Source organism: Arthrobacter sp. B0316-1-20 (assembly GCF_059091865.1).
This window is the reverse complement of the sequence record NZ_JBNHHC010000004.1, coordinates 170,281-226,170: the sequence shown is the minus strand read 5'-3', so window position 1 is coordinate 226,170 and position 55,890 is coordinate 170,281. Positions and strand designations below refer to the sequence as shown.

Below are 55,890 nucleotides of genomic sequence, written 5' to 3'. Positions count from 1 at the left end.
CACCGCCGACGTTGAACAGGCGCTGGCGCCGGTTCCCGGAGTTTCCGCGGTGCAGGTGGAGCTGGACGTGATGACGCCGCAGCAGCGCAGCGAGCTGAAGGAACAGCTCCGCGGCTCGGAACGGGGCAACCCGTTCGCCGATCCCTCCTCGCTCACCCGCGTGTACGCCGTGGCCAGCGGCAAGGGCGGCGTGGGCAAGTCCAGCGTGACCGTCAATCTCGCTTGCGCCATGGCAGCCCAAGGACTGCGGGTGGGCATCATCGACGCCGACGTTTACGGGTTCTCCGTCCCCGGGCTGCTGCGCATTACGCAGGCCCCGACCCAGGTGGACGAGATGATCCTGCCGCCGGTCGCGTTCGGCGTGAAGGTCATCTCCATCGGCATGTTCGTCGCGGACAACAAGCCCGTGGCCTGGCGGGGGCCGATGCTGCACCGGGCGTTGGAGCAGTTCCTGACCGACGTCTACTTCGGCGACCTGGACGTGCTGTTCCTGGACCTGCCGCCGGGCACCGGGGATGTGGCCATCTCCGTGGCGCAGCTGCTGCCGTCGTCGCAAATCCTGGTGGTGACCACCCCGCAGACCGCCGCTGCCGAAGTGGCTGAACGCGCCGGCGCCATTGCCTCACAGACCGGGCAGCAGGTGGCGGGAGTTATCGAAAACATGTCCTGGCTTCGGCTGCCGGACGGATCGAAGATGGAGGTCTTCGGCTCCGGCGGCGGCAGGACGGTCGCCGAACGGCTCTCCGCGGTGCTGGAGACGCCGGTACCGCTGCTGGGAAGCATCCCGCTGGAACCGGCGCTGCGTGCCGGTGGCGACGCCGGCCGACCGATTGTCTTGGATGCGGACGACGAATCCGGAGAGGGAGTAGCCGCGGTGGAACTGCGGCGGATTGCTGCGGAATTGGCAGCGCGACCGCGTGGGCTGGCCGGCCGCCCGCTGGGCGTCACTCCCCGCTGAAGCCTTTCCGGTGGCCGCGCCGTGCCTTGTCATGCGTTGGCGAGCAGGTGGGCGGGTGCTGCGCTGCCTGGATCAGGTCGCCTCGGAATCAAACGGAGCCGGTTCGCCGGCTGCAAGTTGTACTGCCGGCTGGGACGCCGGACGTCCGGGCGCCCGTGAACCGGTGGAGACTGCGGTGCCGGCCGCCGAAGCTGCAGCCGCGGCCACTGCCGGTGCCGCTGGCGCCGGGCGCGGCGCTTCGTCGTCGTCATCCAATAAGGCTTCTTTAATGATGCGGCGGGGATCGTACTGCCGCGGATCCAGCTTCCGCCAATCCATGTCCACAATGTCGTCGCCGACTTCTTCACGCAGCTGTTCCTTGGCGCCGGCGGCCATGGTTTTCAACTGCTTGACGAACCGGGCCAATTGGGCGGCATACTCCGGCAACCGCTCAGGACCGAGGATCACCACGGCAAGTATTGCCAGGATGATCAGTTCTGAGCCGTTGATTCCAAACACGATTGAAGATTACCCGTTCGTCATGCCGGTCAGCCACTTGGCGCGGCATTCCGTCCTTGCGTGTGATCCTGTTGTCTCGTTCCGCCCGTCCCGGCCGCGCATCATCTGGACGACGAGGGGCTGACCATCATTCCCAGCCCGCGGATGATGCGGCTGAGCGGGTCGTCGGCTGGAGCCGGCTGGGGCAGCTCCAGCCGGGAGTTTTCCGTCAGGACCACTTGGTTAACCGCTTCCGGCATCTGCGCCAGCGGAAGGTCGGACCGCAACGTATAGGTCACGTCTTCGGAGTCGAGGACCACCGTCCACTCCTTGCCTCCGCGCATCCACACGGCGCGATCCAGTCCGGCGACCTCGTGGAAACCGTCCATCGTTACGGGATGCCCCGTGGTGGCGTTCAGCGGCGGAGCGGCTTTTTCCCTCCCCGATTCCTCCCCGTTGGTGGCCATACGACGCTGTTCGGTGACGACCACCCGGTGGCTACCATCGCTGAGGTCCAGCCTGACTGCTGGCTGGCCGCCCACGAGCAACTGTTCCGCGCTTTGCAATCGGTAGCCGAGCCCCAGCAGCAGCGGGCAGGTCCAGCCGCTTCGGCGCAATGCCTCCAGTCCGGAACTGTCCAGGGCGACCGGCCGAGCGACGGCGGCCTCCGCGGACACCGGTGCCCAGTCCGCCCCGGCGGCCGGCCCCGAGGACGCAGTCTGCGCCTCACCACCCAGGACGTAGGCTGCAGACAACGTCAGGACGGCGCAACCGGCCGTGACGCCGCCCACCAAGGCCACCACGCGCGCGGAGGGTTTGCCCGCGGAAACGGAATGTGAGGTCGGGGCGGCGGCAGGCAGGAAAGCGGCACCATGAACCATGGAGTTGGACCGGCCCGCCGCGCCGGACCGGTCGATCCGTGAGGCGGCCTCGGCTAGCGGGCGCCCTGTGGCCCGCGTTTCGGTGGGCTTGGCCTCAGCCGCTGGCCTTTCGGGCTGGCTACAGCGCAGGATGCGGGCGGTCAGGTCCTCGCCAGGGGGCGGCACGTCCATGGAGCGAAGACGCTCCTGGATCTGGCGGTACTCGTCTACGCTGCGGCGGCAGCGCTTGCAGCGTTTTAGATGGCGTTCGAGGGCAGGGCGGCGATCATCGGAAAGTTCGCCGTCCAGATACTCCGCCAGCTCTTTTTCCGGGTGGAGCATTGCAACGATCAGTGGGCTCCGACGATCCGGGGCAGTTTCAGGCGGGGGCGCTTGCCGCCCGGGTCCCGGTGCGCCAGCTTTTCACGGAGCATGGTCCTGCCGCGGTGGATGCGCGAGCGGACAGTTCCCAGCTTGACGTCAAGGGCTGCCGAGACCTCCTCGTAGGACAACCCCTCCAAATCGCAGAGCACGACGGCGGCGCGGAAGTCCGGGGGCAGCTCTTCCAGTGCGGCCTGGACATCGATGTCGAGGTTGTTGAATTCGAAGCTGCGCTCGGGGCCGGGGTCCTTGCCGGGCAGCCGGGCCTCGGCTTCGTCGCTGAGCCCGTCGAAGCGGATCCTGCTCTTGCGCCGTGCCTGGTCCAGGAAGAGGTTCGTGGTGATCCGGTGGAGCCAGCCGTCCAGCGTGCCGGGCTTGAAGTTATCCAGCGAGCGGAAGACCCGGACGAAGACTTCCTGGGTGAGGTCCTCGGCGTCGTACCGGTTGCCGGTGAGCCGGAACGCCAGCCGGTAGACTTTTGCGGAGTGGTTGCGGACCACTTCTTCCCAGGTCGGGGCAACCCATTGATCGGGGCCGGCTGCTGCGTCCGGCGCGGCGCCCTGAAGCTTCGTCATCGTAGTGCCCCTTTCACGGCTCGTCCCGCATGCCGCCCACGTTGAAAATGTCCGGGAATGCGGCGCGCTTGCTGCCGGTCTGGCTATCGGCGTCCCGGGTAACTATCTTTACCCAGAAAACTGGGAGAATTCTGTAAACGAGCTGCGCGAACCCCGCCAACCCGGCCGGGTTGCGCCGCTCTTGCCGACCACGGCCCTGGATCCTGCCGCATGCGCGGAAATCCGGCTATTTCTGGCAGTAGGCTTGGCACTGCGGCCCTTGGCCGTTCCCCTCAAGAACCTGAAGAGAAAGCGATGATCCATGAGCGCCGACAAGCAGACGAGTTGGTCCTACACGGAGGGGCTTCCCGCCGAGGATGACGTCCTGCTGCGGGCCCGGGAACGTTCCTACGAGCTGGGAGTGGCAGCCGTGGGACCCGGCGTCGGCGCGGCCTTGACTGTTCTGGCCGCCGGGACCAAAGCGCAGACCGTGGTGGAAATCGGTTCCGGCGCGGGCGTATCAGGAGTGTGCTTGCTGCGCGGACTGCCCCCGGCCGCGGTGCTGACCACGATCGACGCGGATGTGGACCATCTGCGGGCCGCACGCCAGGCTTTTGTTGATGCCGGGATCCCCGGCAACCGCACCCGCACCATCTCCGGCCGCGCGGCGGACGTGCTGCCGCGGCTGACGGACAATGCCTATGACCTGGTCTTTGTCGATGCCGACAAGCCCTCCTACCCGCTGTACGTGGAGCAAGCTGTCCGGCTGCTCAAGCGTGGCGGCATGCTGATTGTCAACGATGCGCTGGACCATGACCGGGTCTCGAACCCGGCCATCCGCGAAGAGTCCACCACCACGCTGCGCAAGGTCGGCAAGGCTATCCGCGAGAACGACCAGCTGGTGTCCACCATCCTGCCGACCGGCGACGGGCTGCTGCTGGCCGTCAAACGCTGACGGCCCTGCGGCGCCGACCCCCCGGCGGGCTCTGGTGTGGCGGCGCGTGCCCACCCGCGGGCCGCACCGGCCTAGCCCCGGTAGGAGCGCAAAAAGGACAACAGCAGCCGGGCACCGTAGCCAGTGGCGCCCTTGCTGACTTCGGCCCGGTCGGAGTCGGCACGGGCCGGACCGGCGATGTCCAGATGGATCCACGGGGTCCCGCCAACGAACTCGCGCAGGAACAGCGCCGCGGTGATCGATCCGCCGCCCACCTTCGACGTCTGCGAAGCAATGTGGGAAATGTCGGCAATGCTCGACTCCAGTGCGAAGCGGTACTCGGCCGCCACCTCGTCCAGCGGCATTTGCCAGACCCGTTCCCCGGTAGCCTCGCCAGCGGCTTCGAAGGCGCGCAGCAGGCCTGGCTGCGTGCCGTAGAGCGCTGCATGCCGCTTGCCCAGACCCATGGACGCGGCACCGGTGAGGGTCGCAATATCCACCAGGACGTCGGGCTGCAGCCGCGCCGTGGCGTAGGCGAGTGCGTCGGCCAGCACCATGCGGCCTTCGGCGTCGGTGTTGCCGATCTCCACCGTGGTGCCGTTGTAGACGGTGACCACGTCGCCCGGCCGGTAGGAACCGGCGCCGATCGAGTTCTCGGCCAAGGCGAGCAGTCCGGTGACACGGTGCTCCACTCCCAGCTCGGCAGCAGCAGCCAGTACCGCCATGACGACGCCGGCGCCCGCCATATCGGTCTTCATCGGAACCATGGGTTCGCGCGGCTTGAGCGACAGCCCGCCGGTGTCGAAGGTGATGCCCTTGCCGACGATCACGATGTGTTTGGTGTCCTTGCCGGCGCGTGCCGGCGTGTAGTCCAGCTGGACCAGCCTGGGCGGGGTCGGAGACGCCGATCCCACCGCCAGCAGTCCGCCGAAGCCCTCCACGGCCAACTGATTGTCGTCCCAGACGTGGATGCTCAAGCCGCTGGCCCCGGCGAGCCGCCCGGCCTGGCCGGCCATCCACTCCGGGTTCTTCACGTTGGAAGGCATGTTCGCCAGGTCCCGGGCCAGCCAGGTGGCCCGGGCGGCGGTGGCGGCAGTGGCGGCCGCCCCGTCGGCCAGACCGGTGACTTCCAAAACTGCCGCCATCGGCTTTGGCGCGGCTGAGGCGCCGGCACGCGGGGGGCGGTAGCCGCCAAGCAGGAATCCTTCGATAAACGCCTGCTGCAGCTCTTTTGGCAAACTGTCGACGGCGGTGGTGCGCACGCTGTCAGTGCCCATCGTCGCCCGCGCCAAGGCGGCCCCGGCCTTGCGCAGCTCGGTGGGGCTGCCGCTGCCCAGCCCGATCAGAACCAGGCGCGAGGGCAGCCCTTGGGCGTGCGGCGGGGCCGGCACTGCCAGCACGTCGCCGGCCTTGCCAGAGATCCCGTGGACCTCGGCCAGGGCCACAACGTCGACGCCGAAGTCCGCCGCCGCCTCGCCTGCACCGTGGCGCGGCTGCGGCGTGGCCCGCTCAGCGCCGCCCTCACCGGCGGCAATCGGCACGGCAACAACCGTGACCCCGCCGGCGCCCCGTACCGGCGACTCTCCGCGGCCAAGTCCGGGGACCGCCTGGACCAGCGCCATCGGCGGCTCCGCCAGGGTCGACTCCAGATGGTGGGCGGTGTGTTCCGCTGCGGTGGCGGGAACGCGGCTCACAGCAAACGGTTCCTAGCTCGCCACGTCGCTGGTGACGCCCAGCAGGCAGTCTTTGAGATTGCCCGCTTCTTCGGCGTTGAGCTCCAGCACCAGACGCCCGCCGCCGTCGATGGGAACCCGAAGGATGAGGCTGCGCCCCTCCTTGGTCACTTCCATCGGACCGTCACCGGTACGCGGTTTCATCGCAGCCATCTGGGAATTCCCTTCCGCCATGGGGCAGGCCGATCTGTGATCGCCCTGCGCGCCAACCTCACATCAACGGCCTTCATTTACGTGGCCGCCATGTCCAACCACTTCCTATTATCGCGTACATCACAACCGGGTGCTAATTCCGTCCCGGCGTGGTGCGACGTGCAGGCCTCTGCCGCTACGGCGGATAGTCCCCGCCGCCGGGTAGTTGCGACCAGGACCAGAGCCAGGTCACCCACACAATCTGCCCTGCCAGGAACATCACGGCCAAGCAAATGCGGTAGGCCCGGCTGCGCGAGACGAAGGCTGCTGCCAAGGCCAGCGGGAAGAGCGGAAGCAGCAGCCGGAATGTGCTGGTCTGCGGGTGCAGGAAGGCCAGCAGGTAGCCCAGATAGCAGACGCACCACAGTCTCAGGTCTGAGCCGATGCTCCGGGCCGGTGCGCTGCACAGGAACCAGGCTGTCACGGCGACAAGCAGCAGGGGCGCCATCATTCCGCCCAACGGCCCGAACAAGTGCACGCCCATGTCGAACCACGGCCTGAACAGGACCAGGTCTTCCCCCCGCCAGGCAGTCTCCGTGTCGGTATACGCGGTCAGTTCCCCGGTGACCGACCAAGCCAACAGCGGCCAGGCCACGGCAGCGGCACAGCTGACCAGCGCCAGCGCTGCTGACCGGAGAAACTCCGGGGTCTCCAGCGGGTCCGTCCGTCGCCGCTTGATCCGCCACAGCAGGTGCAGCCAGGCGAGCGCGGCGAACGGCACGCCCACCGGCCGGGACAGGCACATCAGCACCACTACCGGAATCGCCAACAGGTATTTCCGCTGCACCAGCAACAACAGCGATGCCGCCAGCAGCGCCAGGTTCAGCGACTCCGCATACGGCACCTGGAGGATCGGCGAGACCGGAAAGACCGCCACAAACGCCACGCCCCAGAGTGCGGTGCCATGTGGCGCAAAACGGCGGAAGAGTTTGAAGATCACCAGCACGGCCGCGAAGCCGGCGATCGTGGCAACCAGCGGGGCCAGCAAGTGCCAGCCCAGCCCGGTGACCGCCGCCAGGCCCCGAACAATGCCAGGGAAGAGCGCGTAGAACGCCCATTGGTTCTCCACGGCCCGCCCGTCCAGACCGCGCGGAATATCCGCCGGATAGCCTTCCAAATAGACCTGCTGGTACCAGGCGCTGTCCCAAATGCCGATGAAGGAGAGATAGTCGGGATGCGCGTCGGTCCACGGATTCGAGCCTTGCTGACGGGCCACCGCAAGGAACACCAGCAGTGAATACACCCGGGACAAGGCGTAGAGCAGGGTGACCTGGACCCACCACGGCCACCGGGCGATCCGCTGGCGCCAGAAGTAAAACTCGGCGCTCACAGCCTCCCGCAGCACCCGCGTCCGCGGAAGACGGTCCTGCACCCGAGTCATCCTTCCCGCGCCGGGCGGGCACCGCCGTCGTGCTGTGGCTGGCTCAGCTGCCGGATCAGGCGCTCCTTGGCGCCCAGCTCGGCCCGCAGGACCTCCAGCACTTCGTCCACTTGGTCCATCCGGTAGCCCCGCAACGCAGTGGAAAACCGCAGGCTGTCCAGGTCCTCGGCGCGTGGATGTTCGGGCAGCAGCACCGCCGGCAGCCGCGCCTCGTGCTCGCTGAGTCCGTGCAGGGCTGCTACCTGCCCGGCTTCCCAGCCCTCGCCGGCGTCATCGCCTCCGGTTGCCTTCTTCCGGCCCCAGCGTCCGGACGCGGCAACAGCAGCCGCGCCCGCGACGGCGATGGCAAGGAAAACCAGAAATACGCTCACAGGACCATCGTGCCAGAGGGTTGTCCGGCTGGCTTAGAAACCGGTGCGGGCAGACAGCCCGGAGACGATCTGCTGGACTGCTTCCTCGGCCGTATCCACCACGCTGATCAGGTCCAGGTCGACCTCCGCGATCATCGCTTCGGACAACAGAGTGTTGCGGATCCAGTCGATCAACGGCGACCAGAAAGCGGTGCCAACCAGCACAATCGGGAAGGTCGTCACCTTCTTGGTCTGGACAAGCACCATGGCCTCGAACAGTTCGTCCATAGTCCCCAAGCCGCCGGGGAGCACGATGAACCCCTGCGCATACTTGACGAACATGGTCTTGCGGGCGAAGAAGTACCGGAAATTGATGCCCAGGTCCACCCAGTCGTTCAGCCCTTGCTCAAACGGCAACTCAATGCCCAGTCCCACGGAGACCCCGCCGGCCTCGCTGGCCCCCTTGTTGGCCGCCTCCATTGAACCGGGCCCCCCGCCGGTGATGACAGCGAAGTTCTGCCGGACCAGCAAACGCCCAATCTCTTCCGCGATGGCGTAATGCTTGCTGCCCGACTTGGTGCGGGCGGAACCGAAAACGCTGATCGCGGGGCCAAGATCGGCCAAGGTGCCGAAGCCTTCCACGAACTCACTCTGGATCCGCAGCACCCGCCACGGATCCGTGTGCGTGAATTCCGCCCGGTCCTTGGTATCCAGCAGGTACTGGTCGGCCTGCGGGATGTCCGCTTGGCCGCGCCGCAGTTCAACCGGCCCCTTGAAACGGACCTTCGGAGCGCCGGGGAGTTGGGACGGCAGCGGAACATCTTGCTGGTTTGTCATTTCCCAAGGCTACAGACGCAGTGGACATCCGGGGCAATTTTTCCATCGATTCGGCTACGATTCGGCGTGTGTGGTACTTCTTGGGCAGGTTGCTCTTAAATCACGATTGCGACCGACGGGGCGGAATGCATTGCTTGAAGGGAATCTTTCGCTAGATTCGTTTCATGACCAGTGACGAATCGCACAGAGAAACGCCGCCTGCTGCTCCGGCGGCGGTAACCGGAGCCAGGTCTGCCACCCCGACGGGTCAGCCGCTGGTCTCCTTGAAGAACGTCAACAAGCACTTCGGCGCCCTCCACGTGCTGCAGGACATCAACCTGGAGGTCACCAAGGGTGAAGTGGTGGTGGTGATCGGGCCGTCAGGCTCCGGCAAATCGACGCTCTGCCGGGCGATCAACCGGTTGGAAACCATCGACGACGGCGAGATCCTCATTGACGGCATCAAGCTGCCGGCCGAGGGCAAGGCGCTGGCCAAACTGCGCGCCGACGTCGGCATGGTGTTCCAGTCCTTCAATCTCTTTGCCCATAAATCGATTCTGGAGAACGTTACTCTGGGCCCGATCAAGGTCAAGGGGATGAAGCAGTCCGAGGCCAAGGAACTGGCGATGGGCCTGCTGGATCGGGTAGGCGTGGCCAACCAGTCGCAGAAGCTGCCGGCGCAGCTCTCCGGCGGCCAGCAGCAGCGCGTGGCGATTGCCCGGGCGCTGGCGATGAAACCAAAGGTGATGCTCTTCGACGAGCCCACCTCGGCGCTGGACCCGGAAATGATCAACGAAGTGCTGGACACCATGGTGCAGTTGGCCAAGGAAGGCATGACCATGATCGTGGTGACGCACGAGATGGGCTTCGCGCGCAAGGCGGCGGACCGGGTGATTTTCATGGCCGACGGCAAAATCGTGGAGCAGGCCACGCCGGAAGAATTCTTCACCAACCCGCAGAGCGACCGGGCCAAGGACTTCCTGGGCAAGATCCTCGAACACTAACCCCTTACACACCTGGCCCCTCACTGAAGGGGCCGACAACGCAAGGAGAAAACATGCGAAAGACCCGTTATGGACTAGCTGCCATGGCAGCCGGAGCCGCGCTCGTGCTGTCCGCCTGCGGCGGCGGTGGCGGCAATGCAGGTGGCGGCGGCGGTGAGGCCTCCGGCGGCAGCGGCGGCGGCGAGAAGATCCGCATCGGCATCAAGTACGACCAGCCGGGCCTGGGCTTTTCCTCCAGCGGAAAGTTCAGCGGCTTCGACGTGGATGTAGCCAAGTATGTGGCTAACGAGCTGGGCTACCCGGAGGGCCAAATCGAATTCGTCGAGTCCCCCTCGGCCAACCGGGAGAACATGCTTGCCAACAAGCAGGTGGACATGATCTTCGCTACTTACTCGATTACCGATGAGCGGAAGAAGACCGTTGACTTCGCCGGTCCGTACTTCGTGGCTGGCCAAGACCTCCTGGTCCGCGCGGACGACAACTCCATCACCGGCCCTGACTCGCTCAATGGCAAGAACCTGTGCTCGGTCACCGGTTCCACCTCTGCCCAGCGGATCAAGGAAGAGCACGCAGCCAACGTGAACCTCGTCGAGCGGCCCAGCTACGCAGAATGCGTTACTGCCATGCAGGGCGGCCAGATCGACGCCGTAACCACCGACGACATCATCCTGGCCGGCCTGGCCGCGCAGCCGAACAACGCTGGCAAGTACAAGGTGGTCGGCAAGCCGTTCTCCGAGGAGAGGTACGGCGTCGGCCTGCCCAAGGGTACCGACAAGTGCGCCGACATCAATGCGGCCATCAACAAGATGGTCGACGACGGAGCTTGGGAAGAAGCCTTGAAGAAGAACACCGAGGGTGTGGACTACAGCTACAACACGAAACTGAACCCGCCGAAGCCGGGCACATCCTGCGCCTAGCAATAGCTGCTGTGGGGCGGGGATTTCCCGCCCCACAGCATGACCTGCCTCTTCCCACCGAAAGGGGATGGACAGATTGTCCGAGTATTTCCAGAGCTATCTGACGGCGCTGGAGAGTTACGACGTCATCGGCGCCTTGTGGGTGAATGTTCAGCTAACCTTCTGGGCAGCCTTGGGCTCCTTGGTGCTGGGAACCGTCCTGGCGCTGATGCGCATCTCGCCAGTGCCGAGCTTCCGCTGGGCAGGCGCGGCCTACGTCAACGTTTTCCGCAATACACCGCTGACCATCATCATGACCTTCTGCATCTTGGTCCTCGTGTTCCAGTTGCAACTAAACCTGTCCAGCGACTTCGACTTCAACTTCTTCCTTTGGGCCATCGTTGGGCTGTCGGTTTACCATGCCGCCTTCGTTTGCGAAGCGATCCGCAGCGGCGTCAACACCGTGCCGCTGGGCCAGGCCGAAGCAGCCCGTGCCATCGGTCTGAGCTTCCTGCCGGCGGCGCGGATGATCATCCTGCCGCAGGCCTTCCGCGGCGCCGTCGCCCCCTTGGGCAACGTGCTGATCGCACTCACCAAGAACACAACGGTGGCGACCGCAGCGTCGGTGGCCGAAGCCGCCGGCCTGATGAAGACCATGATCGAATTCCGGCCGGATGTCATCATGGCCATCTTCGCCACGTTTGCCGCCGGTTTCATCATTATCGTGATACCCATCGGGCTGTTGACCACATGGCTCTCCACAAAACTGGCGGTGGCACGATGAACATCAGACAAAGCGTCCTCTTCGACGCGCCTGGGCCCAAGGCGCGGACCCGGATCACGGTAACCAATGTCGTCGGCATCGTGATTTTTTTGGCTGCCGCCTTCTTCGTACTGAAGGCCCTCAACGACAAGGGGCAGTTGGCGCCTGAGCTGTGGACCCCCTTCCTGACGGGGGACGTCTGGCAGTTCACTATTCTGCCGGGCTTGATGAACACCTTTAAGGCCGCAGCGGTCGCGATCGTCACGTCGGTGGTCTTCGGATTGCTCTTTGGCGTGGGCCGGCTTGCAGCCAACCCCGTGGTCCGGCTGGTTTCCGGCGTGATCGTCGAATTCCTGCGGGCCGTCCCCGTGCTGCTGATGATGATTTTCTTCTGGCTGCTGTTCGGCCAACTGCAAGTCGGCACCCCTGCGGACATTCCGTTCTATGCCGTGGTCGTCGCGCTGACCTTGTACAACGGTTCAGTCATCGCCGAACTGGTCCGATCGGGCGTATTCGGCCTCCCCAAGGGCCAGCGCGAAGCCGGCATGGCCATCGGTATGACCCGCACCCAGTCGCTGCGGAGCATCGAACTGCCCCAGGCACTGGTGGCTATGCTGCCGGCCTTGGTTAGTCAGTTCGTGGTGATTTTGAAGGACTCCGCCCTCGGTTACATCATCAGTTACTCTGAGCTGCTCCGGTCCATGCAGATTTATGGCTCTGCCGGCCCGATCCTGCAGTCGCTGACGGTGGCAGCGGTCCTTTTCATCATCATCAATTTCGCTCTGTCCTGGCTGGCCAATTGGCTGTCGCGGTTCCTCAGCAGCCGGACCTCGGGCAAGACGGAGCCGCTCACTACCCAGCCGATGGCCGTCAAGGTCTGATACAGGCTGGCGAAAGCGGCGAAAGAAAGGGGAGGGTGCCTTGGCATCCTCCCCTTTATCTTTGCTCCGCAGCCGGGCCACGGGGCTCTGCCGCGATGTCAGTCCGCTAGCCAGCGTCGCAGCGCCGCCAGACATTCACGGACGGCCTCTGCGGGAACATGTTCGTTGTCGGTGTGCGCCAGCAGCGCGTCGCCGGGGCCGAAGTTGACCGCCGGAATGCCCAGCTCGCTGAAGCGGGCGACGTCGGTCCAGCCGTATTTGGGCTTTGGCTCCGCCCCCACGGCGGCAACGAAGTCAGCGGCCGCGGGATGGTTCAGACCCGGGCGGGCTCCCGCGGCAGCATCGGTTCGCACCACGGTAAAGCCCTCCAGCAGGTTACGTACATAGCGCTCGGCGTCCTCGGGCGACTTGTCGGGGGCGAACCGGTAATTGACTTCCACCGTGGTGCTATCCGGGATGACGTTTCCGGCCGTGCCGCCATTGATTTTTACGGCATTCAAGCTCTCGCGGTACTCCAGCCCGTCCACCGTGACGGTAGCCGGTTCATGGTCACGGAGCCGGGCCAAAATCTCCGCAGCGGCGTGGATGGCGTTGATCCCCATCCACGCCCGCGCGGAATGCGCAGCTTGTCCGACGGTGCAGACCTCGAACCGGGCGGTGCCGTTGCAGCCGCCTTCCACGGTTCCATTGGTTGGTTCCAGCAGGATCGCGAAGTCGCCCTGCAGCAACTGCGGGTGGTTGCGCACCAACCGGCCCAGTCCGCTCAGCGAAGCTTCAACTTCTTCGTGATCGTAGAAGACGTAGGTGACGTCACGGCCCGGCGCGGTGAGTTCGGCGGCCAGGGCCAACTGCACGGCTACCCCGCCCTTCATGTCGGTCGCACCGCGCCCGTAGAGTACGGTCCCGTCCCACTCCGACGGCACGGTACCGCGGGAGCCGGCAACAGCCGGCAGCGGCACGGTGTCCAGATGCCCAGCCAGGATGACCCGCTCCGCGCGCCCCAACTGCGTGCGGGCCACCACTGCGTCGCCATCCCGGACCACCTCGAGGTGCGGCAGGGTGCGCAAAGCATTCTCGACGGCGTCGGCCAGCGCCGTTTCATTCCCGGAAACGCTATTGATGTCGATCAGCGCGGCGGTCAGGTCAGCGACGTCGGCGGTCAGGTCCAGGGCGATGGTGGAAGTCACTTCCCCAGCTTAGCCAGCCGACCCGCGGCACCCTCAACGTACCTGATGCGCCAGGCACGCTCGGTAGACTTGAAGCCATGACTGAGAGCACCCCGGCTGCAACCGCGCCCCGCACCGCCTATGGCACCGGACTGGCCACTGTCACCGACACCGGCGCCGTCCTGGATGTCTGGTATCCCGCGCCGGCCTTGGGTACCCCTCCGGCCGGACAAGACGCCGAGAACGACCTTGCTGCCGATGCCGCCGACGGCGCTGACGCCGACCGCGGCACCCATCTTGAGGTCCTCAGCCGCAGCATCGACCTGGACGCCCCTCCGGCGGACACCGCGGATGCCTACCTGCGCCTGCACTTGCTCTCCCATCGCCTCGTCGAACCCAACTCGCTGAACATGGACGGCGTCTTCGGCCAGCTGGCCAATGTGGTGTGGACTAATTTCGGTCCGTGCGCCGTGGAAGGGTTCGAATCCGTTCGCCGCCGCCTGCGCCGCCGCGGGCAGGTGACTGTGTACGGCGTGGACAAGTTCCCCCGCATGGTTGATTACGTGATCCCCTCCGGCGTACGGATTGCTGATGCCGACCGCGTCCGGCTGGGCGCTCATCTGGCCGCCGGCACCACCGTGATGCATGAAGGCTTCGTCAACTTCAACGCCGGCACGCTGGGCACGTCCATGGTGGAAGGCCGCATCTCCGCGGGCGTCATCGTGGCGGACGGTTCCGACGTCGGCGGCGGCGCCTCGATCATGGGCACGCTCTCCGGCGGCGGCAAGGAACGGATCAGCATCGGTGAGCGGGTCTTGCTGGGCGCCAACTCCGGCGTCGGCATCAGCATCGGCGACGATTGCGTCGTCGAGGCCGGCCTTTACGTTACCGCCGGGACCCGGGTCAGCCTCCTCGACGTCGCCAGCGGGGACCACCGCCAGGTCAAGGCTGTGGAACTCTCCGGCATGTCCAATCTGCTGTTCCGCCGCAACTCCACCAGCGGCGCAGTGGAAGTCCTGCCGCGCAAGGGCCAGAGCGTGGAGCTCAACTCGGTCCTGCACGCCAACTAGCAGCACGCTCACGCCACCGCCATGTCCAGGGCAGCGCGCACACGCCGGAGACGCAGCTTGGTCAGCCTGATCGTCCTGCTGGCCCTGGTCGGCGGCGCCGTCTACTTCGCGGCCACCGCGATTGACCGCAGCCAAACGCTGGTCAGGGAGCGGTGCATCGCCGTCGTTGGCTCTGAAACGTTCGAACTAGCGCCGGACCAGGCTGCGAACGCCGCGCTGATCTCCGGAATCTCCATAGAGCGCGGACTGCCCGCACGCGCAGCGTCGATCGCCCTGGCGACGGCCATCCAGGAGTCCAAGCTGCGCAATATCGACTATGGCGACGCGGCCGGGCCCGACTCCCGAGGATTGTTCCAGCAGCGGCCGTCGCAAGGCTGGGGCACCGAAGAGCAGGTGCAGGACCCGGTGTATGCGGCCAACAAGTTTTACGAGGTGCTCGAACAGGTTCCAAACTATGAGTCGATGCCGGTGACGGACGCCGCCCAGACGGTACAACGCAGCGCCTATCCGATGGCCTACGCGGACCATGAGGCCGAGGCCAAGGCCTTTGCTTCGGCACTGACCGGCCACTCCCCTGCCGCCTTGAACTGTGTGCTCAAGGACGCCGAGACGACCGGCGACCCGACGGCGGTGCTGGCACAGCTGGCCGCCGTGCATCCCGGTTTGGACATGGCCGTCGCCGGACGCGAACTCCGGGTGGCCGCCACCGATGAACGGGGATGGGCCGTTGCCCAGTGGGCAGTCGCGTCCGCCAAGCAGCTCAACCTGGAATCGGTCGCCTATGCAGGCTTGAGCTGGCAGCGCGGCGACGGCGGCTGGGTCCCCGCCAATACCGACACCAGCTATGTGGTGGTGACCGTGGCGCAAGGCACCGAGGCCTGAACCGCCCCGACGGCGTTAAACCACAAGCTCAACGATGGGCTGCACGTAGCTGCGGAAGGTGGTTTCGTCGTCCATCAGCGTCTGGGACATCAGGATTCGGTCCGGGTCCACGAACCAGGCGCGGGGCTCGCACAGCGGAAGCTCGATCAACTTCAACTCGAAAGACCGCGCCGCACGCCCCAGTTCCATCTCCCGGTCCTGAACCAGTTCACGGATAAGCCCTGACTTACCCTTGGCTTCGCGCTCCTGCGCCAGCTTTCCATACTCGGCCATCCTTGCCCGTGACCAACTCATCGCTGCACCGAAATGGGCTTGAAGCAGCCGCTGCAAGGCCGGGCTGCCGGCAAAGGCGGGAAACGATGGCGGAGCCAGCTTGGTGGCGCTTCCCGGACGCTCGCGGACCAGATCCTCCCACCACTGTTCCCACTCGCCGCGCAACGCTGAGAGGCCGCCGACATCGGCGGTCAGCTGGCGTGGATCGGCGGTGCGGACGGTAGGCAACACCGGTGAGACCGCCGGTGACCCGACACCGGCCAGACCGGCGGCGTCACGAAGATACAGGGCCAGCAGCATATGCCCCGAGGTGTCGGCGGTAACCCGCCACCCCGGTCCACCTGTATGGTGCATCCGGTCCGCATCCTTTCGCTCACCGGCGAGAGCAGCGCAGACTAGACGCTCCCGCTGCGGTGGGCGCATGGGTTTCCGCTGCTGCCGGTAGCTCAACTCTAGACCTAGCTGTCCAGCCCCTCCAGCAGGCCGGGAGCGGACACGGCCGGGGGAACTGAGCCGGACTACTAAGCTGGTAAGCATGAGAATTCTGGTCACCGGAGGAACCGGCTTCATCGGCTCGCACACCACCCTCGCCCTGCTGGAAGCCGGCCATGACGTGGTGGTGCTCGACAATCTGGCCAATTCCAGCCAGGAGTCGTTGCGCCGGGTCCAGCAGCTTGCGGGCAGGGAAGCACGGTTTCACCACGTCGACCTCCTGGATGAGGCCGCGTTGAACCGGGTGCTGGAGGCCGAAGCGGTGGACGCCGTGATCCACTTTGCCGGTTTGAAGGCCGTAGGCGAGTCGGTGGAAAAACCGCTGCACTACTATCACAACAACGTGGGCGGGACGCTGAACCTGCTCCGGGCGATGGATGCCCACGACGTGCGCACCATCGTCTTCAGCTCCTCTGCCACCGTGTACGGTTCCACCGAGGAAGTGCCGTTGACCGAGAAGTTGCCGCTGGACGCGATCAACCCTTACGGCCGGACCAAGGAGCAGATCGAAGACATCCTGTCTGATCTGGGCGCCTCCGACCCACGCTGGCACGTGGCCCTGCTGCGCTACTTCAATCCGGTGGGCGCCCATGAGTCCGGACGGATCGGCGAAGATCCGACCGGTGTACCGAACAACTTGCTGCCGTTTGTGGCCCAAGTGGCCGTGGGCCGCCGGGACAAGGTCCGGGTCTTCGGCAGCGACTACCCGACGCCGGATGGCACCGGCGTGCGCGACTACATCCACGTGATGGACCTGGCCGCCGGACATTTGGCCGCACTGGACTTCATCGCGCAACGGTCCGGAGTGCGCCGCTGGAACCTGGGCACCGGCAAGGGCTCGTCCGTGCTGGAAGTTCTGGCCGCGTTCGGCAAGGCGGCAGGGTTCGACATCCCCTACGAGCTGACCGACCGCCGTCCCGGCGACGCCGCCGTCAGCTACGCCGATCCGTCTGCTGCGCTGGCCGAACTCGGCTGGTCCGCGGTGAAGAATCTGGAACAGATGTGCGAGGACCACTGGCGCTGGCAGAAGAACAACCCGAACGGCTACGCCAGCTAACCGGTTGTTGGAGCCGGGTGTCATCGACGCGCTTAGCCGTTCGCAGCTTCCCGACCTTCGCAAGCTCAGGCCGGGTCCCTCGCTGCTCTCTTCCCCTCGTTCCTCGGTCGGCGATGCGCGCTAACGATAACACCCGACTCCTCCCGGAGATGCAGACGGCCCCCGGATTGCTCCGGGGGCCGTCGATGTTAAGGCGGAGGTCCGCCGTCGTTCTGCAGGTGGGTGTCAGCGCGCCGGGTACTGGCGCTCTAGGGCGCCCGTGTAGAGCTGGCGCGGGCGGCCGATCTTGGTCTGCGGATCCTTGATCATTTCGCGCCACTGGGCGATCCAGCCCGGCAGGCGGCCGATGGCGAACAGCACGGTGAACATCTTCTCCGGGAAGCCCATGGCCTTGTAGATCAGGCCGGTGTAGAAGTCCACGTTCGGGTACAGTTTGCGCTCGATGAAGTAGTCATCCGCCAGCGCCTTCTCTTCCAGGCGCATGGCGATGTCCAGCAGCTCATCGTTGCCACCGAGCTTGCCCAGGATCTCGTGTGCCGTGGCTTTGACCAGGCGGGCGCGCGGATCGTAGTTCTTGTAGACGCGGTGCCCGAAGCCCATCAGGCGCACGCCTTCTTCCTTGTTCTTGACCTTCTCCATGAACTGCTCCGGCTCCTGGCCGCTGGCCTGGATCTGGCGGAGCATGTTCAGCACGGCCTCGTTGGCGCCGCCGTGCAGCGGGCCGAACAGGGCGTTGATGCCGGCGGAGACGGACGCGAACATGTTGGCGTTCGAGCTGCCCACCAGGCGCACGGTGGACGTGGAGCAGTTCTGCTCGTGGTCTGCGTGCAGGATCAGCAGCAGGTCCAGCGCCTTGACCACGGTCGGGTCCAGCTCGTAGGGCTCGGCCGGCAGGCCGAAGCTCAGCCGCAGGTAGTTCTCCACCAGGTTCATGGAGTTGTCCGGGTACAGCAGCGCTTGGCCGATGGACTTCTTGTGCGCGTACGCGGCGATCACCGGCAGCTTGGCCATCAGGCGGATGGTGGAAAGTTCCACCTGCTCGTCATCGAACGGATCCAGCGAGTCCTGGTAGAAGGTGGACAGCGCGCTGACCGCGGAGGACAGCACCGGCATCGGGTGTGCGTCGCGGGGGAACCCTCCGAAGAAGCCCTTGAGCTCCTCATGCAGCAGCGTGTGGCGGCGGATCTTGTGGTCGAAGGTTTCCAGCTCGGTGGGAGTGGGCAGTTCGCCGTAGATCAGCAGGTAGGACACTTCCAGGAAGGACGAGTGCTCGGCGAGCTGCTCGATCGGGTAGCCGCGGTAGCGGAGCACACCGGCGTCGCCGTCGATGTAGGTGATGGCGGAGGTGGTCGCCGCGGTATTCATGAATCCGGGATCGAAGGTGACGGCGCCGGTCTGCTTCAGCAGCTTGGATACGTCATAGCCATCGTTGCCTTCGGCCGCCTTGAGCCGTGGGAGTTCTAGTTCGCCGCCATCGAAGTGCAGCGTGGCACCGGTGCTCTCAGTCATTGAGTCCCCTTCAGGAGGTTTAGAAGCTTACGGCACGCCGGGCGCTTGTAGCACTGAGCATGCACATACTCGGGTAAAACGCTACCCGCACAGTCACCGATATATCTAATCCGGGACTCACATTTTTGTTCACATCCACAGTAAGGAGCCGCCTGCGCGAGGTCAGGAAAGCCGCTCGACGGCGGCGTCGATGCGTTCGTCGCTGCCGGTCAGCGCCACCCGGACGTAGCCGTTTCCGGCTTCGCCGTAAAACACCCCGGGCCCGATCACGATGCCCAGTTCGGCAAAGCGGCCCACGGTTGTCCACGTATCTTCTCCCGCAGTCCCCCACAGGTATAGCCCGGCCTCTGAATGGTGGATCTGCAGGCCGAACTTCTCCAGCGCCGGCAACAGCCGCTCCCGCCGGCCCCGGTACAGGTCTTTCTGGGCCTGCACGTGTGCGTCGTCTTGCAGCGCGGCACGCATCGCGGCCTGCACCGGGAACGGCACGATCATGCCCGCGTGCTTACGGCTGTTGATCAGGTTGGGCATCAGTTCCGGGTCTCCGGCCAGGAAGGCCGCCCGGTAGCCGGCGAGGTTCGATTGCTTGCTGAGCGAATAAGTGCACAGCAGGCCCTGGTGCGAGCCCTGCGCCACCGCGGGATCCAGCACGCTGGGAACGGTCTGTCCGCTGCGCGCAGTGTCCCACCTGCCCCAGCCCAGTTCCGCGTAGCATTCGTCGGAGGCGACGACGGCGCCCAGCCTCCGGGCGTCCTCCACCAGGGCGCGCAGTTCGTCCTGGTCGCGGACAATGCCGGTGGGGTTCCCCGGCGAGTTGACCCACACCAGCCTCACCCGGCTTCTGGTCTGCGCGTCCAGTTCGGCCAGGCTGTCGGCAGCCACCGGCGTGGCTCCGGCCAGGATGGCGCCCATGTCGTAGGTGGGATACGCGACGACGGGCCGCACCACCACGTCGCCCTCGCCGAGCCCCAGCAGCGTCGGCAGCCAGGCGACAAGTTCCTTGGAACCGACCGTGGGCATGATCGCCTCCGCATCCATTCCGGAAACATTGCGACGGCGGGCAAACCAATCGGCTATCGCTGCGCGCAGTTCGGCAGTGCCGTGCGTGGTCGGATAGCCCGGGGCGTCGGCGGCGGCGGTCAACGCCTCGCGGATAACGGTTGGAGTAGGGTCAACCGGCGTGCCGATGGACAGATTCACTGCGCCGCCGGGGTGCTCTGCCGCCTTCTGCGCATAGGGCACCATGGCATCCCACGGGTACTCCGGCAGCTGCAGGCCGAAAGAACTCATCGATTTCAGTCTTGGTTCTGCGGCGGCAGCGCGGCGATCAGCGGATGGTCCTTGTGGGTGTTGCCCAGCTTGGCAGCACCGCCCGGGGAACCCAGGTCGTCGAAGAACTCCACGTTCGCCCTGTAGTAGTCGGCCCACTCCTCGGGAGTGTCATCCTCGTAGTAGATTGCTTCCACCGGGCACACCGGTTCGCACGCACCGCAGTCGACACATTCATCCGGATGGATGTACAGGGCCCGTTCACCTTCGTAGATACAGTCCACTGGGCATTCTTCGATACATGCCTTGTCTTTTACATCCACGCACGGCTGTGCGATTACGTACGTCACGTCCGTCAGCACCTTTCTGAACAGTTAGCCCAAGCGTATCGCTTGGGACCATTATCTCCCCAGCCGGAGGACGCACCCCTAGGATGGTCACGTGATCCCCGCTACTCCCGCCGCCTTCCTTGCCTCGGCCGCGCCCGGAACGCGGGTGGTGGTCCGCTACCGGATTGACGGCGGGTTGACGGACGCCCTGGGTGAATTGCTGGCAGCGGATGCCGACAGCTGCACGGTCAGGACGGCGCGCCGCGGCGACGTCGTTGTCCCGCTGTCCGCGGTGACCGCGGCCAAGCAGGTGCCGCCTGCACCGCCGCGGCGCGGTCCGCGGGCCCGCGGTCAGGCCTCGTAGCTGTCCGGCAGTTGGCGCAGGGACCACAGCGGCGAGAACAGCACCGGCGTCGCCGCGAGGAAGGACCCGGCTGCGCCGATCCACAGAGTGGGCACCAACCCGATGACTTGGCCCAGCACGCCGGCCAGCAGCCCGGCGAGCGGCAGCACGCCGTACACCACAAACCGGATCGAGGCGTTCATTCTTCCCAGCAGCCGGGGCGGGCACACCCGCTGCCGCATGGTCACCTGCATGACGTTGTAGACCAGCGAGCAGAAGGAGAGGCCGGCCTCGCCGACCACCAACAGGACCAGCGCAGAGGCATTGTCCGGCATCAGCACCGACAACGGCATCGACAGCAGGAAGACCGCCGACGCGATGCTGGCCAGCGGAATCAGGGCTCCCTCACCGGTCGCCCTGGCCAACCTTGGCGCCGCCACCGCGCCCAGCAGTCCCCCGGCCGCAGCCACCGAATAGACCAGCCCCAGCGAGCCCGCTCCCAGACCCAGCTCGCGGAGCACCAGGAGGGGAAAAAGCGTAGACGCCAAACCCGCGAAGAAATTCGTGAGGCCCGTGCAGGCAGCAATCCGGCTGATCAGCGGATGCCGCACCACGAAGCCCAGCCCCTCCTTGATTTCGACGGCCAGCGGTCGCCGGCCGTGCCGGGACGGACGCACTTCGCGGTCCCGGGTACGGGCCAGGAACAGCGCCGAGAAAAGATAGCCCACGGTGTCGGCCAGGAACAGCAGCGGTGCCGCGATCACCTGCAGCAGACCGCCGCCCGCCGCCGGCCCGCCCATCCGCGCCAACTGCGCGGTGCTCTCCAGCTTGGAGTTGGCCTCCGGAACCTGATCGCTGTGCACCAGCACCGGCACGTAACTCTGGTACGCCACATCGAAGAACACGGTGGCGACGCCCAGCACCCCCGCTACCGCGAACAGGTGCCACATCTCCAGGGAGTCCATCCACCACAGCAGCGGCACGGACAGCATGGCGGCGGCCCGCACCAGGTCCGCAGTGATCATCACCTGCCGCTTGAGCCAGCGGTCCACCCACGCCCCGGCCGGCAGCCCGATCAGCAGGAATGCTGCGGTGGCACTGGCGTTGAGCACGCCCAGTTGGAATTCGCTGGCGCCAAGAATGACCACCGCGAGCACCGGCATGGCCAGGTGACCAACCTGCACCCCGAATTGGCTGATGGTTTGGGCTGACCAGAAGGCGGCGAAGTTCCTGTCCCGCCATAACGACGGCGGTGCTCCCCGCAGCGCGGAAGGTCCGGCTTCGGCAGCATCCAAGGCGGGCGGCTCGGTCACCGTCACAGTCTCGGTCAGCGATTGGGGAAAGTCAATCATTATGCCGCCGGTGTCGTATGCTGGATGCATGCCTTCGGATCAGGACCTGCAAGCCACCGGGCGGGCGCTCAGCTCACCGGTCAGGCTGCGCATTCTCCGGCTCTGCCTGCACCGGTCCCGGACCAATAAGGAAATCGCGGAACTGCTCGGCCTGAATCCGGCCACGTCGCTGCACCATGTGCGCACACTGCTCAACACCGGCTTCCTGGAGGCCGAGGCACCGCGCAAGGGCAACCGGGGCGCCAAGGAAGTCCCCTACCGGGCAACCCGAATGTCCTGGGGTGCCAAGATGCCGGACGCGGCGCCCGTGCTGGTGGAGACCTTCCTGCAGGAGATTGAAGGGCTGGCCCCGGACGAGATCGAAACGACGCGAATGGGTATCAAGCTCAACGACGCGCACCGCAACGAGATGCTGGCGAAGATCCACGCCATCTTTGAGGAATACGCAATGCTGCCCGCCGACGAAGACGGGACCGCAACCTCAATCTTCATGGCCCACCATTTGGACCAAACGGCCAACTGAGCACCGCCCGCCCACGGATGGGTCAGGCTTTGGCCCGCCGCGGTTTCAGCGCCCAGATGCAGACCAGCATCGCCGCAAGCGTGGCCGGAACCAGGCCGATCATCCAGATCCGGCCCGCCACTGCAATGGGCAATTCCACCGCTGCGGACGTCCCCGTGACAATCAGAGGCTCGGTTCCCGGGGCCAAGGCCATCAGGCCAACGAGAACGTACGAGAGAACACCCGTCAGGCCGGCGATCAGGACATTGCGCGCCTTGAGCCCGGCCCAGACCATCACCGCCAGGGCGAACAACAGAGCTGCTGCGGCTCCCCACGGATAGCTGGCGCCCTCCGCATAGAGAATCTGCGAGTGCAGGGCGGTCCCCACGACCGCCGTCACCACCGCACCGAAAACAGCGGTGCCCCAGCCCTGGAAGGGGGGACGCCGCCGTCGTGCCTCACGCCGTTCCGGCGCCTGGCCGGGTTGGTTAAGAGCGGAAGGCAACCCGCCGTGGTCTCCGGCGGGTTGCCTCTGCTCTGTCATACGGTCCAGTTTATGCCCTGGCGCGCGCACGGGCGGCCTTGAGCCGCTCGTTCGCGTCCAGGACCAACTTACGAATCCGGATAGCCTCCGGAGTGACCTCGACGCATTCGTCCTCGCGGGCGAATTCGAGCGACTCTTCCAGCGTCAGTGTCCGCGGCGGCGTGAGGTTCTCGAAGCTTTCGGAGGAAGCGGCACGCATGTTGGTGAGCTTCTTTTCCTTGGTGATGTTCACATCCATGTCATCCGCCCGCGAGTTCTCGCCGACGATCATGCCTTCGTAGACCTCCGATGTGGGCTGGACGAAGAAGGAGCCGCGCTCCTGCAGGTTGATCATCGCGAACGGAGTGACCACGCCGGCGCGGTCGGCCACCATCGAACCGTTCGTGCGGTATTCGATCGGCCCGGACCACGGCTCGTAGCCCTCGGAGATGGACGCAGCGATGCCGGCGCCCCGGGTTTCGGTCATGAACCGGGTGCGGAAGCCAATGAGGCCGCGGGCCGGCACGATGAATTCCATCCGGACCCAACCGGTGCCGTGGTTGGCCATGTTGACCATCCGGCCCTTGCGGGCGGCCATCAACTGGGTCACCGCGCCGAGGTACTCCTCGGGCACGTCGATGGTCATGTGCTCCATCGGCTCATGCACCTTGCCGTCGATCGTCTTGGTGACAACCTGGGGCTTGCCCACGGTCAGCTCAAAACCCTCGCGGCGCATCTGCTCCACCAGGATGGCCAGTGCCAGCTCGCCGCGGCCCTGGACCTCCCAGGCGTCCGGACGCTCGGTCGGCAGCACCTTCAGCGAGACGTTGCCCACCAACTCCTTGTCCAGCCGGTCCTTGACCTGGCGGGCGGTCACTTTGGCGCCCTTGACCCTGCCGGCCAGCGGCGAGGTGTTGATGCCGATGGTCATCGAGATGGCCGGATCATCCACCGTAATGAGCGGCAGCGGCTGCGGATTCTCGGCGTCGGTCAGGGTTTCGCCGATGGTGATGTCCTCGATGCCGGCGACGGCGACAATCTCGCCCGGGCCGGCCGATTCCGCCGGAACACGCGTCAGTCCCTTGGTGGCCAGCAATTCGGAGATCCGAACGTTCTTCAACTGGCCGTCCTGGCGGGCCCAAGCCACGGTCTGCCCCTTCTGCAGGGTGCCGTTGTAGATGCGCAGCAGCGCCAGGCGGCCCAGGAACGGGGAAGCGTCAAGGTTGGTCACGTGGGCCTGCAGCACGCCGTCCGGGTTGTAGGACGGGGCGGGGACGTGCTCCATGATGGTGGCGAACAGCGGCTCCAGGTCCTCGTCCTCCGGCAGGGTGCCGTCGGCGGGCTGGGTCAGCGAGGCGCGGCCGGCCTTGCCGGAGGCATAGACCACGGGAACGTTGAGCACGGCGTCCAGGTCCAGATCGGGGACTTCGTCGGCCAGGTCGGAGGCCAGGCCCAGCAGCAGGTCCATCGCCTCGGCAACGACGGCGTCGATGCGGGCGTCCGGACGGTCGGTCTTGTTGACGACCAGGATAACGGGGAGCTTGGCGGCCAGCGCCTTGCGCAGTACAAAGCGGGTCTGCGGCAGCGGGCCCTCGGAAGCATCAACCAGCAGGACCACGCCGTCCACCATGGACAGGCCGCGCTCCACCTCGCCGCCGAAATCGGCGTGGCCCGGGGTGTCGATCACGCTGATGGTGATGGTTTCGCCCTGGGCGGCAGGACCGGAGTAGAACACGGTGGTGTTCTTGGCCAGGATGGTAATGCCCTTTTCACGTTCCAGTTCCCCGGAGTCCATGACGCGCTCTTCGGTTTCGCCGTGGCTGGAGAAGGCACCTGTGTGCTTCAGCATGGCGTCCACGAGGGTGGTCTTCCCGTGGTCGACGTGGGCTACGATGGCGACGTTGCGAAGGTCGCTGCGAACGGCGCTCTGCGTCGATGCGGTGGTTTCAGACATGCGGGATTACTCTTCCGTGGATTACATGGAACCTGGGCCTAATATCGGACAGCCAGCGCCGTGCCCGGATGCGGGTAGGCACTCCATTGTAATCCGCCGTGCCACTGATGGCCTAACGGAGACCGGGGCCGAAGCCCCTTTCCGTGCCGAAAACCGGCCTCAAGCACTGGCTCGCGCCTGCTTCATCCGGCGTCTTGGCAGGCGCAAACCAGCTCGGGCCGTTAGGCCAACTCGCCGAGTTTGGCCTTCCAGAAGACACGCCAGTGGTCGAGCTGCTCCACCGACTCCAGCCGTTCATGCTGCAGTCCGACGGAGGACTTGCCCGCTGCCTTCTCATAGATGTGCACGTTGACCCGGGAGCCGTCAGCCAAGCCGCAGCGCCAGTAGCGCCATTTTGCGGTGTCGCTCAACTCGGGTCCGCGGGTCACCGCAATGCCGGAGAATTCCTCCGCGCCGCCGACCATGGCAACCCACCTGTCCCGCGCCTGGTCCATGCTGCCGCGTACCGTCCTGCTCACCGAGGTCTGGAACTCGCCGTCGCAGTCCTGGCCCGGCTGGCGGCGGCCGATCTGCTGTTCGAAGGCCACTGTCGCCGACTGTGCCCACCAGCCCTGGGCCAAGCCGGACTCATTCAAGGCACGGGCGATCTCCTGGTGGCTGAGCGTTGTGGCCTCTATGCTGGTCAGGAAGTCCTCGACCTTGGACCAGCTGGAGCCGATGCCTTTTTCGATCGCCTCGATGTTGATGCTGCGAACCACTGACACTCCTGACGTGGACGAGAGCCCGGCCGGTGCGGTCGACTGACGCACCGGCCGGGGCGGGCTGAGCCCCCTGCCCGTCACTACGTCGTGGGCTGGGGCTCAACACTATGGATGGCGGAATTCCAGGGTGGACTCAGTCGCCGGCGGCCAGCAGCAGAGCCCGTAGCTCGCGGCGTTCGCGCTGCTTCTCGGGATCGGGCAACGGCACCGCCGCCAGCAGTCGCTGGGTGTACAGTTCCTGCGGGTTGCGCAGAATCTCGTCCCGGGTGCCCTGCTCAACGATCCGGCCGTGCCGCATGACGCAGATACGGTCCGCCAACACGTCGATGACAGCCAAGTCGTGTGTAACGAACAGGCAGGCGAAGCCCAGTTCCTTCTGCAGGTTCTGGAACAGCTCCAGCACCGTGGCCTGGACCGACACGTCCAGTGCGGAGGTGGGTTCGTCCGCCACCATCAGCTTGGGCTCCAGCGACAGTGCCCGGGCGATGCCCACGCGCTGCTTCTGGCCGCCGGAGAGTTCGTGCGGATAACGGTTGCGGTAGGCGCGCGGCAGCTCCACCTGATCCAGCAGCACCTCGATCCTCCGCTGCAGGGCGGCCCCCTTGGCGACTCCGGCCAGGTACATGGGTTCGCCAATGCTCTCGCCAATCGGCAGCCGAGGGTTCAGCGAGGACGACGGGTCCTGGAACACCATGCCCACCTGGCGGCGCAGCGCATGCAGCTGCTTGGGCCGCGCACCGGCGATCTCATGCCCGACCACGCGCAGTGAGCCCTCCGCTACGGGCAGCAGCCCGACGGCGGCGCGTCCGATGGTTGTTTTGCCCGAGCCGGACTCCCCCACCAGGCCAACAACTTGGCCAGGGTAGATGGACAGGCTGGCGCCTTCCACTGCCCGGAAAGCCGGGACGCGCCCCTGCTTGGGATATTCGATGGCCACGTTGGCCAGTTCGAGCACGGCTTCGCCCGTTGTCACTCCATGTCGTGACCGTGCCAGGGCTTCGGCGTTCTCACGTTCGCGCCGTTGCAGTTCGGTCTCGTTGATACTGAGCGAGGCTCCGGTCGCCGCGGCCAAGGCCGCTGTGATGTCCACTTCGGCGTCGTCGTCGGAGCCGCCGCCCAAGTGCGGGACGGCGGCCAGCAGTGCCTGCGTGTATTCATGCTGCGGATTGTTGAAGATCTCCAGCGCGGTCCCGGACTCCACGATCCGGCCGCGGCGCATGACGGCGATCTTGTCCGCCAGGTCTGCCACCACCCCCATGTCGTGCGTGATCAGCACAATCGCGCTGTCCAGCTTGTTGCGCAGATTGCGCATCAGATCCAGGATCTCGGCCTGGACCGTGACGTCCAGCGCGGTGGTGGGTTCATCGGCGATCAGCAGTTTGGGATCACAGGACAGCGACTGGGCAATCATGGCGCGCTGCCGCTGGCCGCCGGAGAGTTGGTGCGGGTAGGACCGGAAGGCCTTTTCCGGGTCGGGCAATTCGACCAATTCGAGCATCCGCAGCGCCCGCTGCCTGGCGTCCTCCGGGGAGATGGCGTTGTGCAGCCGCAGCGTTTCCACGATCTGGAACCCGATGGTGTACACGGGGTTCATCGCCGTCATCGGTTCCTGGAAAATCACGGCCACGTCATTGCCGCGGACCTGCCGGAGCTTGGAGCTGCTCAGGCCCAGGATTTCGCGTCCGTTGAGCTTCACGCTCCCGGTGGCGCGGCTGTTGGAGGGCAACAAGCCCAGCAGCGCCATGGAACTGGCGCTCTTGCCGGAGCCGGATTCGCCCACGATGGCGAGGACCTCGCCTGCTTTGACGTCGTAGGTGAGGTTGATCGCGGCCGGCACCCATTCCTTATCCACGCCAAAGTCCACGCTGAGGTTGGTGACCTCCAGGACGGGTGCTGAACCGCGAGCCGTCTCCACAGTTCCTGCCGGCAGCGTCGGATCGATGATTTCGGTCATAGCTGGTGTTTCCCTTCCAACCTGTAGCAGTTGGTTGATGCTAGTGGAGAACTGGTCGCCAGTCCTGAAACTATGGGGGAATGACAACGTCTGCTGCTGCCAGCTCCACGGTCTTCCGTCCGCGCTCGGCCATCTGGTTCACCGGCGTGGTCTGGGCGATCGTGGCGGTCAGCCTCGTGTCCTCGGTGCTGACCCACGGGCCGGACAGCCTGCTCGGCTCCTGGCCGCTGCTGACCATTGCTTATTTGACCTGGTGGCTGGCCTGGTACCCCGTCGTCGTCATCGCCGACGACGACGTGGTGCTGCGCAATCCGGTCCGGACCGTCTCCGTCCCGTGGGACGCCTTGGTGACGGTGGACACCAAGTACGCGCTGACCTTGGTCACGCCGCGCGGGAAGTACAGCTCGTGGGCCGCTCCCGCTCCCGGAATGTTCGGCGTCCATCGTGCCCGCACCGATCATGTGCAGGGACTTCCGGAGACCACCTACGGGCCGGCGCAGTCGATCCGTCCCGGCGATCTCGCCAATTCCGATTCGGGGGCAGCGGCCTACCAGGTTCGGAAACGCTGGGCTGAACTTCTGGCTGCGGACAGGATCAGCATCGGCGAAGCAGACAGCGCCCCGGTGGGCCGGACACCGAATTGGGCGGTGCTCGTCGCTGGAACCGTCCTGGTAGTGCTCAGCGCCGTGACGCTGGCCCGCTGAGCGGTACCGCATCTGGCCAGGAAGGCGTCGGGTGTGCATCTCTAGACGCCTGTTGTCGAAGTAGTTCCGGTCTCGGGATGCGCGGAGACCGCAGCCGCCTTCGCCCGCTTGGCATTGAACTTCTTTTGCCGCGGGTCGAACGCGTCGCGCAGCCCGTCGCCGATGAAGTTGATGCACAGACAGATGGCCACAATGAACATGCCCGGCCACCAGAACAGCCATGGACGGGTCTGGAAGGCTTCCTGGTTCTGGCTGATCAGCAAGCCCAGCGACACGTCCGGCGCCTTCACACCCATCCCGATATAGGACAGGCTGGTCTCGAGCAGGATCGCCGCCGACATGCTCAGCGTCACCGAGACGATGATGACACCGACGGCGTTCGGCAGGATGTGCTTGAAGATAATGCGGGCGTTGGAAGCACCGGCGATCCGTGCAGCGTCGACAAATTCCCGCTCACGCAGGGAGAGGAATTCGGCGCGGACCAGGCGGGCCAGCCCGGTCCAGACGACTGCGCCCACGAAGAGGCCCAAAAAGTACGGCTGGACGTCGGCGCCGACGGAGCGGCCGGCCACCTGGCCCATCACGGCGGCGATGATGATCAGCGGGATCACGATGACGACGTCGGTCAGGCGCATCAGCAGGGTCTCAGTCCAGCCGCGGAAGTAGCCCGACAAGGCCCCGACCACGACGCCGATGGCCCCGCCCACGATGCCGATCAGGAACATGACCGCTACCGAAACCTGCACGCCGCGCATGGTCTGGGCAAAGGTGTCGCGACCCAACCGGTCCTGGCCGAACGGGTGCTCGCCCAGGCTCACGGGGAAAAGTTGCAAAGTCGGCCGGCCGCCGTCGACCAGGTCATTGACGCCGTTGTGCGTGTACTTCCACCAGCCCGGCAGTCCCAACATTCCGCTGGATGAGTAGGCGACCAGCAGGATCAGGGCGAAAAGCACCAAGCTGATCACGGCAGCCGTGTTCCCGAGGAAACGCCTGCGAACAATCTGGCCCTGGCTGAGCCCCGCCTTGGTTTCATCGGTTGCGGCTACAGGCTTCGTTGACGTCGCGCTCATGCCTTTACCCTCACTCGCGGATCAAGCGCGGAGTAGACCAGGTCCGCGACTAGGTTGAAAACCAGAGCCAGAATGCCGGTGATCAGGAAGACCCCCATCACTGGATTCGGATCGGTTCGGTCCAGAGACTGGATGAACAACTGACCCATGCCGGCGAAGGCGAACACTTGCTCGGTAATTACGGCACCGCCGATCAAACCGCCGATGTCGAAAGCGACGATGGTGGCGATGGGGATCAGCGCATTGCGGAAGGCATGGCGCATGACCACTGTCCGTTCACTCAATCCCTTGGCCCTGGCGGTGCGGATGTAGTCCATGTTCATGATTTCCAACATGGAGGAGCGCGCATAGCGGCTGTAGGACGCCAGCGAGATCAGCAGCAGTGCCACTGTCGGCAGCAGCAAGTGGGTAAAGGTATCCAGCCCGTGGACCCAGTAGTCCCCCTGCAAATTCGGGGTCTCGGAGCCGATGGTGGCAATCGGCCGGCCGTTGATCCTGTTGTTGCTGAAGTAGGCCGGCCAGGCCTGCATGAACCGGTCCAGCAGGATGACGCCGCCGACCAGGAACGAGGTGATGGCAGCGGCGTTCATGCTCTGGCGGCGGTCGTAGCCGCCCATCAGCCAGCCGACCGCCAATCCCACCAAGATGGTGGCAAGGGCCAGTAAGAAGATCATCAGCCCAGTGGCCTGCGCCAGGAGCGGTTGGATCGGGAAGTAGACCACGACGCCGATGCCCACGGAGATCAGCGCCGCGTACAGGGCTTTGCGGTTCTTCAGGCCGGCAGCCAGCAGGGTGACGCCGAAAGCAATTCCGATGCCGCAAATGACAATGACAACCAAGCCAAGGCCCGGGGTCTTGAACCAGTTCGTTACGGACAATCCCCACATCACCGCGGCGGCCAGCAGGAAGCCGATTCCTGCCATACCCAGTTTTCTCAGATGGCTTCCCTTGGCGCAGACGAACCACACGGCGCCACTGACTACGCCGATGATCAGGATCGATGACAGTGGAATGTTTGGATCCCTGAGGAAATTGTTGAACCCAATAGCGCCGAATTCCTTCAACAATACGGCGACCCAGAACACGGGAAGGGAAAAGAAGAGGAAAGCCATAAAGGTGACGCCGTAGTCCAAGGCGCTGTATTGCCGCAGTGCGGTCACAATACCAAGCGAAACGCCAATGACGATGGCGAGCACCGCAGCTGCCGTCACCAGGAGAATGGTCATTCCCATCGCCCGCCCCAGGGCTTCGGTGACCGGTTGGCCGTTCAGTGCATAACCCAAATCGCATTGTCCTGCGAACGGAATGACGCACTTGGCCGCACCGGCCAGCCAGCCAAAGTACCGGATAGGTGCCGGGGTGCCGAGGTCCAGCAGGGCGATCCGCTGCTGGATGAGCTGCTCTTTGTTAGGCGAATTGCTTTCCCGCAGGTCATGGAGCGGATCACCCGACAGGGCCGTTAATTGGTAGACCAGGAAGGAGGCACCCAGGAGAATAAGCACAGCAGTGAAGAGCCGCCGCACAATGTAGGTCACCATAGCGTTTTCAACCTCGCTGATGTGGTTCTGGAAGTCTTGCGGATCCCTCGGTGTCACAAATGAGAGTAGTGCAGTCCCATGCGGAGAACTATTGGGAAAAACCAACTACTTGTGGCAGGAATTGGATAGTAAAAGCTGCAAGACGTCGGGACCGAGGTGCTCGGGTCCCGACGCCTTGCATGCCTTTACCTGGGATCAGGCGGGGAGGTTACTGCTTAACCTTCCACTCCCAGAAGTTCCAGAAAACGCCCGTCTGGTTCGGCTGGTACTGCACGCCTTCGATGCGGTCACTGTTGTACGCATCGAGTCCCACGGACTGGAACAGCGGGAGACCGTAGAAGGAATCCCAGACGTGCTTGTCGATCTGCGTTACGAGCTTGTCCTGTTCCGCCTTGTCGGTGGTAACGATCAGCTCGTCCATCAGCTTGTCGGCTTCCGGTTCCGAGAAGCCGTTGAAGTTGGAACCGGAATTCGTCTTGAAGATCTGCGGAACACCCGCGACACCGACGCCGGGTGAGGTCCAGCCGAAGATCGTCGCGTCATAAGTTCCGTTACCCAGCGCTGCGCCCCAATCGGAGGCACCCAGGCCGCCGTCGACAATCTTGAAGCCTGCCTTTTCGGCGGACTCCTGGATCAGTGCAAAGGCGTCGGCCCGGTTCGGGTTGTCCTTGTTGTACATGATCCGGACTTCGGGAGTGGCGCCGTTCAGCAGCTTCTTGGCGCCCTCGATGTCCGCTTCCTTGTAGTTCCCGGAGCCGTTGCTGGCGGCGGATGTCTCGTAGGCATCCTGGGCCGGCACGAAGAACTGCGAATCCAGCGGTGCGGCGTCCGCCTTCAGCGGCTTCACGATCCGGTCGACGATCGCCTGGCGGGGAATGGCCTTCATGAAGGCCTCGCGGACGCTGGCTTCCTTGAACACACCCTTGTAGTTCAGGTCGATGTGGTCGTAGGCGAGCTGATCCTCGACATCCACGGTGACGCCGTCGATGCCTTGCAGCAGTTCAACGGTGTCTGCCGAGGGCTGCGGGGCGATGATGTCCACTTCGCCGTTCTTCAGGGCGCTGACCTGGTCCGGAGCGGCACCGATGAAGCGGATGGTCACTTCATCAACGTTTGGCTTCGGTCCGAAGGTGTAGGACTCGTTGCGAACCAGGGTGATCGACTGGTCCGGAGTGATCGAATCAACCACGAACGGACCGCTGGAGAGATACAGCGACTCGTCGGTCGGCAGCGACTTCGTGTCGAAGCCCGTATTCCAGAAATCCGCGACGGCCTTCAGATCCTTGTTCTCCTTGGCCGGATCATCGGGGTTTCCGCGCTTCAAGCCCTGGATGAGGTCAACGAGCGCCTGCTCATCGGCCAGGCCGGCCTTTTCGGCCAGCACGTGGGCCGGCAGGCCAATGCCACCGTCGTTGAGGCCGCCGAAAGCAATCTCCCAGTCAGCGAACGGCTTGGAGTAGGTCAGAGTGATCGAACGGCCGTCATCGCCGACCTCGGGCATTTCAGTCAGCCCCAGACCACTGGTGTCGCCGGCAAAGTCGAAGTAGTTCGTTCCGCTGGTGACGTTGCCTTCCTCGTCCGTCTTGGCATCGTTGGCATAGCCCGATTCGACCAGCCAGTTCAGCAGCAGGTCTCCGGCGTCAACCGCGTTGCCGTCCGACCATTTCGCACCTTCGTTCACGGTGTACTTCACCACGAGCGGGTCATCCGAAACCTTCTCGTACGTTCCGAACTCTTCGTTCCGGACCACTTTGAGCTGGTTGTCAACGTAGTAGAAACCGCCGTGCGTCATGTAGGCGATCTTGCCGTTGATGTCGACGTTGCCCGTGGCGGAATCCGAGTTGAATGAGCTAAAAGCGTTGGTCTCAGCGACGCTGATTGAACCGCCGGCTGCGGCCGCGGTGGACTCGCCCGCGCCTTCGGGGGAATTTCCGCCGCCCGAAGTCGCGCAGGCGCTCAGGGCCAGGGCTGCAACAGCCGCGACACCGATAGCTTTGGAAGTACGTCCGAAACGCATTCCGCCTCCTTGTTTCTGTCTCTGAAAGGTCCCCGGCAGTGCTGCCGAGGACGGACATACACCCCGTCGCCTGAAGTTCAACGAGCTTCCCGCCGAACGTGGCATGTCTCACACGCATTAGAGCGTAAACCGGAACCCACCGGGTTGGGTATAAAAACTTCGCTTCAGATCCGGTTGTTACCGAGATGCAACCTTATGGCCACGGCCCGTCTCCGTTGGAAACATGGCTTTCACGGCAACGCTACATCGGCAATAGCCCGGAAACACGGGGAATAAAGCGGTTCCGCCCCGTGCGGCGGGCCGGAAAGACAGTTGCCTGAGACAAACTTTAGTTATCGGCCGCTAACTGAATGACGCGGCTGCTGACGCGTTCACTGGCTGCTGACGGCCTATCCCTGAGCCGGATGCACGAGGGTGCGGTGGCCGGAGTCGAGGCGCCGGGTCCAGCCCAGCGCATCGAGGTGTTCCAGCAGCGGGACAGCAACACGTCTCGTGGTAGCCAGGGTTTGGCGTGCTTCACTGGTCGTGAACGGCTGCGGCAGGCGAGCCAGTTCGCGCATCGCCATCGCCGGTGCTTGCGGAAGCAGGACTACGCCGCCCGCTAGGCGCAGCAGACGTCCACTCCGCTCGGCTGCGGCAAGCTCGCGGTCACCTAATCCCAGATTCTTCAGGTCATGAGCCTCCGGCGCGGCGAATGGTTCGGCCCTCAGCCCGCTCTCCACTGCGCTCACAGCGGCCTCTGCCGGCCCCAGATCGCTGTGCGTTCCCGGAAGGCGGATGAAGCCGCCGTCGTGCTCCAGGCCTGCCTCAAGCACCACCGCGTCCAGTAATGCTTCGCCTTCGGGCCCCAGCAAGTCTCGGGCAGCTCCGCGGGACAAGCCGGCCGACAGCGGGTCCTTCTTTGCACGTTCCTGGACCGCGAGCCGCAACCGCTGCTGCCAGGCTTCGAAGACCGGCCTGTGCACCCACCAATCACCAAATGCCTGCACCTGGTCGGGGACCTTTCCGAGGGAAGCAACGCCCATGTCCCGCAACTGTCCCACGCGGACGGCACCGCGGCGGGCGACTTCGATCAGCGCGTCTCCACCGGGTGACATGACCGCGAGGCTACGCGCCCGCTTAGCGCTGTCCCCGCGGCGTTTGAGGGCCGGCGGGTCGACGTCAAGGATTTGTACTCCCGCCAACACCGACCGGCTGCCTGTTGTCCGAAGCACCAGACGATCCCCGAGCTCAAGCGGCAGTTGCCGATCGAGGGCGAGCCTCGCATGGTCGCCGTCGAACGAACGCAGCCAACACGGCACGGCGGCGGTGCCGATATGCGCGATCAGTTCACGCGGGGCGTCGCCGAACGGCGTCCCCATGGTCCGGCGGACGTCGATCGTGTCCACAACCGGCCAACTGTCCCCGGAGAGGAGGACATCGCCGCGGTGCACGGCATCAGCGGGCACACCAGAACGCAGATTGACGGCCACACGGCTGGTCGGACCGAGAGAGGGTACCGCGTGATTGCGGGTGTGCAGGGAGCGGACAGCTACCGGCCGCGCCTCCTGATGGCCGTGAAGGCGCAACCGGCCCCCCTGGGTCAGGGTGCCTGCCGTCAGGGTCCCGGTGACCACCGTGCCGGCACCGCTGATGCTGAAGGAACGGTCAATCCATAAGCGCACCCGGGCCGTGGGATCGGGACGCGGTACCAAGTCCAACGTCTGGTCCAGCACACGGCGCAAGTCATCCAAACCGGTCCCGGCAACCGCGGATACGGTGACCGCCGGGGCGTCGTGCAGCCCGGTGCCGGCCAGCTCGGCGCGCACCCGCGCAAGGACTTCGTCGGCCAGCTCCGGCGCGCGGTCGCTGCGGGTCAGCACCACCACCCCGTGTTGGATGCCAAACGCGGAGATGGCGTCGCGGTGGTCACTGGATTGCGCCTGCCAGCCCTCATCGGCGGCGACGACGAAACACACCACCGGGACGGGCCCGAGGCCGGCCAGCATGTTTCCGAGGAACCGCTCGTGGCCGGGCACATCCACAAATGCCACGTCCCGGCCGGACGGCAGCCGGGTCCAGGCGAACCCCAGGTCTATGGTCAGGCCCCGGCGCCTTTCTTCGGCCCAACGGTCGGGCTCCATTCCGGTGAGCGCGCGCACGAGGGTACTTTTGCCGTGGTCGACGTGCCCGGCTGTGGCCACCACGAACATCTCAGGAGCCTTCGGCTCTCGGCCGGGAATTGACGTGCGCCAGTGCCGAGCGCAGCGCGGCAGCCAACCGCTCGTCGTCGTCCTCGGGGACGCAGCGCAGGTCCACCAGGCAGGCACCGCCGTGGACCCGCGGCAGCACCACCGGGTTCCCGGTGCGAAGCCGTCGGGCAACCTGTTCGGGCAACTGGACTGCCCACCCCCGCAGCGGAACCCCGGGAGCTCCCCCGCCGCCGACCCTTCCGGCGTGTTCGACCACCCGGCCGCCGGTGGCATCAGCCAGGCGCTTAGTGCGCTCCCGTAGCCTCACGGGATCGGCGTGCAGGGCCGCGGCCACCGGCGTCTGCCCGCCGACGACGGTCGCTTCCAACGCGGCCAGCGTCAATTTGTCCGCCCGTACCGCCCGCGCCAGCGGATGGCGGGCTAGGCGGGCCATCACGTCGGCACGGCCCAGGGCCAGCCCTGCTTGCGGGCCGCCCAGGAGCTTGTCCCCGCTGGCAATGACGACGTCGGCCCCGGCGGCCAGCGCGCCGGAGATGTCCGGTTCCTCGGGCAGCATGGGGTCCGGCGCGAGCAGGCCGCTGCCGAGATCCACGACCAAGGGAACCTGATGTTCGTCGGCAAGGGAGCGCAGCTGGCCGATGCCGACGCACGAAGTGAACCCGCTGACCCGGAAATTGCTGGGGTGCACTTTCAGCAGGCAACCGGTCTCCGTACTGATGGCCGCGGCGTAATCCGCCAGGTGCGTCCGGTTGGTGGTCCCTACCTCGCGCAAGCGGGCGCCGGTCGATTCAATCAGCTCCGGAAGCCTGAAACCCGCCCCGATCTCGACGAGTTCACCGCGGCTGATCACCACCTCGCCGGCACCGGCGAGCGCGGTGGTGGCCAGCACCAGGGCCGCTGCGCCGTTGTTTACCACCAGGGCGTCTTCGGCAGCCGGACAGGCGTCTAGCAAGGCCTGCCGCGCACCGGCCCCGCGCCGCGATCGCCCACCGGTGGGCAAGTCCATTTCCACGTCAACATAACCTGCCGCGGCGAGCAGCGCTTGCCGGGCTGAATCGGAGAGCGGAGCGCGTCCTAGATTGGTATGGACAATGACCCCGGTGGCGTTCAGCACCGGCGTGAGTGAAGAGGCTGTGCGGGACGCTACCGCGGTCAGGACCATCGCTTCAACGTCACCCGGGGCAAGATCGCCGCGGCGCGCCTGTTCTTGCACGTCCCGAACCGTAGAACGAATCACGTCGTCGCCGAGCCGGCCTCGTGCGTGGCGAAGCTCTGGATGGGCAAGCAGCTGGTCGGTGCGCGGAATGTGCCGGCGCGGGTCGTTCTGGCCCACGGCCCCTCCTTCCCGCGTCACGGGAGCTGCTGTGTTGGCGGAAGCGGACGGGAATCGAACCCGCCAGACCGAGGTACTCGGCCTCACCGGTTTTGAAGACCGGGGGGCCCACCAGGACCCGGACGCCTCCAAGTGCATGCTAACACCGCCCGCCGCTCCTATGCTGGACCCATGAACACGATCACCGGCGTGACGAAAGAACCCGCGGAAGCCGTCCGGCTCACGACTTACGCGCACGGCGGAGGCTGCGCTTGCAAGATTCCGCCCGGTGAACTTGAGGACGTTGTCCGCGGCTTGACCGGCCAGATTGACCCCGGGGTCCTCGTCGGGCTCGACGATGGCGACGATGCTTCCGCCGTGCAGGTGGGTGAGGATCTCGCAGTCCTCTCGACCGCGGACTTCTTCACTCCCGTGGTGGACGATGCGTATGACTGGGGCCGGATTGCGGCAGCGAACGCCCTCTCTGATATTTATGCCATGGGCGGGCGGCCGATCAGCGCGATCAACCTGGTCGGTTGGCCCCGCGGCGTCCTGCCGATGGAACTGCTGACCGAAGTGCTGCGCGGCGGCCTGGATGTTGCTTCGCAGGCAGCGTGTCCGGTGACCGGTGGGCACTCGGTCGACGACCCGGAACCGAAGTACGGGATGGCAGTCACCGGAATCGCCGCACCCGGGCAGCTAATGCGCAATGACGCAGCCAGGCCGGGGCTGCCGATCACGCTGACCAAGCCGATCGGCCTGGGTCTGCTCAATAACCGGCACAAACAGACGGGTGAGGTTTTCGACGAGGCGATCGCCGTGATGACTCAGCTGAACCGCGATGCGGCGGACGCAGCACTGCGCAGTGGCGTCCGCGCAGCAACCGACGTCACCGGCTTCGGACTGCTCGGCCACCTCTACAAGATGTGCCGCGCGTCCCGTGTGGGTGCGGTGATTAACCGCGCCGCGGTGCCCCTCGTCGCCGGCGCGCAGGAAGCACTCCGGGATGGCTACATCTCCGGCGGGACCCGACGCAATCTGGAATGGGTGCGCCCACACCTGCGCACGGGCGCAGGAATTACCGAAGATGATCTGCTGTTGCTGGCCGATGCGCAAACTTCGGGCGGGCTGCTCGTGGTTGGCGAACTGCCGGGGCACCCGGTCGTGGGGCAGACTGTTGCAGGGTCCGGGATCGAGGTGCGCTAACGTTCCCCGCTTAGCCGGCGGTGGTGATCGAATCGTGCACTATGCCCGCTTTCCGCCGCGCCGCGAGCCGCTTCTTCTGGGGTTCGATCGTGTACCGGGGGTCTTCGGTGGAACGGATGCCGGCACGCAGTATTCCGAACCGGGTTAGCGCCGAGGCTGCCAGCAGCGCCAGGCCGCAGGCCGCCGCAACCGGCCGGTTCCTGCCCCCGGCCAGGGCTCCGATGCCGCCGGCGGCTGCCAGCCGCTGACTCCATACGAGCATTCGTCCGGGAGCGCCCTCGCGGAGAGGCTCGGCCGCCACCGGGTCCATGCGGTCTTCCATCGCCCGGGTGGCGATGAGATCACCGGCGACCCCCAGCACTGCGAGCGCCCGGGCGGGTCCGGCTTCGTGGACCGGGGTGGTGATCAGGGCAAGTCCGGCTGCGGCGAGGCTGGCAGAACTCACGAAGACGAAGGGCAGGTCATCGCGAGCGGCGTTCCAGGTCGGGTTGGCGGTGTCGGAGAGCAGAACCGCGGTGTAGGCGGAGAGCGGGGTGGCGAACAACGCCGCTTCCATGCCCGCCGGCCCCTCAACCGCGCGCAGCACCCCGCGGAGCGGTCCCAGCGGGAGCCGCGAGCCGGACAGGCGGTCGATCTCGGAAGCTGCAGAGATTCCGACGCCGGCGCTGAACGCCGCGAGGATCCACGAGCCCAGGCTCATCGGCGACGTGGGCTTGATCGTACGCAGCATATTGAGGAAACGTTCCGGCCTGCCCAGATCGGCGACCAGCGCGGCAGCGCCAATCCCCACTGACGCCAGGGCGGCCAGTCGGCTGTTGCGGCACAGCACCGGCCTGCCCGTGAGCTGCCCACCTAGTCCAAGCAGCGCGGAACCGCCGGCCACGCCGCCCAGGAAGAGGTAGGCGCCTATCGGGTCGCCCCACGGCGGCGGTTTGACCACGGGCCGGCCGTAGTAGGAGGTGAACTCCGGCTCCGGAACCATCGGCATTTCAGCGGAGCCGTCGCCGGTTCCCGTGCGCCGCCGCTTGCCCCCGCGCCTGGACCGGCGTGGCGGTTCGGGCGGGCGGTAATTGTCGAACTCGGAGACGCTCAAGAGCGGTCTCCCGCCAGGAAGGCCGCAGCGGCCGCCGCCAGCATGCCGGCAGCGGCGATCCCCGCCCGCTTAAACATGCGTGGCAGGTCGGCGGTGGGCACGCGCGGATCCGGCGGCAGACCGTATACCTCCGGTTCATCAAGCAGCAGGAACACCGAACCGGTGCCGCCGACGCCGTCGGCGTCGTTGGCACCATAGAGGCGCGCCTCGGTCAGCCCCTGCGAGTGCAGTTCGGCAACCCGCTCCTTTGCGGTGCTCACCAGTTCCTCGCGCTCGCCATACTTGATCGACGTGGTCGGGCAGGCCTGTGCACAGGCAGGGGTCTGGCCATCGACCATCCGGTCGTAGCACAGCGTGCATTTCTGCGCGACGCCAACGTTGCGTTTCGGCGCCTGCTCCCCCGGGGTGAAGTCGCGCTGTGTCTTCGGCGCTGCCGTGCCATCGCTGCGCCGCTCGATCACGCCGAATGGGCAGCCTGCCACGCAGGTGCCGCAGCCATTGCAGACATCGTCCTGCACCACAACAGTGCCGTGCTCGGTGCGGAACAGCGCACCGGTCGGGCACACGTCGAGGCATCCGGCGTTGGTGCAGTGCTTGCAGACATCGGAGGACATCAGCCACCGGAAATCGGGCGTATCGGGGGGCGTCGAATCCACGCCGGTCGGCGTCCCCGCGGCATTTGTGTTTCCCGCGACATCGGAGGTTCCCGGCGGTCCAATCCCGGGCATGCCGAGACTGACGAGCGCCCGTCCGGAGTCCCGTGCCTTTTCGATGTGCTCGCGGTCCTGCTCGATGAAGGCGACATGGCGCCAGGTGTCGGCTCCCAACGCGCCGGTGTTGTCGTAGGAAGACTCGAGCAGTTCATACTGCGAGTCGTGGGGGTTGCGGTTCCATTCCTTGCAGGCCACTTCGCACGCCTTGCATCCGATACAGATCGAGGTATCGGTGAAAAAGCCCTTTCGTGGGTGTCCCGTGTGCGGAATATGTCCGGGAGCTTCGGTCAGCTTGTTCATTTAGCCTTCCCTCATCGAGTCGTCGCCCAACGCGCGGTTGGGGCCGGTGACCTTGTCGCTGCCGGTCTCGGGCGTTACACCGGCGCGTGTCTGGTAGTCGGCGACCAGGGCAAGGAGTGCCGGTCCCTGTGGCCGCCGGCCTGGGAGAATGTCGCATGATCCAACCTTGGACTCCTGGATCTGTACATTCGGGTCAAGTGTCACCCCCAGCAGATCGTTGGCTGCGTCACCACTGACGACGGCGTCATCGCCTACTCCCCAGTGGTAAGGCAGCCCAATCTGATGCATCGTCCGGCCGCTCACCACCAAGGGCCTCATCCGTTCGGTCACGAGCACTCTGGCCTCGATGGCAGCCCGCGGCGAGACGATGGTCGCCCATCCGTAAGGTTCCAGTCCACGTTCGGCCGCCAACTCCGGGGACACTTCGCAGAACATCTCCGGCTGGAGCTCCGAGAGGTACGGCAGCCACCGGCTCATCCCGCCGGCTGTGTGGTGTTCTGTCAATCGGTACGTGGTGAAGACGTAGGGGTAGATGTCCGACCCGGGGGCGCCGGCACTCGGCGCGCTGAGGTTGTCTGCGCGCGGATAGATGAGTCGGGCCGGGTTTTGCTGTTGTCGATAGAGCGGGTTGGCCACCGGGGACTCCTGCGGCTCATAGTGGGTCGGCAGCGGACCGTCCACCATGCCTTTGGGGGCGAACAGCCAGCCCTTGCCGTCGGCTTGCATGATGAAGGGGTCGTCCCCCGCCAGCGCGGCGGCGCCGCCTAGGGATATATCCGGACGGGAGCCCGGTGCACGGTCCAGGGGGAAATCGGGGACGTCCTCGCCCGTCCACCGGTGCTGCTCCTGGTCCCACCAGACGTACTTCTTGCGTTCGCTCCACGGCTTGCCCTCGGGGTCCGCCGAGGCGCGGTTGTAGAGAATGCGCCGGTTGGCCGGCCAGGCCCAGCCCCATTCTGCGGCGACGGGCCCTTGTTCCTGCCCGGGCTTGCGGTCCGCGGCGTGGTTGATGCCGTCCGCGTAGACACCGGTATAGATCCAGCATCCGCCCGCCGTCGAGCCGTCGGGGCGCATCTCGGTGTACGAGGAGAGCGGCTGTCCGGCCTTGGGGCCGGTGAGATGGCGGCCGTTGATTTCGGCGAGCACCGCCTCGCCGTCAGGCTCGCCGTGTTCGTCGGTGGGATAGTCCCAGGTCAGGTCCAGCAGCGGCCGGTCCCTTTCGTCGGTCGAATCCGCCAGCTTGGCCCGGAGGCGTTTGCCCAGCTCGTAGAAGAACTGCAGTTCGCTCTGGCAATCACCCGGCGGCCGGACAGCCTGATGTCGCCATTGCAGCAGCCGCTGGGTCTGGGTGAAGGAGCCTGCCTTCTCCACATGGGTCGCGGCCGGCAGGAAGAAGACCTCGGTGCCGATGTCCTCGGTACGCAGCTCCCCGGAGGCAATTTCGGGTCCGTCCTTCCACCACGTCGCCGTCTCAATAAGGTTCAGGTCGCGTACCACCAGCCACTTTAAATGGGACATGCCCAGTCGCTGCATCCGGCCATTCGCGGATCCGATGGCAGGGTTCTGGCCGAAGACGAAGTAGCCCTCCACCTCATCGTCAAGCATGCTCATCACGGTCTGGTACGTCCCGTGCGGGCCGTTGATCCGTGGAAGGTAGCCGTAGCCCCAGTCCGACTCTTCAGTGGCCGCGTCGCCCCACCACGCCTTAAGCAAGCTAATGGTGTAGGCATCGGCATCGGTCCAGTAGCCCTTCTGCTCCTTCGAGGAGATGCCGTCGAGGTAATCGCGCAGTGTCTCCATGTCGGACTTCGGCATGGGCAGGTAACCGGGCAGCAGGTTGAACAGTGTCGGGATGTCGGTGGAACCCTGAATGCTGGCATGCCCGCGCAGCGCCATGATTCCCCCGCCTGGCCGGCCCATATTGCCCAACAGGAGCTGCAGGATCGCCGCTGTCCGGATGAACTGCGCACCCACCGTGTGCTGGGTCCAGCCGACGGCGTACGCAAAGCAGGTGGTCCGCTCGCGGCCGGAGTTCTCCGTGACCGCCCGTGCGAGGTAGTCGAAGTCCTCGAGGGAGATGCCGCAGGCGTCACGGACCATTTCCGGCGTGTAGCGCGAGTAGTGGCGTTTCAGGATCTGGAACACCGTCCGCGGGTGCTCAAGGGTCGGGTCCCGCTCGAAATCCGGGCGCCCCAAAGGAGGGCCGCCGCTGCCGTACTGTTGCCCGGCGGCGCGCTCGGAAGTATCAGCGCCGTGTTCGTGTCCGTCTCCGTCTCCGTCCGATTCTTCTGCCCCGGGTTTCCGCTCATAGGCCCAGGACGCCAGGTCATACTGGCCCGTTTCCGGCTCGAATCCGGAGAACAGCCCGCCCAGGTCCTCGGTGTCGCGGAAGTCTTCGCCCACCAGCGTTGCCGCATTCGTATAGGCCAGAACATATTCCTCGAACCACAGATCGTTGCTGATCACGTGGTTGATCAAGGCACCCAGCAGAACGATGTCCGAACCGGCGCGGATCGGAACATGTTTGTCGGCCACCGCGCTGGTGCGGGTAAACCGTGGATCCACATGGATGACCTTCGCGCCGCGCGCCTTGGCCTCCGTCACCCATTGGTAGCCGACGGGATGGCACTCGGCCATGTTCGAGCCCTGAATAACAATGCAGTCGGCATTGGCCATGTCCTGGAGCGATTGCGTCGCTCCGCCGCGTCCAAACGAGGTTCCCAAACTGGGAACCGTGGCGGAGTGTCAAATGCGTGCTTGGTTTTCGAGCTGGATGGCGCCCGCAGCCGTGAAGAGCTTCTTGATCAGATAGTTCTCTTCATTGTCCAGGGTTGCCCCGCCCAGGCCAGCGATGCCCATGGTCCGCCGGAGCGGACGGCCGTGCTCATCGTTTTGCTGCCAGTTGTTCCGGCGTGCGGCGAGGAACCTATCGGCCACCATGTCGACGGCGGTGTCCAAGTCAAGGTGCTGCCAGTCCTTGGCATGGGGTGCCCGATACAGCACCTGGGTTTGCCTGCTCGGCGCATTGACCAACTGCTCGCTGGCGGATCCCTTGGGGCAGAGCCTGCCCCGGGAGATCGGCGAATCCGGGTCGCCTTCAATCTGGACAACCTTCTCGTCCTTGACGAAGACGCGTTGGCCGCATCCCACCGCACAGTAGGGGCAAACGCTTTGCACCACGCGATCCGAGGTGGACGTCCGGGGAGTGATGTCGCGTGTCCGCGGCGACGTGACGGCCTCGCCCCGCCCGAGTGAATCACTCGATCGGAGCTGCCGTACAACGGGCCACTCCAAAAAGCTGAACCGCGACATGCGCCCACCCTAACCCAAACGGTGCACGGACAACAGGGGTGCGATGGCCGGAATCCGGCCTCACGAGAGGACCTACATCCACAACACACCGTCTTCCCGGAATTCCCGGATGCGGTGGTCAATCATCCTCTCAAGCAGCTCGGCGGGAACGGGTTGACCGTAGGGCAGCTGTACCGATCCCTTGCCTGTTCGGAAATCCTTCAGTTCGTCCGCGAATGCGGCCCGGGTGCTCGGCGTGAAAACGAAGTTCGCGTGCTGCCGGTAGCCGGCATAAACAAACATGATGGTGCCGTCGAGAGAGTACGCCGGAGAACCCCATTTCAAGGCTTCCGCGGCTTCGGGTACCTGCCTGCGGCTCAGCGCGCGCAGCTCGTCCAACAGCTGACGGGCGTCTTCGGAGAAGGTGGCCAGGTATTCGTCTACGGTCTTCGGCTTGTCCACGGTTTGACGCTATCGCGGCCGTCCGCCGGGACCAAGCACGGTAGAGATCGCCACCGGCGTGGCGGGATTTGCATGTTCAGGGCCGCAAAACTATTCCCAGCAGGCGGCGCACGGTCCATACTCTAAATCGTACAGGGCATCCGCACGGCGGAGCCGCCCCTGGCGCAGGGTTCCGGCGGCAGATGCAGGCTCGAGCATCGGAGTCCGGCATGTCTATCTGGAGCGGTTCCCAATCCATCCTCAGGCGCAAGCCGATCACAGAATTGGTGGAGGAGAGCGGGGAAAGCCATCTTTCCAAAAGCCTGGGCCTGTGGCAGCTGACCGCGATCGGCGTCGGCGGGATCATCGGCATCGGCATCTTCACACTGGCCGGGCTGGTGGCCAACGGCGGCCCCGACGCGGAGCCGGTCGGCCCGGCGGTGCTCATTTCCTTCCTCATTGCGGGCCTGGCCAGCGCGGCGGCGGCACTGTCGTATGCAGAATTCGCGGGCATGATCCCCTTTGCCGGCTCCGCCTACACCTATGGCTATGTTGCTCTGGGGGAGATCATCGGCTGGTTCATCGGCTGGGACCTGCTGCTGGAATACACGGCCATCGTCGCCGTCGTCGCCCTCGGCATCTCGGGCTATTTCACCGCCTTCATGGACGGCATCGGCGTCCAAGTGCCGGCGTGGATGCAGGGCACCGGCGACACAGTCGAAGGCGGCGTGCTCAACCTGCCGGCCCTTCTGGTCTGTCTGCTGATCGCCTGGATCCTCAGCCGCGGGACCCGCACCTTCGGCCGGTTCGAGCTGATAGCGGTGGGACTGAAAATCGCGCTGATCCTCTTCATCATCGGGCTGGGCTTCTTCTACGTGAACCCGGACAACTACACCCCGTTCATGCCCTCCGGATTCGGTCCGGTGCTGGCCGGGGCCGCCACCGTCTTCTTCGCGGTCTTCGGCTATGACGCGATGAGCACGGCGGCGGAGGAATCCGTAGACGGCAAGAAGTACATGCCTAAGGCGATCCTGCTGTCGCTGGGCATCGCGATGACGCTGTATGTGCTGGCCACCCTGGTGCTGACCGGCATGCAGAATTACACGGACATCAGCCCCACCGCTGGTTTCGCGTCCGCCTTCGAGTCGGTCGGGCTGCCGACCGTGGCCACGATCATTGCCGCCTTCGCCGTGGTTTCGATCCTGACCGTGATGCTCACCTTCCTGCTGGGCGTGACCCGAGTATGGTTCTCGATGAGCCGCGACGGGCTGCTGCCGTCCTGGTTCGCGGCGACGGACCGGCACGGCACCCCGCAGCGGGTGACCTGGATCGCCGGCGGCGCAGCAGCGCTGTTGGCAGGATTTTTCCCCATCCGGGCCGTAGCCGACCTGACCAACATCGGCATCCTGGCCGCCTTCGTGGTGGTCAGTGTTGCGGTGATCGTGCTGCGGCGCACCCGGCCGGAGGTGCCGCGGAGCTTCCGGCTGCCGCTGATGCCCGTGGTACCTGCCTTCGGCGTCCTGTCCTCCCTGTTCCTGATGCTCCAGCTGCACTGGGAAACCTGGCTGCGCTTCGCTGTCTGGCTGATCATCGGCCTGGTCATCTACACGTTCTACAGCCGCAAGCACTCGCTGATGAACCCGGACAGCCCGCGCCACCGGGCCGTACAGTGAGCTGGCCGCCCGGACCCGTACGGGGCCAACTAATCGCAGCAGCTGGGCGTTCGGCGAGCATCTGAGTGGGTCTGTTTAGGAAACGGATACGAATACCAACTGAGAAGGGGTGTCCCGTCATGGGCGCTGAGGAGGCTCCACGGCTCACCGTCGTGCAGCCAGGGGAAGGACGCCAGGGCAGCCTTGGAAGTATCGGGGTTGTCTTCAAACTGTTCGGCGAACAGACCAACGAGCAGGTTTCGATCGTGGAGCACCCGTTCCCGGTCGGGGCTTTGGTTCCGCCGCACCTGCATACCCGTGAGGATGAGTACTCGATCGTGCTTGAAGGCGAGATCGGATTCCGCTCCGGTGAGCGCGAGGCGGTGCTGGGTGCCGGGGGCTACATCACCAAGCCGCGCGGCGAGCTGCACACCATGTGGAACGCAGGCAAAATTCCGGCGAGGATGATCGAAGTGATCAGTCCCGCCGGCTTCGAGCACTTCTTCTGGGGTGTGGCCGATCAGCTGGAAGCCGGAGGACCACCCGATCCGGAGGCCATCGGCAAACTGGCAGCCGAATACGGTCTTCAGTTCGGCGAGGCGCCGTGGTTGCCGGGCATCATAGCCCGGTACGGCCTGACTTCTCCGATGGGCTGACCGGACGGGCCACGGGTCAGAGCCGTCCGTAATGAACAGCGATGGTGCGCCGTTGGGTGTCTCCGTCGGAATATGGGAGGGTGCTGACCGAAACGCCGTATAGTGCGGAGAGTTCCGTGTCGGTGAGCAGCTCTTCCGCCGTCCCGGTTCTCGGCCCGGATCCGCCCATGAGTACGACCCGATCCGCTAGGTACAGCGCGTGGTCGGGGTGGTGCGTGCTCAGCAGTACGGTCATGCCGTCGGACCTTAGTTCGCGCAGCAGCGCCAGGATGCGGGCCTGGTTCTTGAGGTCCAGCCCGGTGGCGGGCTCGTCGAGAACCAGCACGGGGCAGCCTGTGGCGATGGCGCGGGCGACCAGGACCAGTTGCTGCTCGCCGCCGCTCAGAGTCGGAAACAGCCGGTCCTGCAGTCCGGCGATGCCGATCCGGTCCATCGCTTCCAGTGCCGCCGCTCGATCGGCCGGTCCGGGCGAGCGGAAAAAGCGGACCTGCCGGGCCCTCCCCATCAGCACCATCTCCAGTGCGGGGTAGGCGAAAGCGCTCCCATGGGCCTGCGGCACGTAGCCCGCATCTCCGTCCCGGCGGACGGCGCCTTCCACCGGCGACAGCAATCCGGCTGCGCAGCGAACCAGTGTGGTCTTTCCGCTTCCGTTAGGGCCCAACACGGCCGTCGCGGTGCCGGCGGGCACTGCGAAGCTCACGCCGCGAAACGTCCACGTCCCCGGGCTGTAACCGAACCCAACGCCGTCTAGCTCAAGCACTGTCCCAGATCCTGTCCCGGTTCCGGCGCAAAAGGACGAAGAACACCGGGGCGCCGATCAAGGCGGTCAGCACTCCGAGCGGAATCTCCCCGGCGGTCAGCGTCCGGGCGATGGTGTCGATCACGATGAGGTAGGTTCCGCCGAGCAGGAACGTCACCGGCAACAGCACACGGTGGTCGGGCCCCACCCACATGCGCGCCATATGCGGGATGACCAGGCCCACCCAGCTGACTGCTCCGCTGACGGCTACGGCACCTGCGACCATCAGTGCCACGGCCACCAGCACTACCCAGCGCAGGGTCCCGGGGCGCAGTCCCAGCGCGGCCGCGTCGTCGTCGCCCAAGGAGAGCACATTGATCCGCCAGCGCAGAGCCAAGAGTACGACGGCGCCGAGCAGGACCGGGATTGCCGCCACCAGCACCTTCGCGAAGGTAGCCGACGCAACGCTGCCGAGCAGCCAGAAGACGATGGCCGGCAGCGTGGTGTCCGGATTTGCGATGTAGGTGATGAAGGCGACGAGGGCGGAGAAGAACGAGCCAATGACTACCCCGCCCAGCACGATCATCAGCAGTGGCGTCCCGCCACGCCCGGAGGTGATCAGGAAGAGCAGGACGAGGGCCACGAGTCCAAAGACGAACGCGCCGGTGACCAGCATCAGCGAACCCAAACCAAGCAGCAGGACCAAAGCGCCGCCGAAGGATGCGCCGGCCGACACGCCGATAATCTCGGGACTGACCAGCGGGTTGCGGAAGATCGCCTGCAGGGCAGCCCCGCCGATCGACAACCCGGCCCCCACCAGCAGTGCGAGCAGGACCCGGGGCAAGCGCACTAGCACAACGACGCTTTCTTCCGTGGGGCTGACGTCGGGGGCAGCGGGGAAGAGCTGGGCGCCGAGGATCTGCACTACGTGCCACAGCGGGACGTCGTAGCGGCCCACCGCCAGTGCCACCAGGCTGGCGACGGTCAGCAGGCCGGCGGAGACGGCGATAGGTGCGAAAATAGACGGGCCGCCGGGCCGCTCGCGGGTAACCCTGCGTTGTGGTGAGCGGCCGGCCGCCTTTCGCCGTTTTTTCGACCGCGGATGGGCCGCCTCATCCAGCATTGAACTGCTGGTAGTCGGCGGACTGGCGGTTCTGCTCGGTCCAGAGGATCCGATCCATGTCCGCGGCGGTGGGCCGATAGTTGTAGAGCATCCGGTAGTAGTCGGCAATCTTGCCGCGCAACGTGGAATGCTGCTGCGGGAAGGCTATATCACTCAGCCAATGCCACATGAGCGGCGATTCCTGCCCCGGCGGATCCCAGCGGTAGCCGCCGAGCGGCACCTTGTAGACCCGTTTGGACCGGACCGCGGCGACGTCCTTCCAGACCGGATCGGAGTACACGTCCTGCGGCATGGCGTCGTCGAAATTGCCCAGCAGAATGACTTCCGGATCCCAGCGCAGGACTTGTTCCACGTCCAGTCCCACCATCCCGGTTCCAGGCAGCGCGTCCTCGCCGGTGGCGGGATTGGTGCCGCCTATCAGCTTGATATAGAAGTCGTTATAGGTCTTGGCGGCCGCCACCTTGAGGCCTCCCGAGAAGCGGTTGAAGTAGAGGATGCTCGGCCCGGTACCATTGCGCCCAGCCGCGAGTTTCTTGACCTGCGCGAGTTCGCGGTCACTGTGCTCCTTGATTTCTGTGGCCCGCTCCGGCTTCCCGAGCATGGCGGCGAACATCGCGATCCACGCGTCCACGTCCTCCTGCTGGCCGTTGTTGACCAGGCCGATCACTTTCAGCCCGGCGTTTTCCAAGGGTGCCACCAGTTGAGCATCGCTCCATTGGATAACGACGTCAGGGTTCAGCGCCCGTATACTCTCGACGTTGGGCGTGAAATCCTGCGTGGCGATTTCGTGTGGAAGCTCCAGCGCCCGGGGGAAGATCTTGCCGAGGATGCCGTCGCGCATTGCCACCCAGGATGCGTTATGCATGGCGGCCAGGTGGTCGGCGCCGCCGTCCACCGCCACCAGCAGCGAGGCCGCCGGCATCGGAATGGTCACCACGCGGGTGACCGGCTGGTCGAAAGTGACCATCTTGCCCTGCTGGTCACGGAAGCTGATGCCTGTAGACGTGCTGCCGCCAGTTTGCACCGGGGTGGAGTTGCCGGCACCGCAGCCGGTTAAAAAGGCCACGCCGCCGCCCAGCCCGATGGCCTGCAGAATTAACCGGCGGTTGATTTCTGCGGTCATGGGCTTGCTCCCCGGATGCTGTCGCATGGCGCCACTTCGGCTTCAGGGTCGCTGAGGCCGCGGTACTTCGGCTTAGCGGTGCTTCGGTTTAACAGCATCGCCCTCGGCATCAGGCCTGTCAACGCCTCGATGAGCCTCATCTACCGTGCCCACGAACCAGGGTGCGTGCCCCAGTGCGTTGGGTAAGTCGCTGGGCAAGCGGCGACCAAAAGTCGCTGGGCAAGCGGCGACCAAAAAAGGTCCGAAGCTGATCGCCGCTAATCTTCCTTGCCGGTGTGTCAAGCCCGGTGCTACCGTCGAAGCACGCATTAGCGGAAGGTGGCACATCATGGTCATCGACGGCGCCCAGTTGTTTGTCCGTTATGCTTACCCGCCCAATGCCCGGGGCAGCTGCGGTCCGCCGGACAGCGACGCGCTTCTCCACTATGGACAGACTGGAATCACGGATCAGGGGCTCCGCGAACTCGCGAAAGGATTCGCCGGAGCGTACCCGTATCTGGAGCTGATCGCCGGGTCGACCGGCATTCACGATCCGTTGGATCGTCGAGTTGTCGAGGCCTACTGGGTCGGCAATAGCTTGTTGGATTCCGTGGGGATTCGGAACATGGGCAATTCCATGGAGGACCGTTTCCGCGCTCGGACCGGCCAGCAGTTCCCGCACCTGGTGGAAGGGGTCCTGGCCGGCGGCGTTCCCCACCACAGCTTCCATGTCTTCGAGATTTACCCCTGGCTGGGTTTGCTGCGGGACGAACGAAGGTACGCCACGGCGCTCAACGTGCTCGACCGGTGCCGCATCCGCTGGGGACAGGTTTGCGGAATTGCCGGTGACGAGGCGGTGGTCCGCTCGCCCCAGCTGGTCTGGGACGGCACGTTCCTTTCGGTCGGAGATCCGGTGGTCGAGACCGCGAAATTCGCCGTGGCGGGAACGGGTTTCGTGGAGCAACTCAAGGTCGGGGATGTCGTCTCGCTTCATTGGGACTGGGTGTGTGACGTCCTGACCCCGCGGGGATTGCGGCAACTGCAGCACTTCACCGCCCGGCACCTGGAGATCGCCAACAAGGGCGTCGAACATCGAGGCGCGGCGATCGCGCTCGAACGTTAGCCCCGGGAACCGTCAGCCCCCAGGCGGGAAGCACGGGCTACGGCGCCTGTGGAGCGGACTCTCCCGGTTCCTCGTTGGTGTCGACGGCGGTGGAATCGCGGGTCGTCGAAGTGCCCGTTGGACGCTCCGCCGCCCCCTGGGTCCCGGTGTCTTCCCGGCCTGGCTCTTTGCCGTCCTGACTCACCACTTCTTCGCCCCCGCGGGTCATGCTTGCGCCGACCCCTTCCGGAGCCATCTGCGCATCGGCGGGAGTCTCCTCCTGCCCGGGCTGCTCCGGCTCTTTCGCCGGGGGTTCGCTGCCCCAGGCGCGGGCGGTGCCCTCGGCCGGCTCATCGCGGCCGGTGCTCCTGCCCGGGTACGGCGGAACGGCGCTGCCGCCCGTATCCGTTTGTCCGCCGGGTGCAGGGTTGGTGCCCTTGTTGAAGTCGTTGCCCAGCCGGTCGGTCTCGGGCTGTTCTTCCTGTTCACCGGACCCGGACTGTGGTTCCTCGTACATGGTGTCCTCCTCGGTAGAAAGTGCTGTTCGGTTCCAGCCTGCGTGATCTAGGGCAACTCGCTCCCGGATTCCCGCTCGCGCCCCATCAATTCGAGGCCGGTCATCGCCTGCTCCGCACCCTCTGCGTCCACCTTTTTCAAGGCGAAGCCCATGTGGATCAGGACCCAGCTGCCGGCTTCCGGCGGACCGTCATCCAGCAGCCCGATGTTGATTCTCCGCTCCGCCCCGGCGACATCCACGAGGGCGAGCTGATCGCCGTAGCCTTCAACGAGTTCAATGACCCGCCCCGGTATTCCCAGGCACATGGCGGTACCTCCTTAGCTGGGATGGGGAACGTTTTCTTCGAGGAGCGTGACGACGGCGGCCATCGCCTTCGGGACTGCCGCAGCGACCGCCGGCGAAAGCCCGATGCCTTCCGTCGTATCGGCCGGCACGCAGCCGACCACGTAGGTAGGCGGCAGTGTGCCGCCAAGGGAGCGAAGCCGGTTCAACACGGCAGCGGGATCCATGCCATGCGGGTCCAACGGCCCAGCTTCCGCAAGGTCTTCGGCACCGACCCGCAGGATCCTGATGCTTCCCGGTTCAGCACCATGCGCGTCCGGAGGGACAGTATCGATCAGGACCAACGCGTCCACGCCGGCCAGCAGGTCGTACGCCAGATGCATCCCTCGGATTCCATAGTCGACGACGCTCACCCCCGCTCGGGCGCTGCCCGCGGCCGCGGTAAGGCGCCGCGCGACCTCTGGCCCGAAGCCGTCGTCGCGCAGGAACATATTGCCGACGCCGGCCACCAACGTGCGGCCGGTGAAAGCCGTCGCGGCATTGCCGGCGGCTGCGTGTGGTTGGAGCCGGCTGTTCACATGCGGCTCAGCTTCAGGTAGCGCCGGAGGTCCGGTAGCGACCGCAGCCCGACGTAGACGAGGCCGAGCGCCACGGCGGAAAGCAAGCCCATGGTCACCACGCCCAGTGCTTTCATGATTGGTTTTCCCTTCCACGCTGGGTTTCTGACTGCCCGCCGGACGGGGCAGGATCAAGAGGCTCCAGTTCGTCCGGCGCGTAGTAGAAGGATCGGCCGTAGCCCTCGTGCAGGTCCGCGGCAGGGTCCTGTTCGAAGACCAGGCCAATATGCGTGCTGCCGTCGACGTCGAAATGGACGCTGGTGACCCTGGCCGTCAGGCCGGCGAAGAAGAGGTCCTGGGCATCTGCCCGCCGACCCGGTTTGACTCGTACCCGGCTGCCGCGGGCGACCGGGACGCTTTCGATCAGCACGGCATCCTCGTCAGGATGGACGCTGGCGTCCGCCGCGGGATCCCACCACGGTAGGCTTTTCGGTCCACTGCTCCCTGCGGATCCTGCCGCCGGCTCTTCGATGAGCGTGGGGAAGACCGGGGCGCGCGGATCGCGCAGGACGCCGTGCAGCTGCTGCAGTTCCTCGGCCGACATCGCGGCGCAACGATCGATCACCGCTGCCGCCCGCGGATCAGTGGCCCGGGCCTCCGCCTTTTCCTCTTCCGTGAGGGTCAGCACCCGCAGTGTGAGGATCTCGTCGATCTCCGTCGAGTCGTACAGCTCCACCGAGCTTTCCGGGGCGACGGCGGGATGGTCGTAGAGGATGATGGGCGAGATGAGCAGTACATCGGTCTGCCCTTCGGGCCCGGCGAGGACCGGCCAGCAGCGATGCTGTGTGCAGGACCGGGCAACGGCTCGTGCCGCTTCCGGCGGCTCAAGCAGGGAGAGGAAATCCCCGTCCTGCAGGGTCAGCAGAGCGTGGGTTCCGATAAAGGACAAGGCGATGGAGTCCTGTTTGTCAGCAGCTTCGGGTGCGTCCGGAGCGGGCCCGCGGTTCTCCACGGTGACGCGCAGCCGGATGACCCTGTCGGCGTGTGGCGTCGGGTTCAGCCTGACCTCTCCGCGGAGCCGGCGACGGCGGCGCACGAGCCGGCCGGCGACCTGCCCGGCGCTGTCGGTGAGCAATTCCGTGTCCTGGCCGGCCGGCACGTCGACGGGCAGCACCAGCCCGTCTCCTTGTGGTCCGGCGAGGTCAGCGAGCGCAAACGGCCCCAGAACGATCTCCTGCTCCGCTGCTTCGTCCCAAGTCAGCCAGCGGGTGGCGCCCACGGTGAGCTCTCCCACGGCCCTGAACGCGCTGTCGTCGCACTTTTCCTGTACGGTCCGGGTCTGCAGCTGGAGGAAGCGCAGGTGCACCTCCACCGCTGCCTTCGGGCCGGCCTTGAGCAGGCAGTCCGCGAACATGAGCTGTTCCTCGCCGTGCCCCGCCGCCGCGGCATCGGGCGGGCCGAGGATTCCAAACTGCCAGCGTGCCTGGTTCTTTCGGGACGACGCGCGGTACGGGTAGAGCAGGTATCCCTCGTAGAGGACAGCATCGGCGACGGCGCGGGCCAGGCTCAAACCCATGTTCATCGCGGCGGATCACCCACAACGTCTGCGGCGGCACCGGCCAGCAGCGCCTCCATGGTTGCCTCCCAGGAGGTGAGCCCGCGGACTGCCTTGAAGCGGGCCAAGGATGCGAGCACTTCGCGGTCCAGCCGCAGCCAGCCGGTGTTGGGGAAATACAGGTCCATCAACCGGCGCCACACCTGCACCGGCAGCAGATACGAAGCCTCGAGGTCCCACGGCACCTGTTCCACGGTGAACCCGGTCTCGCCTCTGGTGAAGACGGTGCCGGAGAACAGCAGTTCCAACGGGATGGTGCCCTCATTCAGGGCGTGCAGGTACTTGGCCGCCGCGACCTCGAAATCGAAGGTACAAGGAAGCGGCAGATCCACCTCGGTGCTGCCGGTGAATCCCTGGACGAGGGTGGCGCACTGCAGCCAGAGGAAGGACTTCAGGGTCGAGGGCCAGCGGCCGCGCTCACCGAAAAGATCCAGCAGTCCTGTTTCTTCACTCGGACCATAGCCGCGCCGCTGCGGCAGAATACGGACCTGGCAGCGCAGGGCGATCGCGTGGACGACGGCGCCGCTGGACTCGCTGACGCGCAACCGGGCCGTCAGCTGGGGAACCGCCGCGTAGGGCTCGGGCTGGATGTCAAGCACCGTGAAGGACAATCCCGTCACGGCGGACCTCCCTGCCCGGCGCCGCCGCGGTCCTCGCGCACCGGCCGGCAGCGCCTCCTGACATGGTCGAAGAACATGCTGACTTGCTCGCGGGACTGCTGTCCGCCGTCGAACCCGCGCCATACACGGCGCAGCTGGCCCACCAGTTCATAGCAGGCGTCCACCGGAACCACATAGCATTCCGCCTGCGCCCGCTCAGGCCCCGGACCACGGATCAGCAGCGCCTCCGTATCAGCAGCGGCGGCAGACAGGCTCGGATTGCGTGCCAGCACTGCCCCCCACGCCTCGAGCGAAAGTTCGGATTCGGTGGCTCCCGCGGGGCCCGGATAGAAGGCGACCGTGCGCGCCAGCTTGGAACTGTAGAAGAAGAAGGCAAGGCCCACCGGGATTTCGAGCTCCTCCCACTGGCCGGGGCCGAGGTCGAAATCGGGGAAGGAGAGGTAGCGGTCGGGCACGGCGCGGTACCGGAGTCTTGCGGACGCGTCCGTGAAAAGCAGGTAGCACGGTCGGCAAGTGCACAGCATGGCCCGGCTTTCCACATCGACGACGTGCTGGTGTTCTTCGCTGATGGGTTCGCCGCACATCTCGCAGCGCTCCCCGCTGGCAGTCCGCTTGGTGGCTGCGATGCTGCGCAGCAGCGCGATATCCATCTCAGCCTCCGTGCCCGGCGGACTGCGGGACGGCCACGCTCATCACGCCGCCACGGATCAGCAGGGGCAGCGGATCCAGGTGCATGGCCTTGTCCTCCAAACAGATGCCGGCCTGTCGCACGTCGAAGTGGCTGCGGCAGGACGGGCAGCGCAACAGGCCGCCGCCGACCGGTGCCGCGAGTGCTCGCTGCAGCGCCGCGCCTTCCAGCGAGCGGGTGCAGCGCGGGCAGTAGTCGCGGTAGGCATACACGTCCTGCCCTGTCCGGCAAGCCAGCAGGGAATAGCCGCCGACCACGAAGCCCGCAACCTCCCCGGGTTCCAGCTCGGCGAGCTCGGGCAGCGGCTCCCAGGAACCGGTTGGCTGCTCCCGGGAGCCATCGGGCTCCCTGTTCAGCCGGACCAGCAGCGCGTCCACGGGGATCACCGCCGGCGAGGCGGCGGCCCGTTCGGCCTCGACAACCTCAATTGCAGCGACTTCCGGGGCAGCGGCTTCAATCGCCTCCTCCACCGCGTACTTGAGGGTAACGGACGACGACGGGCACCCCTGGCAGGTGCCCAACAGACGCAGCCGCACCACGCCGTCGTCGTTAATTGCCAACAGTTCCACGTCGCCGCCGTGAGAGCCCAAGTAAGGACGGACGCTGTCCAGCGCCGCGGCAACCCGGGTCTGAACGTCCTGCGGGTGCAGCCCGTGGATGAGCAGCACCGCGGACACCAGCTCATCCGCCGTCAGTGCCTGCATGGTGGCCGGATCGAGCGCTCCGCGGTCCTTGAGGATCTCCAGCATCCGTTCCAGTCCCGCTCCGTACAGGTCTGCCACCTCGCGGACCAGATCCTCCGCGCGTTCGCGGGCGACGGCGCCGCCAGCCCCGAGCGCGTCCAGAAGCGTGCCGATGCGGTCACCGATCTGGCGCGGCTGCTCCACGGCTGGCATGGCAGGTCACTCGCCGGTCATCGTCTGGGTTGGGGAGTGCAGTTTGTCCAGGGTCTGCCCCTTGCCCAGGTACATGTGGACACCGCAGGGCAGACAGGGGTCGAAGCTACGCACCGTGCGCATGATGTCGATCCCCTTGAAGTGCTCGCGGTCGTTCTCCTCGAAGATGGGTTGCCCTTGGACCGCGTCCTCGTAGGGCCCGGAGATGCCCTGGGAATCCGTCGGGCTCGCGTTCCACGGGGTCGGCGGGTACGGGTGGTAGTTGGCGATCTTCCCGTCGCGGATCACCATGTGGTGCGAAAGCACGCCGCGCACGGCCTCGGTGAAACCGCAGCTGAAGGCCTCGTCAGGGACCTCGAAGGTTTCCCAGGTCTTGGTCCTTCCGGCCCGGATCTCTTCGAGCGCCTTCTCGGCGAAATGCAATGCGGCCGCGGCGGCGTAGGCCTGGAAGTACGTGCGGGCCCGGTTGCGCTCCAGGGTGTTGCTCCATTGCGGCGGGTGCCATTCGAAAGATACCGGCCCCTTGAGCGCGGTCTTGGGCAGGTTGATCTGCACACTGTGGCCGGTGGCCTTGATGTAGCCCACGTCGACCAGCCCCGCCAGCGCCGTCGACCAGAGCCGGGCCAGCGGGCCGCCGCCGGTGTCCAGGGCGAGGTTGTCCGTGCCGTCGAACCAGCGCGGGGACATCACCCAGCTGTACTTCTCCGCCAGATCGCGCTTCTGCGGCTTCGGATTGGTGTGCTGGTTCCAGGGATGCCGGCGGTCCACCGGATTGCCCAGCGGATCCTGCGTCACAAACATTTCCTGGCCTTCCCAGTCCTCGTAGTAGGAGGAACCGAGCATGATCC

The 55,890-nt window shown here is 65.7% G+C and carries 55 protein-coding genes and 1 tRNA gene (2 of these 56 cut by a window edge); 16 read left to right on the top strand and 40 right to left on the bottom strand.

The window, feature by feature from the left end:
• A protein-coding gene (locus AC5RW2_RS08495; RefSeq protein WP_493962946.1) for an Mrp/NBP35 family ATP-binding protein crosses the window boundary here: on the top strand, positions 1–958 show its 3' portion. The gene continues 194 nt to the left of window position 1, outside the view; only the last 958 of its 1,152 coding nucleotides appear in the window; its start codon lies off the left edge, out of view; it ends in the stop codon at positions 956–958.
• A gap of 72 nt (positions 959–1,030) precedes the next feature.
• On the opposite strand, the gene AC5RW2_RS08490 is transcribed toward AC5RW2_RS08495, so the two are convergent.
• The 3 genes from AC5RW2_RS08490 to sigE form a co-directional block, all read right to left on the bottom strand.
• A complete protein-coding gene (locus AC5RW2_RS08490; protein ID WP_493962947.1) occupies positions 1,031–1,456 on the bottom strand; it encodes a twin-arginine translocase TatA/TatE family subunit in 426 nt (141 codons plus the stop codon).
• A 101-nt stretch (positions 1,457–1,557) separates the two neighbouring features.
• On the bottom strand, positions 1,558–2,637 hold the full coding sequence (locus AC5RW2_RS08485) for a zf-HC2 domain-containing protein (protein ID WP_493962948.1): 1,080 nt from the start codon (positions 2,635–2,637) through the stop codon (positions 1,558–1,560).
• A gap of 8 nt (positions 2,638–2,645) precedes the next feature.
• Positions 2,646–3,338 (bottom strand): RNA polymerase sigma factor SigE, encoded by a 693-nt coding sequence (gene sigE / locus AC5RW2_RS08480; protein ID WP_493963155.1) that lies wholly within the window; start codon positions 3,336–3,338, stop codon positions 2,646–2,648.
• Positions 3,339–3,552: 214 nt separating this feature from the next.
• Between sigE and AC5RW2_RS08475 the strand changes: the two genes are divergently transcribed.
• Positions 3,553–4,185, top strand: a complete 633-nt coding sequence (locus tag AC5RW2_RS08475) for an O-methyltransferase (protein ID WP_493949693.1) — start codon at positions 3,553–3,555, stop codon at positions 4,183–4,185.
• Positions 4,186–4,256: 71 nt separating this feature from the next.
• Here AC5RW2_RS08475 and AC5RW2_RS08470 read toward each other — a convergent pair whose 3' ends face one another.
• The 5 genes from AC5RW2_RS08470 to AC5RW2_RS08450 form a co-directional block, all read right to left on the bottom strand.
• Positions 4,257–5,858: a leucyl aminopeptidase family protein gene (locus AC5RW2_RS08470; protein ID WP_493962949.1), complete on the bottom strand. Its 1,602-nt coding sequence runs from the start codon at positions 5,856–5,858 to the stop codon at positions 4,257–4,259.
• A 12-nt stretch (positions 5,859–5,870) separates the two neighbouring features.
• Complete coding sequence (locus AC5RW2_RS08465) at positions 5,871–6,050, bottom strand: DUF3117 domain-containing protein (protein ID WP_127511285.1); 180 nt, start codon at positions 6,048–6,050, stop codon at positions 5,871–5,873.
• 175 nt (positions 6,051–6,225) lie between these two features.
• Positions 6,226–7,470 (bottom strand): hypothetical protein, encoded by a 1,245-nt coding sequence (locus AC5RW2_RS08460; RefSeq protein WP_493962950.1) that lies wholly within the window; start codon positions 7,468–7,470, stop codon positions 6,226–6,228.
• Entirely contained in the window at positions 7,467–7,841 is a 375-nt protein-coding gene (locus tag AC5RW2_RS08455) for a DivIVA domain-containing protein (protein ID WP_493962951.1), read from the bottom strand. Before AC5RW2_RS08455 ends, AC5RW2_RS08460 begins: the two co-directional genes overlap by 4 nt.
• 33 nt (positions 7,842–7,874) lie before the next feature.
• Positions 7,875–8,657, bottom strand: coding sequence for an LOG family protein (locus tag AC5RW2_RS08450; protein WP_493949689.1), 783 nt, complete (start codon positions 8,655–8,657; stop codon positions 7,875–7,877).
• A 164-nt stretch (positions 8,658–8,821) separates the two neighbouring features.
• Here AC5RW2_RS08450 and AC5RW2_RS08445 point away from each other — a divergent pair, with 164 nt between their 5' ends.
• The 4 genes from AC5RW2_RS08445 (at position 8,822) to AC5RW2_RS08430 (ending at position 12,180) form a co-directional block, all read left to right on the top strand.
• Positions 8,822–9,640, top strand: coding sequence for an amino acid ABC transporter ATP-binding protein (locus AC5RW2_RS08445; RefSeq protein WP_493949688.1), 819 nt, complete (start codon positions 8,822–8,824; stop codon positions 9,638–9,640).
• A gap of 53 nt (positions 9,641–9,693) precedes the next feature.
• A complete protein-coding gene (locus AC5RW2_RS08440) occupies positions 9,694–10,557 on the top strand; it encodes a glutamate ABC transporter substrate-binding protein (protein WP_493949687.1) in 864 nt (287 codons plus the stop codon).
• Between the two features lie 67 nt (positions 10,558–10,624).
• The gene (locus AC5RW2_RS08435) at positions 10,625–11,320 is read left to right on the top strand and encodes an amino acid ABC transporter permease (RefSeq protein ID WP_493962952.1); all 696 of its coding nucleotides are present in this window, start codon (positions 10,625–10,627) and stop codon (positions 11,318–11,320) included.
• On the top strand, positions 11,317–12,180 hold the full coding sequence (locus tag AC5RW2_RS08430; RefSeq protein ID WP_493949685.1) for an amino acid ABC transporter permease: 864 nt from the start codon (positions 11,317–11,319) through the stop codon (positions 12,178–12,180). Before AC5RW2_RS08435 ends, AC5RW2_RS08430 begins: the two co-directional genes overlap by 4 nt.
• 98 nt (positions 12,181–12,278) lie before the next feature.
• Here the strand turns inward: AC5RW2_RS08430 and dapE are convergent, their stop codons facing one another.
• Positions 12,279–13,367: a succinyl-diaminopimelate desuccinylase gene (dapE, locus tag AC5RW2_RS08425; protein ID WP_493949684.1), complete on the bottom strand. Its 1,089-nt coding sequence runs from the start codon at positions 13,365–13,367 to the stop codon at positions 12,279–12,281.
• Between the two features lie 77 nt (positions 13,368–13,444).
• On the opposite strand from dapE, the gene dapD reads away from it, so the two are divergent.
• Both dapD and AC5RW2_RS08415 read left to right on the top strand, forming a co-directional pair.
• Entirely contained in the window at positions 13,445–14,416 is a 972-nt protein-coding gene (dapD, locus tag AC5RW2_RS08420) for a 2,3,4,5-tetrahydropyridine-2,6-dicarboxylate N-succinyltransferase (protein ID WP_493962953.1), read from the top strand.
• A 21-nt stretch (positions 14,417–14,437) separates the two neighbouring features.
• A complete protein-coding gene (locus AC5RW2_RS08415) occupies positions 14,438–15,298 on the top strand; it encodes a hypothetical protein (protein WP_493949682.1) in 861 nt (286 codons plus the stop codon).
• A 15-nt stretch (positions 15,299–15,313) separates the two neighbouring features.
• On the opposite strand, the gene AC5RW2_RS08410 is transcribed toward AC5RW2_RS08415, so the two are convergent.
• Complete coding sequence (locus AC5RW2_RS08410; RefSeq protein WP_493962954.1) at positions 15,314–15,925, bottom strand: hypothetical protein; 612 nt, start codon at positions 15,923–15,925, stop codon at positions 15,314–15,316.
• 181 nt (positions 15,926–16,106) lie between these two features.
• Between AC5RW2_RS08410 and galE the strand changes: the two genes are divergently transcribed.
• Positions 16,107–17,120 carry a UDP-glucose 4-epimerase GalE gene (galE, locus tag AC5RW2_RS08405; protein ID WP_493962955.1) on the top strand — a complete coding sequence of 338 codons (1,014 nt, stop codon included), beginning with the start codon at positions 16,107–16,109 and terminating at the stop codon, positions 17,118–17,120.
• 225 nt (positions 17,121–17,345) lie between these two features.
• On the opposite strand, the gene AC5RW2_RS08400 is transcribed toward galE, so the two are convergent.
• The 3 genes from AC5RW2_RS08400 to fdxA all read right to left on the bottom strand — a co-directional run bounded on the left by AC5RW2_RS08400 (position 17,346) and on the right by fdxA (position 20,248).
• Positions 17,346–18,629: a citrate synthase gene (locus AC5RW2_RS08400; protein WP_493949679.1), complete on the bottom strand. Its 1,284-nt coding sequence runs from the start codon at positions 18,627–18,629 to the stop codon at positions 17,346–17,348.
• 162 nt (positions 18,630–18,791) lie between these two features.
• On the bottom strand, positions 18,792–19,919 hold the full coding sequence (dapC, locus tag AC5RW2_RS08395; protein ID WP_493962956.1) for a succinyldiaminopimelate transaminase: 1,128 nt from the start codon (positions 19,917–19,919) through the stop codon (positions 18,792–18,794).
• Between the two features lie 5 nt (positions 19,920–19,924).
• Positions 19,925–20,248, bottom strand: coding sequence for a ferredoxin (fdxA, locus tag AC5RW2_RS08390; RefSeq protein ID WP_493962957.1), 324 nt, complete (start codon positions 20,246–20,248; stop codon positions 19,925–19,927).
• A gap of 91 nt (positions 20,249–20,339) precedes the next feature.
• Here fdxA and AC5RW2_RS08385 point away from each other — a divergent pair, with 91 nt between their 5' ends.
• Entirely contained in the window at positions 20,340–20,591 is a 252-nt protein-coding gene (locus tag AC5RW2_RS08385) for a putative acetyltransferase (protein ID WP_493949676.1), read from the top strand.
• On the opposite strand, the gene AC5RW2_RS08380 is transcribed toward AC5RW2_RS08385, so the two are convergent.
• The gene (locus AC5RW2_RS08380; protein WP_493962958.1) at positions 20,579–21,883 is read right to left on the bottom strand and encodes an MFS transporter; all 1,305 of its coding nucleotides are present in this window, start codon (positions 21,881–21,883) and stop codon (positions 20,579–20,581) included. The genes AC5RW2_RS08385 and AC5RW2_RS08380 overlap by 13 nt on opposite strands.
• 67 nt (positions 21,884–21,950) lie before the next feature.
• On the opposite strand from AC5RW2_RS08380, the gene AC5RW2_RS08375 reads away from it, so the two are divergent.
• The gene (locus tag AC5RW2_RS08375; RefSeq protein ID WP_493949674.1) at positions 21,951–22,445 is read left to right on the top strand and encodes an ArsR/SmtB family transcription factor; all 495 of its coding nucleotides are present in this window, start codon (positions 21,951–21,953) and stop codon (positions 22,443–22,445) included.
• A gap of 22 nt (positions 22,446–22,467) precedes the next feature.
• On the opposite strand, the gene AC5RW2_RS08370 is transcribed toward AC5RW2_RS08375, so the two are convergent.
• The 4 genes from AC5RW2_RS08370 to AC5RW2_RS08355 all read right to left on the bottom strand — a co-directional run bounded on the left by AC5RW2_RS08370 (position 22,468) and on the right by AC5RW2_RS08355 (position 27,616).
• Positions 22,468–22,968: a hypothetical protein gene (locus tag AC5RW2_RS08370; protein ID WP_493962959.1), complete on the bottom strand. Its 501-nt coding sequence runs from the start codon at positions 22,966–22,968 to the stop codon at positions 22,468–22,470.
• A 10-nt stretch (positions 22,969–22,978) separates the two neighbouring features.
• Complete coding sequence (gene typA / locus AC5RW2_RS08365; RefSeq protein ID WP_493962960.1) at positions 22,979–24,901, bottom strand: translational GTPase TypA; 1,923 nt, start codon at positions 24,899–24,901, stop codon at positions 22,979–22,981.
• A 221-nt stretch (positions 24,902–25,122) separates the two neighbouring features.
• A complete protein-coding gene (locus AC5RW2_RS08360; protein WP_493962961.1) occupies positions 25,123–25,659 on the bottom strand; it encodes a hypothetical protein in 537 nt (178 codons plus the stop codon).
• 136 nt (positions 25,660–25,795) lie between these two features.
• The gene (locus AC5RW2_RS08355; protein ID WP_493949670.1) at positions 25,796–27,616 is read right to left on the bottom strand and encodes an ABC transporter ATP-binding protein; all 1,821 of its coding nucleotides are present in this window, start codon (positions 27,614–27,616) and stop codon (positions 25,796–25,798) included.
• An 80-nt stretch (positions 27,617–27,696) separates the two neighbouring features.
• Here AC5RW2_RS08355 and AC5RW2_RS08350 point away from each other — a divergent pair, with 80 nt between their 5' ends.
• Positions 27,697–28,320 (top strand): PH domain-containing protein, encoded by a 624-nt coding sequence (locus AC5RW2_RS08350; protein ID WP_493962962.1) that lies wholly within the window; start codon positions 27,697–27,699, stop codon positions 28,318–28,320.
• 41 nt (positions 28,321–28,361) lie between these two features.
• Here AC5RW2_RS08350 and AC5RW2_RS08345 read toward each other — a convergent pair whose 3' ends face one another.
• From AC5RW2_RS08345 to AC5RW2_RS08320, 6 genes are all read right to left on the bottom strand, one after another.
• Positions 28,362–29,390 carry an ABC transporter permease gene (locus AC5RW2_RS08345; protein WP_493962963.1) on the bottom strand — a complete coding sequence of 343 codons (1,029 nt, stop codon included), beginning with the start codon at positions 29,388–29,390 and terminating at the stop codon, positions 28,362–28,364.
• Positions 29,387–30,928 (bottom strand): ABC transporter permease, encoded by a 1,542-nt coding sequence (locus tag AC5RW2_RS08340; protein WP_493963156.1) that lies wholly within the window; start codon positions 30,926–30,928, stop codon positions 29,387–29,389. The genes AC5RW2_RS08345 and AC5RW2_RS08340 overlap by 4 nt, the downstream gene beginning before the upstream one ends.
• Before the next feature lie 208 nt (positions 30,929–31,136).
• Complete coding sequence (locus AC5RW2_RS08335; protein ID WP_493949667.1) at positions 31,137–32,945, bottom strand: ABC transporter family substrate-binding protein; 1,809 nt, start codon at positions 32,943–32,945, stop codon at positions 31,137–31,139.
• A 389-nt stretch (positions 32,946–33,334) separates the two neighbouring features.
• Positions 33,335–35,137: a selenocysteine-specific translation elongation factor gene (selB, locus tag AC5RW2_RS08330; RefSeq protein ID WP_493962964.1), complete on the bottom strand. Its 1,803-nt coding sequence runs from the start codon at positions 35,135–35,137 to the stop codon at positions 33,335–33,337.
• A gap of 1 nt (position 35,138) precedes the next feature.
• A complete protein-coding gene (selA, locus tag AC5RW2_RS08325; RefSeq protein WP_493962965.1) occupies positions 35,139–36,470 on the bottom strand; it encodes an L-seryl-tRNA(Sec) selenium transferase in 1,332 nt (443 codons plus the stop codon).
• A gap of 35 nt (positions 36,471–36,505) precedes the next feature.
• Positions 36,506–36,600, bottom strand: a tRNA-Sec gene (locus AC5RW2_RS08320).
• Positions 36,601–36,641: 41 nt separating this feature from the next.
• Here AC5RW2_RS08320 and selD point away from each other — a divergent pair.
• A complete protein-coding gene (selD, locus tag AC5RW2_RS08315) occupies positions 36,642–37,655 on the top strand; it encodes a selenide, water dikinase SelD (RefSeq protein WP_493962966.1) in 1,014 nt (337 codons plus the stop codon).
• Positions 37,656–37,665: 10 nt separating this feature from the next.
• Here the strand turns inward: selD and nrfD are convergent, their stop codons facing one another.
• The 4 genes from nrfD to AC5RW2_RS08295 all read right to left on the bottom strand — a co-directional run bounded on the left by nrfD (position 37,666) and on the right by AC5RW2_RS08295 (position 43,514).
• Entirely contained in the window at positions 37,666–38,748 is a 1,083-nt protein-coding gene (gene nrfD / locus AC5RW2_RS08310; RefSeq protein ID WP_493962967.1) for an NrfD/PsrC family molybdoenzyme membrane anchor subunit, read from the bottom strand.
• The gene (locus tag AC5RW2_RS08305; RefSeq protein ID WP_493962968.1) at positions 38,745–39,761 is read right to left on the bottom strand and encodes a 4Fe-4S dicluster domain-containing protein; all 1,017 of its coding nucleotides are present in this window, start codon (positions 39,759–39,761) and stop codon (positions 38,745–38,747) included. Before AC5RW2_RS08305 ends, nrfD begins: the two co-directional genes overlap by 4 nt.
• Complete coding sequence (fdh, locus tag AC5RW2_RS08300) at positions 39,762–43,073, bottom strand: formate dehydrogenase (RefSeq protein WP_493962969.1); 3,312 nt, start codon at positions 43,071–43,073, stop codon at positions 39,762–39,764.
• A gap of 72 nt (positions 43,074–43,145) precedes the next feature.
• A complete protein-coding gene (locus tag AC5RW2_RS08295) occupies positions 43,146–43,514 on the bottom strand; it encodes an iron chaperone (RefSeq protein ID WP_493962970.1) in 369 nt (122 codons plus the stop codon).
• Positions 43,515–43,723: 209 nt separating this feature from the next.
• On the opposite strand from AC5RW2_RS08295, the gene AC5RW2_RS08290 reads away from it, so the two are divergent.
• Both AC5RW2_RS08290 and AC5RW2_RS08285 read left to right on the top strand, forming a co-directional pair.
• Positions 43,724–45,166 (top strand): amino acid permease, encoded by a 1,443-nt coding sequence (locus AC5RW2_RS08290; protein ID WP_493962971.1) that lies wholly within the window; start codon positions 43,724–43,726, stop codon positions 45,164–45,166.
• 119 nt (positions 45,167–45,285) lie between these two features.
• Positions 45,286–45,801 (top strand): cupin domain-containing protein, encoded by a 516-nt coding sequence (locus AC5RW2_RS08285; RefSeq protein ID WP_493962972.1) that lies wholly within the window; start codon positions 45,286–45,288, stop codon positions 45,799–45,801.
• 16 nt (positions 45,802–45,817) lie between these two features.
• Here the strand turns inward: AC5RW2_RS08285 and AC5RW2_RS08280 are convergent, their stop codons facing one another.
• Genes AC5RW2_RS08280 through AC5RW2_RS08270 form a run of 3 tightly spaced genes read right to left on the bottom strand, consistent with a single transcriptional unit; the run spans position 45,818 to position 48,786 of the window.
• Positions 45,818–46,501, bottom strand: a complete 684-nt coding sequence (locus tag AC5RW2_RS08280; RefSeq protein WP_493962973.1) for an ABC transporter ATP-binding protein — start codon at positions 46,499–46,501, stop codon at positions 45,818–45,820.
• 52 nt (positions 46,502–46,553) lie between these two features.
• Positions 46,554–47,663 carry a FecCD family ABC transporter permease gene (locus AC5RW2_RS08275; RefSeq protein ID WP_493949657.1) on the bottom strand — a complete coding sequence of 370 codons (1,110 nt, stop codon included), beginning with the start codon at positions 47,661–47,663 and terminating at the stop codon, positions 46,554–46,556.
• Positions 47,653–48,786: an ABC transporter substrate-binding protein gene (locus AC5RW2_RS08270; RefSeq protein WP_493962974.1), complete on the bottom strand. Its 1,134-nt coding sequence runs from the start codon at positions 48,784–48,786 to the stop codon at positions 47,653–47,655. Before AC5RW2_RS08270 ends, AC5RW2_RS08275 begins: the two co-directional genes overlap by 11 nt.
• A 328-nt stretch (positions 48,787–49,114) precedes the next feature.
• Here AC5RW2_RS08270 and AC5RW2_RS08265 point away from each other — a divergent pair, with 328 nt between their 5' ends.
• Entirely contained in the window at positions 49,115–49,888 is a 774-nt protein-coding gene (locus AC5RW2_RS08265) for a DUF6390 family protein (RefSeq protein WP_493949655.1), read from the top strand.
• A 37-nt stretch (positions 49,889–49,925) separates the two neighbouring features.
• Here AC5RW2_RS08265 and AC5RW2_RS08260 read toward each other — a convergent pair whose 3' ends face one another.
• The 9 genes in view from AC5RW2_RS08260 to AC5RW2_RS08220 are tightly spaced (at most 47 nt apart) and all read right to left on the bottom strand, a layout consistent with a single transcriptional unit that may run on beyond the window.
• Positions 49,926–50,384, bottom strand: a complete 459-nt coding sequence (locus AC5RW2_RS08260; protein WP_493949654.1) for a hypothetical protein — start codon at positions 50,382–50,384, stop codon at positions 49,926–49,928.
• A 47-nt stretch (positions 50,385–50,431) separates the two neighbouring features.
• The gene (locus AC5RW2_RS08255) at positions 50,432–50,689 is read right to left on the bottom strand and encodes a HypC/HybG/HupF family hydrogenase formation chaperone (RefSeq protein ID WP_493949653.1); all 258 of its coding nucleotides are present in this window, start codon (positions 50,687–50,689) and stop codon (positions 50,432–50,434) included.
• Between the two features lie 12 nt (positions 50,690–50,701).
• A complete protein-coding gene (locus AC5RW2_RS08250; protein WP_493949652.1) occupies positions 50,702–51,244 on the bottom strand; it encodes a hydrogenase maturation protease in 543 nt (180 codons plus the stop codon).
• Complete coding sequence (locus AC5RW2_RS08245) at positions 51,241–51,360, bottom strand: DUF6893 family small protein (RefSeq protein ID WP_493949651.1); 120 nt, start codon at positions 51,358–51,360, stop codon at positions 51,241–51,243. The genes AC5RW2_RS08250 and AC5RW2_RS08245 overlap by 4 nt, the downstream gene beginning before the upstream one ends.
• Positions 51,357–52,805, bottom strand: a complete 1,449-nt coding sequence (locus AC5RW2_RS08240) for a hypothetical protein (protein WP_493962975.1) — start codon at positions 52,803–52,805, stop codon at positions 51,357–51,359. Before AC5RW2_RS08240 ends, AC5RW2_RS08245 begins: the two co-directional genes overlap by 4 nt.
• Positions 52,802–53,458, bottom strand: a complete 657-nt coding sequence (locus AC5RW2_RS08235) for a DUF6084 family protein (RefSeq protein ID WP_493949649.1) — start codon at positions 53,456–53,458, stop codon at positions 52,802–52,804. The genes AC5RW2_RS08240 and AC5RW2_RS08235 overlap by 4 nt, the downstream gene beginning before the upstream one ends.
• On the bottom strand, positions 53,455–54,108 hold the full coding sequence (locus AC5RW2_RS08230; protein ID WP_493962976.1) for a DUF5947 family protein: 654 nt from the start codon (positions 54,106–54,108) through the stop codon (positions 53,455–53,457). The genes AC5RW2_RS08235 and AC5RW2_RS08230 overlap by 4 nt, the downstream gene beginning before the upstream one ends.
• A gap of 1 nt (position 54,109) precedes the next feature.
• Positions 54,110–55,042, bottom strand: coding sequence for a NifU family protein (locus AC5RW2_RS08225; RefSeq protein WP_493949647.1), 933 nt, complete (start codon positions 55,040–55,042; stop codon positions 54,110–54,112).
• Between the two features lie 6 nt (positions 55,043–55,048).
• Positions 55,049–55,890 carry the final stretch of a nickel-dependent hydrogenase large subunit gene (locus tag AC5RW2_RS08220; RefSeq protein ID WP_493949646.1) on the bottom strand. Its footprint extends 949 nt past the window's final position, so the window shows 842 of its 1,791 coding nt (coding positions 950–1,791); the start codon falls outside the window, past its right edge; it ends in the stop codon at positions 55,049–55,051.

Coding starts and splice junctions, on each gene's coding strand:
- typA (WP_493962960.1), bottom strand. CDS start 24,901: ATGTCTGAAACCACCGCATCGACGCAGAGCGCCGTTCGCAGCGACCTT.
- AC5RW2_RS08260 (WP_493949654.1), bottom strand. CDS start 50,384: ATGTACGAGGAACCACAGTCCGGGTCCGGTGAACAGGAAGAACAGCCC.
- AC5RW2_RS08350 (WP_493962962.1), top strand. CDS start 27,697: ATGACAACGTCTGCTGCTGCCAGCTCCACGGTCTTCCGTCCGCGCTCG.
- AC5RW2_RS08410 (WP_493962954.1), bottom strand. CDS start 15,925: ATGCACCATACAGGTGGACCGGGGTGGCGGGTTACCGCCGACACCTCG.
- AC5RW2_RS08245 (WP_493949651.1), bottom strand. CDS start 51,360: ATGAAAGCACTGGGCGTGGTGACCATGGGCTTGCTTTCCGCCGTGGCG.
- AC5RW2_RS08290 (WP_493962971.1), top strand. CDS start 43,724: ATGTCTATCTGGAGCGGTTCCCAATCCATCCTCAGGCGCAAGCCGATC.
- AC5RW2_RS08345 (WP_493962963.1), bottom strand. CDS start 29,390: ATGAGCGCGACGTCAACGAAGCCTGTAGCCGCAACCGATGAAACCAAG.
- AC5RW2_RS08440 (WP_493949687.1), top strand. CDS start 9,694: ATGCGAAAGACCCGTTATGGACTAGCTGCCATGGCAGCCGGAGCCGCG.
- AC5RW2_RS08265 (WP_493949655.1), top strand. CDS start 49,115: ATGGTCATCGACGGCGCCCAGTTGTTTGTCCGTTATGCTTACCCGCCC.
- AC5RW2_RS08285 (WP_493962972.1), top strand. CDS start 45,286: ATGGGCGCTGAGGAGGCTCCACGGCTCACCGTCGTGCAGCCAGGGGAA.
- AC5RW2_RS08240 (WP_493962975.1), bottom strand. CDS start 52,805: ATGAACATGGGTTTGAGCCTGGCCCGCGCCGTCGCCGATGCTGTCCTC.
- AC5RW2_RS08270 (WP_493962974.1), bottom strand. CDS start 48,786: ATGACCGCAGAAATCAACCGCCGGTTAATTCTGCAGGCCATCGGGCTG.
- AC5RW2_RS08370 (WP_493962959.1), bottom strand. CDS start 22,968: ATGACAGAGCAGAGGCAACCCGCCGGAGACCACGGCGGGTTGCCTTCC.
- AC5RW2_RS08230 (WP_493962976.1), bottom strand. CDS start 54,108: ATGGATATCGCGCTGCTGCGCAGCATCGCAGCCACCAAGCGGACTGCC.
- AC5RW2_RS08355 (WP_493949670.1), bottom strand. CDS start 27,616: ATGACCGAAATCATCGATCCGACGCTGCCGGCAGGAACTGTGGAGACG.
- AC5RW2_RS08460 (WP_493962950.1), bottom strand. CDS start 7,470: ATGACTCGGGTGCAGGACCGTCTTCCGCGGACGCGGGTGCTGCGGGAG.
- AC5RW2_RS08430 (WP_493949685.1), top strand. CDS start 11,317: ATGAACATCAGACAAAGCGTCCTCTTCGACGCGCCTGGGCCCAAGGCG.
- AC5RW2_RS08275 (WP_493949657.1), bottom strand. CDS start 47,663: ATGCTGGATGAGGCGGCCCATCCGCGGTCGAAAAAACGGCGAAAGGCG.
- AC5RW2_RS08435 (WP_493962952.1), top strand. CDS start 10,625: ATGGACAGATTGTCCGAGTATTTCCAGAGCTATCTGACGGCGCTGGAG.
- AC5RW2_RS08450 (WP_493949689.1), bottom strand. CDS start 8,657: ATGACAAACCAGCAAGATGTTCCGCTGCCGTCCCAACTCCCCGGCGCT.
- selD (WP_493962966.1), top strand. CDS start 36,642: ATGAACACGATCACCGGCGTGACGAAAGAACCCGCGGAAGCCGTCCGG.
- AC5RW2_RS08305 (WP_493962968.1), bottom strand. CDS start 39,761: ATGAACAAGCTGACCGAAGCTCCCGGACATATTCCGCACACGGGACAC.
- AC5RW2_RS08255 (WP_493949653.1), bottom strand. CDS start 50,689: ATGTGCCTGGGAATACCGGGGCGGGTCATTGAACTCGTTGAAGGCTAC.
- AC5RW2_RS08225 (WP_493949647.1), bottom strand. CDS start 55,042: ATGCCAGCCGTGGAGCAGCCGCGCCAGATCGGTGACCGCATCGGCACG.
- AC5RW2_RS08375 (WP_493949674.1), top strand. CDS start 21,951: ATGCCTTCGGATCAGGACCTGCAAGCCACCGGGCGGGCGCTCAGCTCA.
- AC5RW2_RS08340 (WP_493963156.1), bottom strand. CDS start 30,928: ATGGTGACCTACATTGTGCGGCGGCTCTTCACTGCTGTGCTTATTCTC.
- AC5RW2_RS08400 (WP_493949679.1), bottom strand. CDS start 18,629: ATGACTGAGAGCACCGGTGCCACGCTGCACTTCGATGGCGGCGAACTA.
- AC5RW2_RS08485 (WP_493962948.1), bottom strand. CDS start 2,637: ATGCTCCACCCGGAAAAAGAGCTGGCGGAGTATCTGGACGGCGAACTT.
- dapC (WP_493962956.1), bottom strand. CDS start 19,919: ATGAGTTCTTTCGGCCTGCAGCTGCCGGAGTACCCGTGGGATGCCATG.
- AC5RW2_RS08465 (WP_127511285.1), bottom strand. CDS start 6,050: ATGGCTGCGATGAAACCGCGTACCGGTGACGGTCCGATGGAAGTGACC.
- selB (WP_493962964.1), bottom strand. CDS start 35,137: ATGTTCGTGGTGGCCACAGCCGGGCACGTCGACCACGGCAAAAGTACC.
- AC5RW2_RS08335 (WP_493949667.1), bottom strand. CDS start 32,945: ATGCGTTTCGGACGTACTTCCAAAGCTATCGGTGTCGCGGCTGTTGCA.
- AC5RW2_RS08445 (WP_493949688.1), top strand. CDS start 8,822: ATGACCAGTGACGAATCGCACAGAGAAACGCCGCCTGCTGCTCCGGCG.
- AC5RW2_RS08415 (WP_493949682.1), top strand. CDS start 14,438: ATGTCCAGGGCAGCGCGCACACGCCGGAGACGCAGCTTGGTCAGCCTG.
- dapD (WP_493962953.1), top strand. CDS start 13,445: ATGACTGAGAGCACCCCGGCTGCAACCGCGCCCCGCACCGCCTATGGC.
- AC5RW2_RS08475 (WP_493949693.1), top strand. CDS start 3,553: ATGAGCGCCGACAAGCAGACGAGTTGGTCCTACACGGAGGGGCTTCCC.
- galE (WP_493962955.1), top strand. CDS start 16,107: ATGAGAATTCTGGTCACCGGAGGAACCGGCTTCATCGGCTCGCACACC.